Source organism: Corynebacterium sp. UMB10119B, assembly GCF_030228125.1.
In the GTDB taxonomy this organism is placed as follows: domain Bacteria; phylum Actinomycetota; class Actinomycetes; order Mycobacteriales; family Mycobacteriaceae; genus Corynebacterium; species Corynebacterium pseudogenitalium.
In genome coordinates this window covers 167,417-224,178 of record NZ_JASPBG010000003.1, presented here as the reverse complement: position 1 = coordinate 224,178, position 56,762 = coordinate 167,417, and the positions used below count along the sequence as shown (strand labels likewise).

The following is a 56,762-nucleotide window of genomic DNA, read 5'->3' as shown; positions in this document are numbered from 1 at the left end:
GACGCTGCGTGGTCCGTCGTGCGCGAGACCCCGGGCGTAACCAGCTTCGTGGGCAACGAGGGCAACGCTACTCCGGTCAAGCACCGCGACGTGGCGAAGTTCCTGATGCCGAAGGCTGAGCCAGCCACCGGCGAGGACACCAAGCCGAACGCAGAGGGCGAGACCGTCGTCGCGATGCCGGAGGAAGCAGCGCCGAAGAAGATCGACCACGATTACAAGGTCGGCGAAGCCGTCACCATCCTGTCCGGTGCCCTGGCGTCCGTATCCGCCACGATTTCGGAGATCGACGACGAGACCGGCAAGATCCAGGCGCTCGTGTCCATCTTCGGCCGCGAAACACCAGTCGAGCTCACCGCTGACCAGATCGAACGCATCATGTAACCGTTTGCGTTTGAGCCTAGTGGGGGCGTAAGGTTGAACGTCGCGTGTGCCGTAAGGCCCGCGACGTTTTTTCGTTCTCCCCGGTGGCTCCGTCAAGCGGGGCATCCGGAAGTGTTCCTGCCGTCATCGTGGCAGGTGGCACTGTACCAAGGAATTGAGGTAATTCGATGGCTAAGAAGAAGGTCACTGGCCTGATCAAACTGCAGATCGAGGCTGGCATGGCAAACCCGGCTCCGCCGGTTGGTCCTGCGCTGGGTGCACACGGCGTGAACATCGTTGAGTTCACCAAGGCATACAACGCTGCAACCGAGTCCATGCGCGGCAACATCATCCCGGTTGAAATCACCGTGTATGAAGACCGCTCCTTTGACTTCATCCTGAAGTCCCCACCGGCTGCATCCCTGCTGTTGAAGGCAGCTGGTCTGAAGAAGGGCTCCGGCGTCCCGCACACCCAGAAGGTTGGCTCTGTCACCTGGGATCAGTGCAAGGAAATCGCCGAGACCAAGAAGAAGGATCTCAACGCCCGCGACATCGAGGCTGGCGCCGCGATCATCGCTGGTACCGCCCGCTCGATGGGCATCACGGTCGAGAAGTAATTCTCACCGTCTGTGGGAGCGCCGGCCAGGCGCGTACCACATTTCCTGACAACACCATTTTCTGAAAGGAAATCAACATGGCTAAGAAGTCCAAGCGCTACAACGAGACGCTGGCAAAGGTCGACCGCGACGCGTTCTACCACCCGCTCGACGCCGTCAAGCTGGCACAGGAGACCTCCTCCAAGAACTACGACGCCACCATCGACGTCGCAATGCGTCTGTCCGTCGACCCTCGCAAGGCTGACCAGCTGGTCCGCGGCACTGTCAACCTGCCACACGGCACCGGTAAGACCGTCCGCGTCGCTGTGTTCGCAGAGGGCGAGAACGCAACCAAGGCTGAGGCTGCAGGCGCTGACATCGTCGGAACCGACGCACTGATCGAGCAGATCAACGCCGGCAACATCGACTTCGACGTCGCAATTGCGACCCCGGACCAGATGGCGAAGGTTGGCCGCGTTGCTCGCGTCCTGGGCCCACGTGGCCTCATGCCGAACCCGAAGACCGGCACCGTCACCACCGACGTCGCGAAGGCGATCGAGGAGACCAAGGGCGGCAAGATCGCGTTCCGCGTGGACAAGGCTTCGAACCTGCACGCGCTGATCGGTAAGGCTTCCTTCACCGCTGAGCAGCTCGCCGAGAACTACGGCGCTCTGCTCGACGAGGTGCTGCGCCTCAAGCCGGCATCTGCGAAGGGCGTGTACTTGAAGAAGGTCACCGTCTCCGCAACGCAGGGCCCTGGCGTCCCAGTGGACACCAACGTTGTGAAGAACTTCGCTAAGAAGGCGTAAGCTTCGGCGTTTTACTACGCAAAACACCCCAGTCGATTCGTCGACTGGGGTGTTTTCTACTCTTGCGTCTTGGTTACTGTTTGGGGCGCGGCACCGAGTAGGTGAAGGTGAACTTCGACAGAATGGCGCCTGTGACCTCCGAGTGTGTCTCCACGTCCGCAACGATGATGGTGCGACCCGCCCTCACGATGGAGGCGGTAGCGATTGCGTCACCCTCCTTGGTGTTGGACACCACGTTGCCAGCTACCGAGACAGCGAGCGGGAATACGCCTTCTGGTACCTGCTGCATCGCCAGCCAGGTGCCGCACAAGTCGGCTTGGCCGAACAGCGCCGGGGCAGAGAACATGCCGGCCGGCTGGGCGATCGCCTTGTGCAGCGGCATACCGAGCTTGACCTGGTCCTTGTTGCCGTCGATGGCGTAAACACGCAAGGTTTGTGCCACGTCTTGGACGCCGCCGTCCTCGCGATAGAAGTGCGCCCAGCGCTTCTGGAACTCGTTAAGTTCGGCCATTTATTTCAACTCCAGTCCGTCGATATCCATGGATTGGTTGGTGACCCAGTCGGGTTCAGCAACCAGGAGGGAGAACTCTTGGCCGTCACGCTGGGTGACGTCCAAGACGTACCGCAGCCCGGCCTCCTCCGCAGCGATGACGCCGTCGGTGTCGCCGACAGGCACAGGCACAATGACGCGCCGGCACTCCGGCTGCTGTTTGAACACCTCAGCCACGGTCTCTTTGATTTCCGCGGTAGTCCCGAGGTCCACCACGGTGTCCGTGGTGCCGTACGGGTACGTGTGCTTCAGCGGCGATTTGGTGATGTTGCGGTAGTCGAGCATCGTTTCCGCCTCCTTACTTCTGTGCGTCGGGCTGATTTTGCGATGATACGACGGACTGGCTGGCAGTCTCGGGATTCTCGCCGAACATCGCGCGCACTTCCTGGCGTAGCTGGATCTTGTTGATCTTGCCTGCCGGGTTGCGTGGGATTTCATCCACGTGCACAACGCGGGTTGGCAGCTTGTAACGTGCCAGGTAGTTCGCGCAGTGGTCGCGGACTTCTTCCAAGGTGAGTTCCTTGCCGTCCTTGACCTGCAGGACGGCGACGACGGCTTCACCCCAGCGCTCGTCGGGGATACCGATGACGGAGTTAGCCAGGATGTCGTCGTGTTCGGCGAGGACGCGCTCCACCTCGGCGGGGTAGACGTTCTCTCCGCCGGAAATGATCAGGTCCTTGAGGCGGTCGACGATGAAAAAGTATCCGTCCTCGTCGAAGTAGCCAATGTCACCGGAGTGGAACCAGCCACCGGTGTACGCCTTCTGGGTTGCTTCAGGGTTGTTCCAGTAGCCGACGGCTACGTTTGGGCCCTTCACCCACATCTCGCCGGGAACGCCTGGTTCCTTGATGTGCTGCCCGGTTTCGGTGTCCATCAGTTTGACTTCGGTGTGCGCCATGGGGATGCCACAGGAGCCGAGCTTTTCCATGGTCCTGGCCGGTGGGAGGTAGGTGGCAAATGGGGAGGTCTCGGTGAGGCCCCACGCCTGCTGGACGACGGAGTCCTTCTGCTCCCAGTACGTGCGGATCAGCCGTGGTGGCACCGGGGCGCCTGCGCAGATGATGACGCGGAGGCTAGAAAGGTCGGAGTCGGCGAACTCGTCGTGCTGTGCCATTGCCTCGAGCTGTGCCGGCACGAGGAACGCCGAACCGATCTTGTACTGGGCGACGTCCTTGAAGATGCGGGCTGGGTCGAAGGTACGGTGCACCACAACCGAGTTGCCGCGGCCGAAGGCGCGCACCGCGAAGGAGTTCAGCGCGCCGACGTGGAACAGCGGGGCGGACGCGAGCGTCGCGTCGCCGATGCGGCTGTCGATCGCTGTGTCCACGTTGATCTGGTTCCACCACAGGTTGCCGAACGTGATCTGGGCGCCCTTCGGCAGGCCAGTCGTGCCGGATGTGAACAGCAGCAGCGCCAAGTCAGACATGGTGCGTGGCGTCGGCTTTTCCACCGCCACGGTTTCGTACTCGGAGCTTTGCGAGGTCCGCGACCAGTACAGCGGGATATCGCTCTCTGGTGGGGCGGCTTCGTCGTCATCGACAACGAGGACATGGTGGCGCTCCACGCCGTAGATGCGCTTTGCCTCGTCGAGGAACGTGCCCTCCACGATGATGCTGTTCGGGCTGCCCATCGCCAGCAGCTGCGAGACTTCGCCCGCAGCCAGGCGGAAGTTCACAGGCATGAACACTGCGCCGATCCACCAGGACGCGAACATGCCATACATGAAGGAGCTGGAGTTCATACCGAAGTAAGCGACGCGATCGCCCGGATTCACGCCAGCTTCCTTCAGCTGGGCCGCCCAGCGGACTACGGTGTCACGGAACTCACCGTAATTGATTTCTTGGCCTTCGTAGGCCATCGCCAAGCGTTCTGGCTGCCAGTCAGCGTGGCGCTGTACTTGGAAGCAAGGGCTGACGTCGAGAGTGTTTGCGTCGTGCTCAACACCGCGAATTAACATAGGTTGTCGCCTCCGGCAGTCTTAGCGAAACCGCGAGCCGCGATTCCGCCATCAATCTTGATCACTTCGCCGGTGATGTTCGCGCCGTCTTTCCTGGACGCCAACAGCACGTACGGACCGGTGAATGCATAGGGGTCAGTAGAAATGTCGTGGAGTGGTAGGTATGGGTTGCCGCCGTCGCCGCGCTTGTCCATGATGTCGGAGAACTTCCGGTCATCCAGGCCAGCGGACGCGGGGCCGGATAGGTTCGTGCGCATGCCGCCAACGCCGACACCGTTGACACGGATTTTCGGGGCGAGCTCGTACGCCAGCTCAAGCATCATGCCTTCGGCACCGTGCTTGCTTGCGGTGTAGACCGGCCCGCCGCCGGCCGCGTAGGTCGATGCGTTGGACAGCGTGAAGATCAGCGAACCGTTCGACGCTAGCAAGTGACGCCACGTAGCTTCCGCGGTGAGCAGGTAGCCCTTGAGGTTGACGTTCATGACGTCGTCAAAAATGGCGCTCATCTCTTCGCCGTTGAGACGGGTGATGGAACGGTTGTAGTCCCAGATGCCAGCGTTTGCGATGACGGTGTCCAGGGATCCGAACTCCGCCACGGCAGCGTCGACGGCTTTGTGTAGCGAGTGTGTGTCGGTCACGTCCGCCTCGAGCGGCAGGACGTGCTCGCGGCCGATCTCGTCGGCGACGCTTTCGCATCGCTCGAGCGAGATGTCCACAACTGCTACGCGCGCACCTTCTTCAACGAAGCGCTTCGCCAGCGCTGCCCCAAGTCCGGAGCCACCACCAGTAATAAGTACGTGTTGTCCTTGTAGCATGTCGGCCCTTAGAAGAAGGTAGAGATGTTCTTGGAGTTCAGAACGTTGATGTCGAGCAGGATGCGGCGGTCAAAGACCTTCCACTTCGGGCCGTCCTCACCGTCCTTCGCGGGGCGAAGCAGGTCGGTGCGGGTGCCCACAAACTGGTCCTGCTCGCGCTCGAGGCGAGTGCGCCAGACGTAGAAGTTGGTGCGGACCTCGAGCGCCTCGACGGCGTCGGCGCCTTCACCGACGGTGACGTGCCGTGCGATCAGGTTCGTGATCAGGTGGCGCGTACGCGACGGCGGGTCTTCAGCCCACGCCATGCCGGAGTCGAAGCGGCGGATGCGCCACGCTAGCGAGTCGTAGGTTTCGTCGTAGAAGGCCGGGCCGTCCTCGTCCGAAATGGAGAGGGCCTGCTCGCGGCGGAGGCGGTTCGTGCGGGTTGGTGCCCAGTAGAAGAGGTCTTCGTCGAAGTGGGTCAGCCAGTCGACGTAGCGTCCCTCATCGAGGAGGGCGGCTTCGTCGTAGTACATGTTTTGGAGATCGAAGTAGGTGGTTTGGTCCACTCGCTCCCCGGGGGTCACGTCGTCGCGACGTAGAAAGTCAGTCACGAGTCCATTCCTTTCTTGTAGCTATCGAGCAAGTTTCTTCAGAGGAATCGATGCGTCAGCCAGCTTGTCCTTATCGACGGCAATACCGCGGTCGATGATGCGACGTGCCGCACGAACAGCCATCGAATCTTCGATTGCTGCCGCGCCAACCAAGGCGCCGTTCTCGTCGAGGCGCAACGCGACGGCCGGGCGACCCTCCGCGTCATTGCGGATGATGGTTTCGCCAGGGATAGTCATGTCGCCGGTGCCCTCAACGTGGATGCCGTAGCGGTCGGACCAGAACCAGGACGCGGAAAGTTTCGGAGATGGGCCGTCGATAATTGAGGCGGCGGCTGTCTTTGCTTCCTGGATTGCGGAGTCCCAGTGCTCGTGGCGGCGAAGTAGCGTGCCATCCTCGAGGCGGGTGCGGGCGCAGTCGCCCACAGCCCAGATGGAGGAGTTCGACGTGCGCTGCTGCTCATCCACCAGGATGCCGTTATCGGTCTCCAGACCAGCGGATTCGGCGAGGACCGTCTCCGGGATGATGCCGATACACAGCAACACAGCGTCAACCGTGACGGCGTCGTGGCCGTCGAGGCCGATGTGGAACCTGCCGTCAGACTCCTCGATGCTGGAGGTCATCGCGTTGATGAACTCCACGCCGTTTTCCGCGTGCATGTCGTGGAGGCGCTGCGCCAGCTCAGGACCGACAGCAGGGACCAGGGATACCGGCGCAGGGTCGATGAGTACCACGTCCGCGCCCAGCTTGCGTGCAGAGGACGCGACCTCTGCACCAACAAGGCCAGCGCCAATGATGCCAAGCTTCTTGCCTGGGCCGATCAGCGAGCGCAGCTTATCCGCGTCCTCAGTAGTGCGCAGCACCACGACGTTGTCGCTATCGAAGCCCGGCGCACTGCCGCGACGAGCAGTACCACCAGTGGCGATCACGAGGTTGTCGTACGCAACCTCCTCACCGCCCTCCAGCACCAGCTTCTTCGATTGCGCCTCAACGCGCTCAACGGTGGCTTGCTTCAGCACAATGCTGTTTTCCTCGAGCCACTCCGCCGGGCGGAACTCAATCTCAGCGCGCGTCTTCTCGTTGGTCAGGTAGTCCTTGGACAGCGGTGGGCGGTCGTACGGAACACCAAGCGGATCAATGATCGTGATCTCGCCGGTGTAACCGTTCCTGCGCAGCTCATCAGCGACGGTAAAGCCGCCGATTCCGCCGCCTACGATCGTCGTGCTGCTCACTTGTCGGCTCCTTCAGCAGGCACGCCTGGGTAGAGCCAGACTTCTTCGCCACGCAGCTCAACCTTGTGCGTGTTGGTGTCCTCGGTCGCTGGCATGCACTGCACCGCGCCAGTCTTCATGCAGAACTGGCTGGAGTGCACCGGGCACTCAACCATTGTGCCGTCGACCCAGCCGTCAGACAGGTGAGCGATTTCGTGGGTACAAATATCGTCGAGGGCGTACACCTCATCGTCTTCGGTGCGGAAGAGTGCAATCGGCTTGTCGTATCCCGACATTTCCTCCGTGACCAGGAAGCCTTCCTCCTGCTCGAGATCGTCCAGGTCAGCAACTTTTACTGGTTCAGCCATGGTAATTCGGTTCCTTTCGAGGGTGTGTTTGGTTTACTTCTCGTGCCAAGCTGGGGTCGACATCAGTTCGCGCCAACGGCGGTACAGCGCACGACCAGCAGCGTCTGAATACAGTTCGGATGTAGTGCCGGGGAATCCTTCACGTTCGCCGACCGTGGCCATACCCATCTGGTAGTTCAGCGGGGTGTTGCCAACCATGAAGCCATGCGCTATGGACTGGCACTCAGACCAGTTCTCGCCGTCGTCCTGCTCGAAGATGCCCGACGGGCCAAAAGTGCGCAGGTTGTACAGGCGCTGCGCGCGAGCCACATCCTCCGGCATCGAACGGTCCAGGACAGTCCACGCCCAAACTTCCATCTTGTTCGGGCCCTTCGGGTGCCAGACGCGGATCGAGCCATTGACCGGAAGGTAGGAGAAGTTCGGGAACACGGTTGCGTGGCCGTTCGTCATCGGGCCCATCACCTGCTCAGGGGAGAGCCGCTCGCGCAGGAAGTCGTAGTCGTAGTACTCGTGGACCGGCTGGGCGTCGAAACGGTTCTTCGGGTGTACTGGGAAGCCCGCGCCGTTGCCGTGGTCGTCGTGGTACTGCACACCGGTGCGCTCCGCGATCTCCTTCTTCGGGCCCTTGCCCGACGGGGACATCACCATCAGCGCAGAGGCATGCGACATGTTGACGTGGTACCAATCAGTAGCGAACTGCTCCGCTGCCAACTTCCAGTTGCCGTCGAGCACCCACTTAGTGACGCCACCAACGACGTAGGTGCCTTCAGGGTCTCGGTCCATGAATGCGTCGATGTACCAGCGCATATCACCAAGCGCATCCTCGAGCGGCTCGGCGTTCTCGTCCCAGTTCGCGAAGATGAGGCCCTTGTAGGACTCCACGCGGGGCACCGTGACCAGCGGCCAGTCGTCCTGGGAGAAGTTCTCGTCGTACTGCTCCTTGCCAGGAAGGTTGACGAGGTTACCGTCGAGGTCGTACGCCCAGCCGTGGTACGTACAGGTAAACATCTTCGTGCGGCCCTGGTCGGCGCGGCACACGCGGGCACCGCGGTGACGGCAGCTGTTGAGCAGCACGCGGATTTCGCGCTTCTTGTTCATCGTCGCGATGACCGGGTCTTCGCCCATGTACGTCTGGAAGAAATCGCCCGGCTTCTGGAACTGCGACTCGTGGGCGATAAACAGCCAGGAACGGGCAAAAATACGCGACATTTCCTGCTTGTAGACGGCCTCGTCCGTAAAGACTCGACGATCTACCAGGCCACCTTCAGGGTCGACCATGCCACTGACGTCGATGCACTGATCCAATTCTGCCGGCCGCTGTAAGCCGGACTTTGGTGGCGTTGCCATAGGTAACTCCTTCGCACCTAGTGATAGAAAGCACAATTACTTCTGAAGCGTTCTTTGCTTCACACAATTCTTAAGCTACATGGGGGCAGTTATGTTCGCGTATGTGTTCCAGTGAATAGAACAGAATCTGTGGAACGGGGGTAGGGAACGAGGGTAGTCCAGACATTCTTACTTTTGAGTATGTGGTTTAGTGTTCCAAAACCCGGAACAAGGGCGCGGAGTGTGATGTGCTACTTCTACAGTCAGATGTGACAGCTGATAAACCCAGCCCCGGAGGAGGCCACCATGAGCGTAAAACTTATTGCGCTGTCCCACAGCCCGCTGCTCGGCATCAACGAGCCAAAACCAGAGGTGAACGAGGCGCTGCAAGACGCATTCGCAAAAGCCCGCAAAGCCGCGGAAGAATATGACCCAGATCTGGTCATCGTCTTCACGCCGGACCACTTCAACGGGTTCTTCTACACCCTGATGCCCCCGTTCTGTGTAGGCCTACAAGCAGAATCGATGGGTGACTACCTCACTACGCCTGGCCCATTCGACGTGCCCGAGTCAGCCGCAGAAGAGCTCGCGCAATTCGTTATCGACCAGGACGTCGACATGGCAATCTCCCGCCAGATGGTTCTTGACCACGGTGGCGCACAGCCTGTCGAGCTGCTCTTCGGCTCCCTGACCGCCAAGCCAGTCATCCCGATCTTCGTCAACGGAGTCGCCCGACCGTTCACCGCGATGCAGCGCATCCGTGTGATGGGGGAGGCCGTCGGCAAGTGGGCGAAGGCCCAGGATAAGAAGGTGCTGATGGTTGCCTCCGGTGGCCTGTCCCACGACCCGCCTCTTCCACGCTGGGCATCCGCAACCGACGCACAGAAGCACTTCATGCTCCACGGCCACCCGGACCAGGCCGACCGCGACGCTCGTGAAGCTCGCGTCATCGCCGCCGGCAAAGAAGGTGCCGCAAACGCAGGAATCATCGACATCAACCCAGAGTGGGACGAAAAGTTCATGGCGGACTGCATCTCCGGCGAATCGACGCGATTCGACGCCTACGACGCCGACACCATGGACGACGAAGCCGGTCACTCCTCGCACGAGGTGCGTACCTGGGTTGCGGCGTTTTCCGCGCTGACCGCCGCCAACGGTGGAGTCAACGCCGAGTTCACGTTCTACCGCCCAATCCCAGAGTTCGTCGCAGGCTTCGGCCTGGTCATCGCATCATAGGAGAGACAGATAGATGAGTAGCCGTGAGGACTCCCTGCGTACCATCGCAAACGACCTGCTCGCCGCGTACCCGTCCTGCGAGCCGATCGCGCCACCGCGCACCGTCGTCGCCGACCTTGACATCGCCGACGCCTACGCAATCCAACAGATCCAGGAAAAAGACTTCGTTGCCCGCGGACACAAAGTTATCGGGCGCAAGGTTGGTCTGACCTCACTCGCAATGCAGCAGCAGCTGGGGGTCGATAGCCCAGACTTCGGGTTCTTTACCGACGCCGACCTCTACGAAGCCGGCACCGACATTGCAGTCGACCGCTTCATCTCCCCGAAGGTCGAACCGGAACTCGCGTTCGTGCTCGGGAAGGACCTTGAACCGGGCGCGACACTCGAAGAGACCCGCAAGGCTGTCAAGTCCGCGCACCTTGCAGTCGAAATCATCGACTCACGAGTCCGTGACTGGGACATCCGCCTTGTCGACACCATCGCCGACAACGCTTCGTTCGGCGCCATCGTGTGGGACCCGACCCCGCTCGATCTCGACCTGGAGGAAGCTGCAACAGTCCACGCGACGATGACGCTCGACGGCGAAGTTGTCGGAGAGGGCGTCGGCAAGGATGTGATGGGCGACCCGCTGCTCCCGCTGCCGTGGCTCGCAGGCATTCTCGACGAGCAAGGCACCGCCCTGCGCGCCGGTGACATCGTGCTTACCGGTAGCTTCTGCGGCGCAGTCGCTTTCAAAGCAGGCCAACACCTCGCAGTATCCTACGGCCCATACGGGGCCATCGACGTCCGGTTTAAATAGGTTTGGAGCACCACAATGCAAAAGAAAATGACAGCAGCCATCGTCGGATCGGGCAACATCGGCTCCGACCTGATGATGAAGCTTTTGAACAACGAATCCAACATTGATCTGCGCTACATGGTCGGCGTCGATCCGGAATCGGAAGGCCTCAAGCGTGCGCGCGAAAACGGCATCGCAGCCTCCCACGAAGGCGTCGACTGGCTCCTACAGCAGGATCCGCTTCCAGACCTCGTCTTTGAAGCAACCTCGGCGGGCGCACACGCGGCAAACGCACCGCGCTACCGCGAAGCAGGCATCCGCGCCATCGACCTCACCCCGGCGGCCGTCGGCCCATTCTTCTGCCCATCGGTCAACCTGGATGAGCTCGAAACCGTCGACAATGTGAACATGATTACCTGTGGCGGTCAGGCCACCACCCCGATTGTCGCGGCAGTATCCCGCATCGTAGACGTCGAATACGCGGAGATCGTTGCGTCGATCTCCTCGAAGTCCGCGGGTCCTGGCACCCGCGCTAACGTCGACGAGTTCCTCGAAACCACTGCCGCCGCCCTCGAACAACTCGCTGGCGCGAAACACGCAAAAGCCATCATCATCCTCAACCCCGTCGAGCCACCAATGATGATGCGCAACACTGTCTACTGTGCCCTTCCTCCAGAAGCCGCGGCTCCTGGCGAACTGCAAGACCAGATCGCCGCGTCCATCAAAGAAATGGCAGCGAAGGTGCAGCAGTACGTACCGGGCTACCGCCTCACCGCGGATCCACAGTTCGAAGAAGCCCGCGACGACTGGAACGGACTCGGTCGTGTTTCCGTCCTCATCGAAGTAGAAGGGGCAGGCGACTTCTTGCCGGACTACGCCGGCAACCTCGACATCATCACATCGGCAGCAATTGCCACCGCAAACAAGTACGCCGAGCTCGTGTCGGCGCAGAAGCAAGGAGCATAGTATGAACACGGTTGCGAGCGATGTCATCGATGGCATCCCGACACACAAAATCCGCCTCAACGACACGACCCTGCGTGACGGATCCCACGCCGTACGCCACCAGTACACCAAAGACCAGGTGAAAAAGATCGCCCGCGCGCTTGACGACGCCGGCGTCGAAATGATCGAGGTCACTCACGGCGACGGGCTTGGCGGGTCTTCCTTCAACTACGGCTTCTCCCACACCCGCGACATCGAACTCATCGAAGCCGCAGTCGAAGAAGTCAAGAATGCGAAGATTGCCGCACTGATGCTTCCAGGCCTGGGTACCGTAAAGGACCTCAGAGAAGCAAAGAGTGCGGGCGCATCCATCGTGCGCGTTGCCACTCACTGCACCGAGGCAGATATTTCGATCCAGCACTTCCAGGCAGCACGGGAGCTTGGTTTTGAGACCGGTGGCTTCCTGATGCTTTCACACCGCATCCCACCAGCAGAGCTTGCGAAGCAGGCCCGCATCATGGTCGATGCCGGCTGTCAGTGCGTCTTCGTGGTCGACTCCGCCGGCTACCTAGTGATGAACCAGGCCGCGGACCGCGTCAAGGCAGTCGTTGAAGAGATTGGCGACGACGCACAGGTCGGCTTCCACGGACACCAGAACCTCGGTTTCGGGGTTGCAAACTCGTTGCTCGCTGTAGTCAATGGTGCTCGCCAAATTGACGGCACCCTGTATGGGCTTGGTGCTGGCGCCGGTAACGCACCGATCGAGGTGTTAGCCACGGTGTTCAACCGCACCGGCATTGACATCGGCAATGTTGATCAAGCCAAGCTTCGTGACGCCGCTGAAGACATCCTGAAGCCAATGGTCGAGCGCCTCCCAATGATGGACCGTGGCTCCATCGTCCAGGGTGAGTTTGGCGTTTACAACTCCTTCTTGCTCCACGCGCAGCGCGCCGCGGAACGCTATGGTGTGCCTGCAGCGACCATCCTGGAAGAAGTCGGTCGCCGTGGTTACGTCGGTGGTCAGGAAGACATGATTATCGACGTCGCAATCGACCTGGCAAAGCAGAAGTAGCGAAGTAGAGCGCGTATGCGGGTTTATCCCGCGTGCTTCGCTCTCCACGCACGAGTCCCGGATCCACAAATCTTTTTGAGGACCGGGATTACTGTTTTGGGCTGAAAGTCTTCTGCGGGAAAGGAAACGCTCATCGCGGCAATCGGTACGCCCTCGGTGCCGAAAATCGGGCAGGCGACGCAACATAGACCTTCCGAAATTTCCTCAAGGTCGTAGGCGATACCTTCATCGTGGATCTTTTTCAACGTTTCACGCAGCTCATCCGGGTCTGAGATCGTGTGCGGAGTCCATGGCGCGAGCCCCTCACGGATGATGCGCTCGGTAAGCGTTTCGTCGTACGCCATAATTGCTTTGCCAATGCCAGTCGCGTAAGCGGGAATTAGGCCGCCAATGCGTGACGGCGCTGTCACACCACGGACGGAAAAGAGCTTGTTCGCGTAACGAACGTTCGTCCCTTCAACATGTCCAAGGTGGACGGTGTGTCGAGTGCGCTCAAAAAGCGCTGCCAAAAATGGTGTGAGCAACTCTGATACCTGAGCGGTTTGCTCGGAATACACCTCCGGTGTTGACGTCATTCCGAGCGCCGGGTTGAGCCGATAGAGCTCGTTCGCTTTGAGGACGGCATCATTTTCCACCAGCTTGTTAAGAAGGCGGTGCGTCGTCGACTTTGGAAGATCGACGCGCCGGGCTAACTCTGAAACGCCAACCCCGTTGACGTCCTCGCTCTTGAACGCTTTCAGAATGCCGAACGCCTTGTCGATGGAGTTTGGTTTTGCGTCTTGAACCATAGGCTCAGTGTAACCGGATAGTGTCTATCGTGTGCCACGGACTGGAACACTCCGGCGTGTGCGTGGGTTCGTCGCTATGTTGGCTGTATGACTGAAATTTCCATTCCTGATTACAAGACTGACGAATTCTTCGGGCTCGAGGACAAGTGGCTGGAGACGGCACCCGGCGAGCTCACTCACTACCACGATCTCGGCGAGGGCGAACCAGTACTGTTCCTCCACGGCTCCGGCACGGGCGTGACTGCAGCCGCGAACTGGTGGCTGAACCTTCCGACCATCTCCGAGAACGCACGATGCATCGCGATCGACTCCATTGGTTACGGCCAGACCGTCGTAGCTGAGGGCACCAAGTACGGTATCCGCGAGTGGGTTGAGCACGCAATCCGTGTGCTGGATGCCCTGGGAATTGAAAAGACCTGGATTGTTGGTAACTCGCTCGGTGGCTGGGTTGGCTTCCAGATGATCATCAACCACCCGGAGCGTGTGAAGGGCATCATCTCCATGGGCACCGGTGGGGCGAAGTTGACCGGCGCGCTGAAGGGTCATTCGAACCCGAAGCTGACCGAAGAAGGTATCCGCAACACGCTCGAGCAGTTCGTGGTGGATAAGTCGCTGATCACCGATGAGCTCGTGTCGCTGCGCTACCAGTCCGCGCTGAACGATACGGCGTCTGATCGCCTACAGGAGGTTGTGCAGGCGCGTGACCGTGACCGTACCGAGCTTCCACTCGACTTCGACGTGCTGTCGAAGGTCGAGATCCCGGTTCTGCTAGTGCACGGCATGCAAGACGTCGTGATTACGCCGCAGCGCACGTGGGACCTGGTGAACACAATTCCGTCCGCTGACGCTCACCTTTTCGCACAGTGTGGCCACTGGTCGCAGGTTGAGAAGGCTGATGAGTTCAATGAGGTCATCGTGAACTGGATGAAGCGTCAGTTCTAGTCAGCAGCTTTTCGACGCCCACTTCGGCCCCGTCGTGGTGGGCGTTTTGCTATGTGTACAACATTTTCATCGCACCAGGTCGGTGGACTGGGTTTGGGGCGGAGTAGCCGCGTGGTGAGTGCCAGAGCGGTTGTGCGTCCACAATTTCGATGCGACCTCGGCGTGCTCGTTGGGGGTCGTCGTCGTTGACGCGATTGTGGTAGCGGCACAATGGCGACAGGTTGTTGATGTTCGTTTCCCCGCCGTGTTGCCATGCAGTGATGTGGTGGATTTCGCAGGCGTCGGCTGCATGGCGGCATCCAGGCACTGGGCAGCCGGGGGTAACGGCGCGGGCCAGAGCGCGCTGCTTGTCATTTGCGAGGCGTTGTGTCCGGTAGAGGTTGACTGCCCCGTGCTGTGGGTGGAAGACGGCGGCTTCGAGCTCGTTCTCGGTGGTGGCGACGTGGCTGTTTAGGTATTCGGCGCCTGTCATGGTGGTGCCATCGGTCAGGGTGAGGGTGGTCTCGTCGCCGTGGCCGCGCTGTATTTGGATCCACTGGGGGAGTGGAATGAGCAAGAGAGGTCGGGGGACTGCGTGGGGGACGGAACGGCCGTCGCCACGTATGATGTCGAGGAATCTGCGCAGCATGTGTTTCGTGGGTGGCGTCTTGGGGTCCATGTCTTGGGTGAGGGCGTGTTCAAGGTCGGCGAGGTCGCGCTCGTTGGTGGTGAGCGTCATGGTGCGGCGCCCATTGCGGGAAGGCGAAAATGTGAGGCGGTCGTTTTGGTGCTTGGTGTTGTTCGGAAGAAGTGCTTTTGCGCGTTCGCTGAGCTTTTTGTATGTGCCCTTGGTATCGAGGAGTACGAGGCGCAGTTTGGTGCGTGTTCGCGCGGACTTGATGGGGCGTAAGCGCCGTTCGATCATAGCGAGTTGGTCGAGTGAGAAGCCGTAGCGTCGAGCCTTTTCGGTAGCGAGTCGCTGTTTTTGTCGGGATTTTGTGGGCCCGAAGTAGATGTCGTGGAGCTGGCGCCAGGCGCGGGCTCGTGTTGGATCGACGCCTGCTTCGATGGCGGCTTCGTAATCGAAGCCGTCCAGTACGTCGAGTGCCTGCGTGGACATGGATTCTAGGAATGTCTTGAAGTTCATAACCTGAACATATGTGGTTGCAGAACGCCTGGGAAAGGCTTTTCACGCTACCTGTGGATAACTTCTTCTTGTGTGGCGTTTTCTGAAGTGCCCTGTGGATAACGTATGACTTGCATGCGAACGCTAATGAAAATAATGTTCATTAGGTGAAATTTTCTGTCATCAAGATTCTGCGAGCGCTCGCCGCGACATTACTGCTCCTTTCCATGTCGACGCCTGCTTTCGCGGCGGAATGCCACCCGACACTGCACCCGATGGTGAAAGACGACCGCACTGTTCCGGCCGAGTGGCGCGATCCCGCAGAGCTCGTTTTTGGGCTGGGTGATGCAGCAAAGCAGCAGCTCTCCAATCCAGTTGGGCCAATTCCGGCCGGTACCGCGTGGATGATCGGTGCAACTCAGCAAGCCGGTGTGCCATGGCTTGGAGCGAATACGCAGCATCCGTCGCTGCTTGAGCACACTTCTGGGGATGTGGCCTGGGAGATTACAAATTTTGATGGACCTGGTGCCATGTTTGTGTTCACGCAGGGTGGGCTCGGTCAGGTCGTGGGCGAGGAGTGGTTCCGTGGCGTGGATGGGCAGGCGCAGGGCAGCCATACCATTCCTGCGAATTCACATGTGCATCCAAACTGGATGTTCAGTGCTCCGGGGACTTACACGGTGACAGTTCGTCAAAGCGCGACGACGAGTAATGGCGAGCCGGTGAGCGGGGAGGCGACGCTCACCTTTGACATTGGCGGCGCCGGTAACGCGAACGATGGTCACTTCGACTTTGGCTCCGTCTTTGACGAGGAGGGCGAGTGCGCGCAGCCAGTGGTGGCGAGCAACGCGAATCCAGCGCCTGATCAGGGAGAGACTCAGTTGCAATCACAAGATCACCAGCAGCAGGATGTTGCTCCCGCGCAACGCGGTGGGGCCCTTGCAGAAACGGGTACGACAGTGATGACGCTGCCGGTGGCTGTGCTCGGCTTGGGCGTGTTTGTCTTTGGTGCGAGTTGGTTGTGTTTGGATGCGTCGTTGCGCCGTCGTGTCGCCGCAGCGTGGGGTTTCGGTGGCCACCGGTGATCCAGTTTTTTCAACGAGCCGCTGTGCTGATGTGCGTGGCGCTGCTCGGGGCGTGTAGCGCACCGGAAGGGCAGTCGGTGGGAGAGGGGAAGGCGTCGGTGGTGGCGTCGACACCTATTTTGGCGGATGCGGTTCAAAACGTTGCAGGTGATGTGGCTGATGTGCACACGCTGATGGCGCGTGGGGTTGATCCGCACAGCTACGAACCGAGCTTGCATGCCACACGCGACATCGCGTATGCGGATGCCATTTTTACCAACGGACTGTTGTTGGAGCCACAGTCTTTAACGAATACGATTGCGGCGACCGTGCGTGACACGACTCCGGTCGTGGCACTTGCGCAGGAGGCGCAACGGTACGGGTTTGCGCCGATTCCGCTTGTGGAGGACGCGAGCCTAGATGCGGTGTGGCTCGGGTTGCGGGTGGATACGGGCCAACAGCTCCCGACGACGGGAGTCGCGGACTTACACCTTGTAGATGTTGACGGCCCCGGTGCCACTTTCGCGTTCATCCTGGGAACCTTCGGCACCCCGGAGGTGGTGTTCAACTCTCACGACGGGCTGGATAGCCGTGACGTAAAGACCCTGCCGGTTGACGCGCATACTCACTTGAGCTGGGCATTTTCCAAGCCAGGCGTGTACAAGCTGAGGTTTGAATCGCATATTCGCGATGCCGTCGGTGCACCTGAGCGCGCAAGTGTGGAGTCGACGGTGACGGTCGTTGTGGGGCAGGATCCCGCGCGGGTAACGCCGGGGTTGCACGCGGTGGAGAAGGGGCACGTCGACATTACAACAGAGCTTGATGGGCAAGGTGCGGCTCACCTCGTGCTCAACTCGGATGACGATGGCCGCATGGATCCAGTGAACGTAGCCGTCACAGTGCCGAATACAACCCTGCAGCCGATCCCTCCGGAGCGCCCCTTCCGATTCCTCGGTACGCCGGGGGAGGAAACCTACCTGCTCCCGCAGGCGGTGCTGGGCAATCACGTGCATGGTGAGCTGGACCCGCATGTGTGGCACGACGTTCGGGCGATGAAAGCGATCGTTCAGGTAATCCGTGACGAGTTGGCTGCGGTGGATCCGCGCCACGCGGAAATCTACCAGGCAAACGCCCGCGACTACCTGCAAAAACTGGACGCAGCGGATGAAATGATGCACGAGTCTGTCTCCGCGGTTCCGGAGGAACAACGCAACCTGGTGACTACACACCATGGATACGCCTACCTCGCGCGGGCATATGGAATGCGAGTTGCAGGTTTTGTCACGCCAAACCCCAGCGTGGAGCCGAGCCCGCGTGATGTCATCGCGTTCACCCGCACACTGGAGAATCTGCACGTGCCCGCGGTCTTCCTGGAACCACAGTTGGCGGGGCGCAGCACAGTGCTGACAGAAACCGCCGCCCGGCTTGGCATAGAGGTATGCCCAATCTGGGGCGACACATTGGATCCTCCGGGGTCTGGGCCAGCCGATACCTATATACACCTTGTGGAGGCGAATGCTGCGTCGATACGCAGGTGCCTCGCACGAAATGAGAAATGAGCGAACAATGAAACTTCGAATTACCCCACTGATGGTTGCCGCGGTGATCGTGGCAACTCCTGCGATCGCGAATGCGCAGGCCGCCAACAACGATCCTGCGTTACAACAGGTGGTCAGCGCAGATGAGGCGATTGTGCCAGCCGGTGAGCACACAGTTATTGACGCCGGTCACGTCGACCTAGGCGCGACATTCAACGGGGATACCCTTGAATTTCTCGCTCGCGACGACACACAGCAACCGCCCGTATGGCGTCACCTCGACGACGTGGTGTTCCGCGTGACCGATGCCGCGAAGCAAACCCTCCCCGACGGCGACGACTTCGCCTTCACCGGCGCAAAGCCAGGTGCGGACGTCTGGGTGATCCCACAGACTGAGGTTGCCGGGGTGCCGTGGCTGGGGTGGAACACGCAGGCCGCGAGCCTGCTCGAACACTCCGGAAACGGCGTGAGCCTGGAGTTCGGCGGACACGAAGGGCCAGGCGAGTTCTCCCTGTTCCTGCAACCGGGCGGGTTCCACGCACCACAGTTGCTGTGGACGACTACTGAGCCGGGTGTGCAGCCAATGTGGGTGGAGCCGAACACGCATACCCACGCCAATTGGGTCTTCACCGAGCCGGGAGTGCACCTGGTCGGGGTGCGAGCAGTGGTGAAGGATGACGCTGGCACCGTTCACACGGACGAGCAGTTGGTGCGCGTGGCTGTAGGCGACGGGACGGACGTAGTGGCGGCGCAGTCCGCACAGTTCAACGGGCCGTGGCGCGAGGGTGCTGCGTCGGAAGAACAGGCAGATAGCCAGAGCACGCTGAATGCGGGGCTGATCGCTGGTGGGGTGATCGGCGTGTTGCTGCTCGCGCTGGTGGCGCTTCTAGTGGCGCGTTCTCGGAAGGGGCGTCGCGCGTGAGCACGCAACCGCTTATAGAGGTGCGAGGCTTGCGCGCCGGGTACCCGGGTCGCCCGGTGTTTGAGGGCGTTGATCTTCTTGTGCCTGCCGGGCAGTTCGTCGCGCTGCTCGGGCCAAACGGAGCGGGGAAGACCACGCTGATGCGCGCAACGCTCGGCCTGATTCCCGGCACAGCCGGAACGGTGCGGGTAGGAGAGTGTACGGGCCACGCGGTGCGCAAAGTGGTGGGGTACGTCCCGCAGCGTCACGACGTCGCCTGGGATTTCCCGATCGATGTCGCGTCCGCTGTCATGAACGCCACGCTTGACCTGCGCCCGTGGTACGCGCGGCCTAAGGCGGAGCACCACGAAGCTGTGGCGGAAGCACTCGAAGCTGTGAACCTCCAAGACCTGGCGCATCGGCCGATCGCGGCGCTTTCCGGAGGGCAGCGCCAACGCGTGTTGGTGGCGCGCGCCCTGGTGCGTCGTCCAGGCGCGCTGTTCCTCGACGAGCCGTTCACCGGCCTCGATATCCCGTCTACTGAGCAGCTGCTAGCGCTGTTTCGTCAGCTGGCTTCCCGCGGAATCGCGATCGTGATGTCCACGCACAACATCGTGGAGGCTGTTGACTCTTGTGATCGCCTCCTGCTGTTCCGCGGTGGCATCGTCGCGGACGGGGCTCCCGCTGATCTTGACGACGCCCGCCCCTGGATGGACACGTTCGACGTCGGCCCGGATTCGCCATGGCTGGCGGCGCTGCAAACACATGTGAAAGAGGTATCCCGTGCTTGAGATCGGGTTTCTGCAATTCTTGGCTGACGTGGCCAACCCACACCTGGCGTTCTTGCCGCGCGCGTTGACGGCGGCGGTGTTGGCGTCCGTGTTGTGCGCGGTCGTTGGGTGTTTTGTGGTGCTGCGCGGTATGGCGTTTATCGGGGATGCGGTGGCACACGCCGTGTTTCCGGGCGTTGCGTTGGCGTTCGCGCTGCAGGTGTCGGTGCTGCTCGGTGGGGCCGTTGCCGGGTTGATCGTGGCGGTGTTGATTGCAGTGCTATCGCAACGGCGTGCGCTGAAAGAGGACGCGGTGATTGGCATTGTGTTTGCGGCCGCGTTCGCGCTTGGCCTGGTGATTATTTCGCGTGTTGAGGGCTACACAGCGTCGCTGAGTTCGTTCTTGTTTGGTTCGCTGACAGGTGTGAGTGAGCGCGACCTTATAGTCAGTGCTGCGACGTGTGCTGTCATTGTGTCGCTGGTGGTGGTGTTACGGCCGTGGCTGACCGCGGTGGCGCTCGACCGAGAGACGGCGCGCGCGATGAACGTGCGCGTCGCGCTCCTGGACTTGGTGTTGTACCTGTGTGTGACGGCCGCGGTGGTGGTTTCGGTGCAGACGATCGGCAACATTCTGGTGTTGGCACTGTTGGTTACCCCGGCGTCCGCCGCGCGACTGTTTACAGACAACCTGGAGACCATGATGATCCTCGCCGCGCTGATTGGCGTGGTAGGCAGCGTGGTTGGTGTATGGCTGGCGTGGTCGTTTGACTCGCCGACCGGCGCAACGATTGTACTGTGTGTGACTGCCATCTTCGGTGCGAGTTGGCTCTTCGCTAGGAAAGGGGTGCGGGCATGATCCGCAGACTCATCCTTGTGGTTGCGCTGATCGCGTTTACTGTCACCCCGGCGCACGCGACCACGCCTGCCGGGCATCAACCCGGTGACCCGGGGCATGGCGTCGTCCTCCCGGAGGACCTTGACCACCCCTGTGCCGGGCGTAAGTTGCTCTACCACTCCCACAATGACGCGCTGTACGGCACCCGGTTCGACGGCCAGCTGTCCATTGGTGCGGTTGACGGTCAGCAGGTCACCGACCAGCGCGACGTCTGCTTCCGTCTGCCTCTCGACGCTGACGCCGACGGCAATGACGTCTCCCGCCTCACCATCCCGGATGATGGTTCCCTCGACTTTTTGGGCGCTCCGGGCAGTCAGGTGTGGCTCGCGCCCCAGCACGCGGATTTCACCGATGATTGGCGCCCCATCTGGTCCGGCATCGGTGCATTTGACCCGGCGCACGAGCTGCCGGGTGCTGTGCCAAGCAACTTCAAAGACGACATGATGTACTTCGACCTGCTGGGCATCGATGGTCCGGGTGATGTGCAGATCTTCTTTAAGAACGCCGCCTCGCCGGCCGAGCGCCTCTTCAATAGCGCTGACGAACAGATGCGCACCGTCGAGTATGAGGTTGGCGCGCACGGCCATTTCAACTGGACGTTTACGAAGCCCGGCGTTTATAAGCTGCGTTGGCAGGGTCGCGCCGAGCTGACCAACGGTGAGACCGAGTACACCGGCTGGACCGACCAGTACTGGCTGGTTGGCACCGACGCGGACGTCGGTTTGCCGGAGGGCACCACGACGGGACTTCGCACCCCCGCACTATCGACGCCCACTCCATCACCGACGCAACCGCCAACACCAACACCAACAACACCAGCGACAACCGCGGCACCCGCACCCGCGGCGAAGCACTGCGACGCGCTGCGTACCCGCCCGGAGGCGTTCATCGCGAACGGGCATATGGACATGGGGCCCGTCGATACGGGGGAGGCCGTGCTCATCGACGACCGCGACCCCAACAACCCCGCGCGACACTCCAGCGGCACCTTCCTCTTCGAGGTTCCCGACCGCGCCCGCCAGGACATCCCTGCGACGCTGCGCGACACGTTCCCCACCCGCCCCGAGCACATGTGGGTGTTGCCGCAGTCGCAGAAGGCGGACCTGCCATGGCTCGGGTTCTCGACAACCCACCACCCAGCCCCCGCCACCGTCCGCATTAATGCTGTCGCCGGACCCGGCCGTATGTACACCTGGCACGAGGGTCTGCAGGGCGCGAAGCTCGAGCTGGACTCCGGCGACAAGTCCCGCACGCTGAGCTACCCGGCGAACGCCCATGACCACCAGGCATTCGGATTCACCGAGCCTGGACTTTACGCCGTGACTTTCGCGTTTGACTCCGCGGAGCTCGTTGCGGTCTTCGCGGTCGGCGACGCCGCCATCGCGACGGCCCACGAACAGCACGCGAGCGGATATCGTGAGCTGGATTCGTGCGGCTCCAATGCAGCGACCAGCGACACATGGATGGGCGCATTAGCGAAGGGGATCCGCTCAATCGACGAGGAGTTGAGCAAGTTCGGCCACAAGCTACGGCCAGCCGCAACGACTGCGCCGTCAAAGCCAGTGCCACCGCGCACTGTAATAAGTACTGTGCGTGCGACGGAAACGAAGGCCACGACCAAGCAGGCGCCACCAAAGCAGACGACGGCGCAGAAACCGGCGCAGAAGTCTATAACAACATCGGCACCGAAGCAGAAGGCGGCAACGGCGACGGGGGCGAAGCCGACGTCGACAAGAAGAGCGATCCCGGACGCTCCGATACAGGCTGGTGGCGGTGGCATCGTCTCATCCTTCGACCAGGGAGCAGCGCAGGAGGAACCCGCAACGGGCGTGACTGCCAGCGGTTTCTGGGGCGGGCTCATCCTCGGTGTTGGCTTGATGGCGCTGCTGGGAGGCATTGCGTTGTTCGTGGTGGCGGCGCGGATGTTGCGCGGAGTTGCGCGCACGCAAGAAGACGTGTAGGGTTCCACAACGAAGTTTGAACGGGTAATACCCGAGCTCAAGTTTCACCGAAGACCGTCGGTCGCCCTTCGGGGCCGAAGGTACCCCTCTCCAGGGGTCGACCCACGCAGGAGGAACGTGGCCTACCTTTCTAATGGTGCCTCGTGCTTCTGCACGGGGCACTTTTTGTGTCCCGGGCGGATTGAAGGACATGAAGTTATTGGAAGGAGGCGTGTGTAATGGCAAATCCGAAGAATGAGCGCGAGCTTGCTGTGTTGAAGGAGAAGTTTGACGCTGCTAGCTCCATCGTGCTGACGGAGTACCGTGGCCTGACCGTTGGTCAGCTGCAGACTCTTCGTGGCGATCTCGGCTTCGATGTCGAATACCACGTCGCCAAGAACACCCTCATCAAGATCGCTGCGAACGAGCACGGCATCGAGGGTCTCGACGAGCTTCTGACCGGCCCGACCGCTATCGCTTTCATTAAGGGCGAGGCTGTCGACGCTGCTAAGGTCATGAAGAAGTTCTCCAAGGATCACGACGCGTTCGTGATCAAGGGTGGCTACATGGATGGCGCTGCCATCGACGCCGCTCAGGTTGACGCCATCGCTGAGATGGACAACCGCGAGACCACGCTTGCAAAGCTCGCTGGCGCATTCCAGGGTTCTTTGGCAAAGGCTGCTGGGCTGTTCGAGGCTCCGGCATCCAAGACGGCTCGCCTTGTCGCTGCGCTGCAGGACAAGCAGAACGACGCCGCATAACACACTTACAAACTTGGGCTAACCGCCCACCAATAGAAAGGAAGCCACCATGGCTAAGCTGTCTAAGGACGAGCTCATTGAGCAGTTCAAGGAAATGACCCTCATCGAGCTTTCCGAGTTCCTGAAGGAATTCGAGGAGGTCTTCGACGTTACCGCTGCTGCACCAGTTGCTGTTGCTGCTGCTCCGGGCGCTGCTGGCGGCGACGCTGCTGCTGCAGAGGAGAAGGACGAGTTCGACGTTGTTCTCGAGGACGCTGGCGCCAAGAAGATCGGTGTCATCAAGGTTGTCCGCGAGCTCGTTCCGGGCCTGGGCCTGAAGGACGCCAAGGAAATGGTCGAGGGTGCTCCAAAGGCTATCCTCGAGGGTGCAAACAAGGACGATGCAGAGGCTGCAAAGGCCAAGCTGGAAGAGGCTGGCGCAAAGGTTACCCTCAAGTAATCTCGCAGGCTGCATAGCTTTTCGACGAACACCCCGTCGCCACGTACTGTGGCTGGCGGGGTGTTTCGCGTTGTGTGCTAAGATTTCGCACCATGCTGCCCAAATCCAGGATCATTGCTTCGTTGTTGGCGGGCCTCGGTATTGCGTTGTTGGTTGGCGGTCTGCTGGCCCCGCGTGTGCTGAACTCGGGCGCGAAGCTACCGCTGGACCTTGGGGCGGTAACGTTGACGATGGCCGATCCCGATGGCACCCGCGAGGGCGAGCCGGCGCCGGTGGTGCACCAGCTGCATATGGAGGTGCAGAATCCGGCGGGCAAGGACTCTGCCAGCGTGCGCGTGGGGGACACGTTGCGTGCGGGGGACGCGGGTACGGACTTTGAAAACCTTGTCGGCGCGAGCACGTGGACGTATACGTTGGACCGTGAAACCGGTGAGGCGCAGGGACCGGCAAAGGTCCAGCTTGTGATGGCGATGCCGGCCGTCGATGTCCCGGTGGAGGGGTCGTGGCTGAAGTTGCCATCGCCGGTGAAGCAGGAGACGTACCAGGTGTTCGACCCGGTGTTGCGTGGGGCTGCTCCCGCGGAGTTCGTCGCAGAGGAATCGGTTGCTGGGCGCGCGGTGCTGCGGTTCCGGCAGGTCATTGCGCCAACGAACGTGGCGCAGCGGTACGCGGATATGCGAAACACGTTGACCGTCGAAGGGGAAGACGGTGAGCCGGTCCGCACGTTCTATACGCATAGCGCGCAGCGCGAGTTGTTGGTTGATCAGATCACCGGCGTGGTCGTGGGGATGCAGGAGCGTGTCAACGACTATTATGCTGACGTGGACGGCAATGAGGTCCAGGGCATTGTTTCCTACGACGCCGCGATGGACGAGCAGCAGACGGCCGAGCTCATCTCGCTTCTCGACGGCGCCTACGGACCTTCCGTGCAGCAGGCCTTCACGTGGGGCGTGCTCGGTTTGGGTGGTGCGCTGACCTTGATTGGTCTGGTTGGCGCGTTGTGGCCGCGTCGGCGTTAGCGTCGCGCCTGCGTTTAGTGCTAAGCTTCCCCGCGACGGCATTGAATCGGGGGATTGTTGCTGCCCTTTACAACATTGGGTGCATTGTGTAAACTCATTCGGTGCACTGGAAGCCGTCTCCAGTCCGCTATGTCAACCTTGCTTTGTTGGCGTCGAGAATTTTCGAAGCGCTGACTTGACAAGGTGATTTTGCTGTCTCTGGGGGCGGGTATTCCGAAGCAGACCGAATGCTAATCTACCCAGCGGAAACGCCGATTTTTACAGAGCCAGAGTAGAGATCGGCGTCCGCCTTAGGTGCTGGAAGGACCCAACTTGGCAGTCTCAAACCAGACCATGTCAATGGCTGAAATTCCCGGGGCTCCCGAACGTTATTCGTTCGCGAAGATCGCAGAGCCGATCGCTGTCCCGGGTCTTCTTGATGTACAGCTTGAATCTTTCGCGTGGCTTGTTGGTACGCAGGAGTGGCGTGAGCGTGAGCAGGAAGCTCGCGGCGCCGACGCGCGTATCACGAGTGGCTTGGAGGACATTCTCGAAGAGATTTCTCCAATCCAGGACTACTCGGGCAACATGAGCCTGACGCTGTCCGAGCCGCGCTTCGAAGATGTCAAGGACACGATCGACGAGTGTAAAGAAAAAGATATTAACTACTCCGCGCCGTTGTATGTGACGGCGGAGTTCATCAACAATGAAACCCAGGAGATTAAGTCTCAGACGGTGTTCATTGGTGATTTCCCGCTGATGACGGACAAGGGCACCTTCATCGTCAACGGCACTGAGCGTGTTGTTGTTTCGCAGTTGGTGCGTTCGCCGGGCGTGTACTTCGACGAGACGATTGATAAGTCGACGGAACGGCCGCTGCACGCGGTGAAGGTGATCCCTTCGCGCGGTGCGTGGTTGGAGTTTGACGTCGATAAGCGTGACACGGTTGGTGTGCGTATTGACCGTAAGCGTCGTCAGCCAGTGACGGTGCTGCTGAAGGCGCTTGGTTGGACGACGGAGCAGATCACGGAGCGCTTCGGCTTCTCCGAGATCATGATGTCCACCCTCGAGAACGACGGCGTGGCGAACACCGACGAGGCTCTGCTGGAGATTTACCGCAAGCAGCGCCCGGGCGAGCAGCCGACGCGCGACCTCGCGCAGTCCCTGCTGGAGAACTCGTTCTTCAAGGCGAAGCGCTACGACCTGGCACGAGTTGGCCGTTACAAGATCAACCGCAAGCTTGGTCTTGGCGGCGACCACGACGGTCTGATGACGCTGACCGAGGAAGACATCGCGACGACCCTCGAGTACCTGGTGCGCCTGCACGCGGGTGAGCACGAGATGACTTCCCCGGAGGGCGAGGTTATCTCGATCAACACGGACGACATTGACCACTTTGGTAACCGTCGTCTACGCACGGTGGGCGAGCTCATCCAGAACCAGGTTCGCGTTGGTCTGTCCCGCATGGAGCGCGTTGTGCGCGAGCGTATGACGACGCAGGACGCGGAGTCCATCACCCCGACCTCGCTGATTAACGTCCGCCCGGTTTCCGCGGCGATCCGCGAGTTCTTCGGCACCTCGCAGCTGTCGCAGTTCATGGACCAGAACAACTCTCTGTCTGGTCTGACGCACAAGCGTCGTCTGTCGGCGCTGGGCCCTGGTGGTCTGTCGCGTGAGCGCGCCGGCATTGAAGTCCGAGACGTGCACCCGTCGCACTACGGCCGCATGTGCCCGATTGAGACGCCGGAAGGCCCGAACATTGGTCTGATCGGTGCGTTGGCTTCCTACGCACGCGTCAACGCGTTCGGCTTCATTGAGACGCCGTACCAGAAGGTCGAAGACGGCAAGCTGACTGATACGGTCCACTACCTGACCGCGGACGAAGAGGACCGCTACGCAATTGCGCAGGCGGCCACCCCGATGGATAAGGACGGCAACCTAACTGGTGAGCGTATTGAGGTCCGCCTGAAGGACGGCGACATCGGCGTCGTTGGCCCTAAGGGCGTCGATTACCTCGACATTTCCCCACGCCAGATGGTGTCCGTGGCAACGGCAATGATTCCGTTCCTCGAGCACGATGACGCGAACCGTGCCCTCATGGGTGCGAACATGCAGAAGCAGGCTGTGCCGCTGCTGCGTTCTGAGGCCGCGTACGTGGCCACCGGCATGGAGCAGCGCGCTGCGTACGATGCTGGTGACACGATTATTTCGGCGAAGGCTGGCGTCGTCACGAATGTGACAGGTGACTTCATCACCGTCATGGACGACGAAGGCATCCAGGACACGTACATGCTGCGCACGTTCGAGCGCACGAACCAGGGCACCTGCTACAACCAGGTTCCGATCGTTGACCACGGTCAGCGTGTTGAGGCTGGCCAGGTGCTGGCTGACGGCCCAGGCACCAAGAACGGTGAGATGGCGCTCGGCCGTAACCTGCTGGTTGCGTTCATGCCGTGGGAAGGCCACAACTACGAGGACGCGATCATCCTGAACCAGCGCGTGGTTGAGGACGACATTCTGACCTCCGTGCACATCGAAGAGCACGAGATCGACGCCCGCGACACCAAGCTGGGTGCAGAGGAAATTACCCGCGAGATCCCGAACGTGTCCGAGGACGTGCTGAAGGACCTCGACGAGCGCGGCATTATCCGCATCGGTGCGGACGTGCGTGACGGCGACATCCTGGTCGGTAAGGTCACCCCGAAGGGTGAGACCGAGCTGACTCCGGAAGAGCGTCTGCTGCGCGCCATCTTCGGCGAGAAGGCCCGCGAGGTCCGCGACACCTCCCTGAAGGTGCCGCACGGTGAGACCGGTAAGGTCATCGCGGTTCGTCGCTTCTCCCGCGAGGACGACGACGATCTGTCCCCAGGCGTCAACGAGATGATTCGCGTCTATGTTGCGCAGAAGCGCAAGATCCAGGACGGCGACAAGATGGCTGGCCGCCACGGCAACAAGGGTGTCGTGGGCAAGATTCTGCCGCAGGAAGACATGCCGTTCATGGAGGATGGCACCCCGGTGGACATCATTCTGAACACCCACGGTGTGCCGCGTCGTATGAACATTGGCCAGGTCCTTGAGGTACACCTCGGTTGGTTGGCGAAGGCTGGTTGGACGGTCAACCCGGACGATCCTGCGAACGCCAAGTTGCTCGAGACGCTGCCTGAGCATCTGTACGACGTCCCGCCGGAGTCGCTCACCGCGACCCCAGTGTTTGACGGCGCGACGAACGAGGAGATCGCTGGTCTGCTGGCGAATTCCAAGCCGAACCGCGACGGTGACGTCATGGTCGATGAGAACGGCAAGACCACGCTGTTCGACGGCCGCTCCGGCGAGCCGTTCAAGTACCCGATTTCCGTCGGCTACATGTACATGCTCAAGCTGCACCACCTGGTTGACGAGAAGATTCACGCTCGCTCCACTGGTCCGTACTCCATGATTACCCAGCAGCCGCTCGGCGGTAAGGCCCAGTTCGGTGGCCAGCGCTTCGGTGAGATGGAGGTGTGGGCGATGCAGGCATACGGTGCCGCCTACACGCTGCAGGAACTGTTGACGATTAAGTCGGATGACGTGGTTGGCCGCGTGAAGGTGTACGAGGCCATTGTGAAGGGCGAGAACATCCCTGACCCGGGTATTCCGGAGTCGTTCAAGGTGTTGCTCAAGGAGCTGCAGTCGCTGTGCCTGAACGTTGAAGTCCTTTCGACGGACGGCACCCCGATGGAGCTCGACGGCGATGATGACGACTTTGATCAGGCCGGTTCCTCCCTTGGCATCAACCTGTCACGTGACGAGGGCTCCGCGGCGGACACCGCCTAAGCCAGGAACGAACGAAAGAATCTATCCAACTGCAATCCTCCCCGTCGTTGGGGAGGTGAAAGGGAATTTACGTGTTTGACGTAAACCTCTTCGACGAGCTTCGCATCGGCCTGGCTACTGCTGACGACATCCGTCGTTGGTCGCATGGTGAGGTCAAGAAGCCCGAAACGATTAACTACCGCACGTTGAAGCCGGAAAAGGACGGCCTGTTCTGCGAGCGCATCTTCGGTCCTACCCGTGACTGGGAGTGTGCGTGTGGCAAGTACAAGCGTGTCCGCTACAAGGGCATCATTTGTGAACGTTGTGGCGTCGAGGTCACTAAGTCGAAGGTTCGCCGTGAGCGCATGGGCCACATTGAGCTGGCCGCGCCGGTGACCCACATTTGGTACTTCAAGGGCGTCCCATCGCGCCTGGGTTACCTGCTGGATCTTGCTCCGAAGGACCTGGAGCGCATCATTTACTTCGCCGCGAACATCATCACCAGTGTTGATGAGGAGGCGCGTCACAACGACATGTCGACGCTCGAGGCGGAGATGCTGCTCGAGAAGAAGGAAGTCGAGCAGGACGCGAATGCCGAGATTGCGGAGCGTGCGCAGAAGCTGGAGGAGGACCTCGCTGAGCTCGAGGCTGCCGGTGCGACTGCTGCCGCCCGCAAGAAGGTGCAGAACGCTGCTGACAAGGAGATGCAGCACATCCGCGAGGCCGGCGAGCGCGAGGTCGAGCGCCTCGACGAAATTTGGTCCACCTTCCAGAAGCTTGCTCCGAAGCAGATGATTATCGACGAGTTCCTCTACGAAGAGCTCGTGGACCGCTACGAGGACTACTTCACCGGCGGCATGGGCGCTGAGGCGATCCAGACGCTGATCCGCAACTTCGACCTCGAAGCTGAGGCGGAGGAACTGCGCACCATCATCGCTGAGGGCAAGGGCCAGAAGAAGGTCCGCGCACTGAAGCGCCTGAAGGTTGTGGCTGCGTTCCAGCGTTCCGGCAATGATCCTGCCGGCATGATCCTGGACGCGATCCCGGTGATCCCACCAGAGCTGCGTCCAATGGTGCAGCTCGACGGTGGCCGTTTCGCCACCTCGGACCTGAATGACCTGTACCGTCGCGTAATTAACCGCAACAACCGTTTGAAGCGCATGATTGACCTGGGAGCCCCAGAGATCATCGTGAACAACGAGAAGCGCATGCTGCAAGAGTCTGTCGACGCCCTCTTCGACAACGGCCGTCGTGGCCGCCCTGTCACGGGCCCAGGCAACCGTCCGCTGAAGTCCCTGTCTGACCTGCTGAAGGGTAAGCAGGGTCGCTTCCGCCAGAACCTGCTGGGTAAGCGTGTGGACTACTCTGGCCGTTCGGTCATTATTGTTGGTCCGCAGCTGAAGATGCACGAGTGTGGTCTGCCGAAGCTGATGGCGCTCGAGCTGTTCAAGCCGTTCGTGATGAAGCGCCTCGTGGACAATGAGTACGCGCAGAACATTAAGTCGGCGAAGCGCATGGTGGAGCGCCAGCGCCCTGAGGTGTGGGACGTCCTCGAAGAGGCGATTTCCGAGCACCCAGTGCTGCTGAACCGTGCACCAACCCTGCACCGCCTTGGCATTCAGGCGTTCGAGCCGAAGCTGGTCGAGGGTAAAGCAATCCAGCTGCACCCGCTGGCCTGTGAGGCGTTCAACGCTGACTTCGACGGTGACCAGATGGCAGTCCACCTGCCGCTGTCCGCGGAGGCGCAGGCCGAGGCCCGCATCCTGATGCTGTCCTCGAACAACATCCTGTCCCCGGCATCCGGCAAGCCACTGGCGATGCCTCGCCTGGACATGGTGACCGGCCTGTACTTCCTGACCATGGAAAAGGGCGAGGACGAGATCGGCGGCGAGGGTCGTTTCACCCCAGCCGACGAGAACGGCCCAGCCAAGGGCGTGTACTCCTCCTACCGTGAGGCCATCATGGCTTACGACCTGGGTGTACTTGGCCTGCAGGCACCGATCAAGGTGCGCATCGACCACCTGCGTCCGACGATTGAGATTGAGGCTGAGCAGTTCCCAGACGGCTGGTCGAAGGGCCAGGCTTGGATGATGGAGACCACCCTTGGTCGCATCATGTTCAACGAGCTGCTTCCGTTCAACTTCCCGTACCAGGAAGGCGCGATGGTCCGTAAGGGCGGCGGCGCTGGCAAGGTGCTGTTGGGCGACATCATCCAGTCGATGGTGGAGAAGTACCCAATGATTACCGTTGCCCAGACGCTGGACAAGCTGAAGGACGCCGGTTTCTACTGGGCGACCCGTTCCGGCGTGACCATCTCCATGTCCGACGTGTTGGTGCTTCCGAACAAGACGGAAATCCTTGAGCAGTACGAGCAGCGCGCCGAGGAGATCGAGCGCAAGTACTGGGAGAAGGGTGCCCTGACCGAGGAGAACCGCTACGACCGTCTCGTGGAGCTGTGGCAGGACGCCACCAACCAGGTCGGTGAAGCAGTTGAGGCGCTGTACCCGGATGACAACCCGATTCCGATGATCGTGAAGTCTGGTGCTGCCGGTAACATGCGTCAGATCTGGACCCTGGCCGGCATGAAGGGCATGGTCGTGAACTCGCGCGGTGAGTACATCACCCGCCCGATCAAGACCTCCTTCCGCGAAGGCCTGACAGTGATGGAGTACTTCAACAACTCCCACGGTTCCCGAAAGGGCCTGGCGGATACGGCACTGCGTACCGCAGACTCCGGCTACCTGACCCGCCGTCTTGTCGACGTCGCCCAGGACGTCATCGTCCGCGAGCACGACTGCGGCACCCGCCAGGGAGTCAAGGTTCCAGTTGCGCAGCTTGCCGGTGAGAAGTTCGTCCGCGACGAGTTCGTCGAGACCTCCGTCGCTGGCCGAGTACTGGCATCCGACGCGAAGGACGCCGAGGGCAACGTTGTGCTCGAAGCCGACGCTGAGCTTTCGGAAGAGCGTATCGACGCCCTCGTCGCCGCCGGTGTCGAGGAAGTCAAGGTCCGCTCCGTCCTGACCTGCCAGACCCCAACCGGCGTCTGCGCGAAGTGCTACGGCAAGTCCATGGCATCCGGCAAGCTTGTCGACATCGGTGAAGCCGTCGGTATCGTGGCTGCACAGTCGATTGGTGAGCCTGGTACCCAGCTGACCATGCGTACCTTCCACCAGGGTGGTGTCGGTGGCGACATTACCGGTGGTCTGCCACGTGTTCAGGAGCTGTTCGAGGCCCGCGTGCCGAAGAACTGCGCCCCGATCGCATCCGTGGCCGGCACCGTCACCCTCGAAGACGAAGGCAACTTCTGGACGCTCACCATCCACCCGGATGACGGCTCCGACGTTGTGGTCTACGAGAAGCTGTCGAAGCGCCAGGGCCTCGCACAGGTCCGCCGCCCGATGGAGTCCAACCCGAACGCGATGATCGAGCGCTCCCTGCGTGAAGGCGACCACGTTAACGTGGGCGACCGCCTCCTGCGTGGCGCTGCTGACCCGCACGACGTGCTCGAGGTCCTCGGCCGCCGTGGCGTGGAAAAGCACCTCATCGACGAAGTGCAGGCCGTGTACCGCACCCAGGGTGTGTCCATCCACGACAAGCACATCGAGATCATCATCCGCCAGATGCTGCGACGCGGCACCGTCATCGACTCGGGTACCACCGAGTTCCTGCCGGGTACGCTCGTGGACCTGTCGGAGGCACGCCAGGTCAACGCTGCGGCTGTTGCAGATGGTGGCGAGCCAGCAGAGATGCGCTCCGAGATCATGGGTATCACCAAGGCCTCCCTGGCAACCGAGTCCTGGCTGTCCGCCGCCTCGTTCCAGGAGACCACGCGTGTGCTCACGGACGCTGCTATCAACAAGCGTTCTGACCAGCTGATCGGTCTGAAGGAGAACGTGATCATCGGTAAGCTGATCCCGGCTGGTACCGGTATCTCGCGCTACCGCAACATCACGGTCAAGCCGACGGAAGCCGCCCGCTCCGCCGCCTACTCGATCCCGTCCTTCGGCGACGGCATCTACGGCGACGAGGCATACGGCGACTACACCGGCGCCTCCGTCCCACTGGAGGAATACGGGTACGACCAGATCTAGTGACTCTGGCTTATAGCTAGGTCTGCTACCCCAGCACCAGCGCCCCGCCCCCTGAACCCAGGGAGGCGGGGCGCTTTGCCTTAGGCGCTGTACACGCCGTGGGCGTCAACTCCGCGAGCCCACTGCAATACCAGCGCGTGGCCCCGCTGTGCGGCGGCGTCCTGCAGCTGGTCGATGTTTTGCTCGATGACGGACCCCGGCCACAACGTAGTACGCAGCTGCAGTTCCATGCCATGTTCGCGGGCCGCGGCGCACACGATGTCGAGGCTTTCCCACATCCGTGCGGCCACCACGCTGGTGACACCAGCGACCGAGGGTAAGTGCTCGGGAAGCGCCTTGACGTCGAACCCGATCCAGTCGGGGCGGGTAGCCGAGTCAGCGAGAATGGAACCCAGCCTCGCGGGGACATAGCCACTCGTGTGTAGCCCGACGGGAAACCCGATCTCATGGGCCGCGGCAATCGCTTCGCCGAGTCCTGCGCATGCGAGTGGTTCGCCGCCGGAAATGACGAGGGCGTCAATAAGTCCGTGTCGAGCCCGCAGTAAGTCGAGCACTTCCGAGAAATCGTGGGGAGCAGGAGTAAATTCCTGCAAGCTAGGGTTGTGGCAGTAGCTGCAGCGCAGTGGGCAGCCTTGTGTGAATGCCGTGACCGTGAGACGGCCGGGCCAGTCGGTGGCGGAGAACGGAATGATCCCCGCCACCGGCAGGTTAGGCGAAGGCTTCTGCGAAGTAGTGACGCTCAGCGAACTCACCCTTCTTCCCAGTGTTGAAGCTTTGCACGGGCCGGAAGTAGCCCATTACGCGCGTCCACATTTCGGTGGCGCTTCCGCAGTGCGGGCATTCGGGGTGCTCGCCGGAGATGTAGCCGTGGTTTGCGCAGATGGAGAACGTCGGCGTGATAGTGATGTACGGCAGGCGGAAGGTTTCTAGGCTGCGTCGTACGAGCTTGGCGGTTGCTTCGCCACTGGACATTGCTGCGCCCATGTACAGGTGAAGCACCGTGCCGCCGGTGTACTTCGTTTGCAGGTCCTCCTGGGCGGCGAGCGCCGCGAACGGATCTGGAGTGTGCGCAACAGGCAGCTGGGAGGAGTTGGTGTAGTACGGCTGCTCCTCGGTACCTGCCTGGATGATGCCGGGATAGCGGGCACGGTCCTCGCGTGCGAAGCGGTACGTTGCGCCTTCCGCGGGGGACGCTTCTAGGTTGTAGAGGTGCCCTGTACGTTCCTGAGCTTCCGTGATGCGGGCATTGATGTGGTCGAGCAGGCGCGCCACAAGTGCATGGCCTTGGGGGTCGGTGATGTCGTAGGCGTCGTGCGTGAAGTTACGTACCATTTCGTTGCAACCATTGACCCCGATGGTGGTGAAGTGGTTGTCAAACCCCGGTAACCACCGTTTCGTGTACGGGTATAGCCCCTTATCGAAGCAATCTTGCACAAACGCGCGACGCCGCTCCAGCGTATCGACAGCCACCTCGATCAACTCGTCAACCCTGCGCAGTAGCGCAGCCTCATCGTTGGGGAAGAGGTACCCGAGGCGTGCGCAGTTCAGGGTGACTACGCCAATGGAGCCAGTGAGCTCCGCGGAACCGAACAGACCGTTTCCGCGCTTGAGTAGCTCACGCAGGTCGAGTTGGAGGCGGCAGCACATCGAGCGGATCATGCCTGGGTCCAAATCCGAGTTGAGGAAATTTTGGAAGTAGGGGAGGCCGTACTTGCCAGTCATGTCGAACAGGGCTTTCGTGTTTGGCGAGCCCCAGTCGAAGTCCTTGGTGATGTTGTACGTCGGGATGGGGAAGGTAAATGGGCGGCCGTCGGCGTCGCCTTGGGACATAACCTCAATGAACGCGCGGTTGATCATGTCCATCTCTTCTTGGAGCTCGCCGTAAGTGAAGTCGACAGGGTCTCCACCGATGAACGGAGTCTGCTCAGCGAGGTCCTGAGGGCACGTCCAGTCAAATGTAAGGTTTGTGAACGGAGTCTGCGTCCCCCAACGCGAGGGAACGTTGAGGTTGAAGACGAACTCCTGCATGTGTTGCAAGACGTCCTCGTATGTGAGCGAGTCCAGCCGCACGAATGGTGCCATGTAGGTATCGAAGCTGGAGAACGCCTGCGCGCCAGCCCATTCGTTCTGCAGTGTGCCGAGGAAGTTCACTACTTGTCCGCACGCGGAGGAGAAATGTTTTGGTGGCAGAGAAGATATCGTGCCAGGTACCCCTCCGAACCCTTCTTCAAGGAGCTGCCTCAATGACCACCCTGCGCAGTACCCGGAGAGCATGTCGAGATCGTGGATGTGGAGGTCGCCGTTGCGGTGGGCATTGCCGGCGACGTCGGAAAACACTTCGTCCAGCCAGTAGTTGGCGGTGATTTTGCCGGCGGAGTTGAGAATCATTCCGCCGAGGGAGTAATCCTGATTGGCGTTTGCGTTGATGCGCCAGTCAGCGCGGTGGAGGTATTCGTTGATGGTGGCTTGGGGGTTGACGTTGTTGGCGGCCATGCTGCTTCCTTTCTCTCGGTTCGTAACTAACGTAGCTGTAATTCCATTGATCGTAATTAGTAGATATGGACACAAAGAGTAACTGAGATACAACATGTGGTAGCCGTAGGGGTGTGCACCCTTGGTGGACGACGGGCGATAGGTGTAGGTGTAGTAGCGCCTCCATACACCTTCAGTACACCCTCGAGCGGGGGTATGTACTGTGGAGGAAGTTTCGGTCTTGCAAAGCTGGGGTGGCTCGTGATACTCTGTCGGACGGTTCACCACCTCAAGGTGAAGTGTCTGATCGTTTTCGCATAAACGTGGCGGAGCGTTCTGGACGTGCGGCAGGGCCCCGGGAAAGAGCCCTCATTTTTGCATGTTCAGGCGATTTTCCGCCTCAGCGTAAAAATTAGAAGGAAAATCTATGCCAACTATCCAGCAGCTGGTCCGCAAGGGCCGCCACGACAAGCGTGGCAAGGTAGCAACTGCAGCGCTGAAGGGTTCCCCGCAGCGTCGTGGCGTGTGCACCCGCGTGTACACCACCACGCCGAAGAAGCCGAACTCGGCGCTTCGTAAGGTTGCTCGTGTTCGTCTGACCTCCGGTATTGAGGTCTCCGCATACATCCCAGGTGAGGGCCACAACCTCCAGGAGCACTCCATGGTGCTTGTCCGTGGTGGTCGTGTGAAGGACCTCCCGGGTGTTCGCTACAAGATTATTCGTGGTTCCTTGGATACCCAGGGTGTCAAGGATCGTAAGCAGGCTCGTTCCCGCTACGGCGCAAAGAAGGGACAGTAATCAGAAATGCGTAAGCAGCAAGCTCCGAAGCGTCCCATCGTTAAGGACCCGGTATACAACTCTGAACTCGTGACCCAGCTGGTCAACAAGGTGCTTCTCGACGGCAAGAAGTCCACCGCTGAGCGCATCGTCTACGGTGCGCTCGAGATCTGCCGTGAAAAGACCGGCACCGATCCGGTTGGCACCTTGGAAAAGGCACTCGGCAACATCCGTCCTGACCTTGAGGTTCGCTCCCGTCGTGTCGGTGGCGCTACCTACCAGGTTCCAGTCGAGGTGAAGCCAGTTCGTGCAACCACTCTGGCTCTGCGCTGGATGGTCACCTTCACGCGCCAGCGTCGTGAGAACTCGATGATCGAGCGTCTCGCTAACGAGATCCTGGACGCATCCAACGGCTTGGGTGCATCCGTGAAGCGTCGCGAGGACGTCCACAAGATGGCCGAGGCAAACCGCGCGTTTGCTCACTACCGCTGGTAGTCGCCGGTAGGTCATATATGAGACAAAACGCCCGGACCATGCTGACACGGACAACGTGTGCACAATTGCATACGTGGTTACCCACCAATGTGGGTGCACGTGCGGCGTCCGGGTTTTTGTTTTGAGGTGACTTGCAGGCCGACTCTGCCCATCTTGGGCAAACAGTGGCACAATGAACTAGGTAAATATTCGCCAAGACGTGTGCAGCACGTCGACGACTTTTAAGTTGGGGTAAATAACGTGGCACAAGAAGTGCTTAAGGATCTGCACAAGGTCCGCAACATCGGCATCATGGCGCACATCGATGCTGGTAAGACCACCACGACAGAGCGCATTCTGTTCTACACCGGTATTAACCGCAAGGTCGGCGAGACCCACGACGGTGGCGCAACCACCGACTGGATGGAGCAGGAGAAAGAGCGCGGCATCACCATTACGTCCGCAGCAGTGACCTGCTTCTGGAATAACAACCAGATCAACATCATCGATACGCCGGGTCACGTGGACTTCACCGTTGAGGTTGAGCGTTCCCTGCGCGTGCTCGATGGCGCAGTTGCTGTGTTCGACGGCAAGGAAGGCGTTGAGCCGCAGTCCGAGCAGGTCTGGCGTCAGGCTGCAAAGTACGACGTTCCGCGTATCTGCTTCGTCAACAAGATGGACAAGCTGGGCGCTGACTTCTACTACACCGTTGGCACGATCGTCGATCGTCTCGGCGCGAAGCCGTTGGTAATGCAGCTTCCGATCGGTGCTGAGGATGACTTTGACGGCGTCGTTGACCTTCTTGAGATGAAGGCAATGCTGTGGCCGGGCAAGGTCGAGACCGGCACCCCTGCGCAGATCACCGAGATCCCGGACGATCTGAAGGAAAAGGCTGAGGAGTACCGTGAGAAGCTCGTCGAGACCGTTGCTGAGTCCGACGAAGAGCTCATGGAGAAGTACTTCGGCGGCGAAGAGCTCACGATCGAGGAGCTCAAGGCTGGCATCCGTAAGCTAACCGTTAATTCGGAAGTTTACCCAGTGTTCTGTGGTACTGCGTACCGCAACAAGGGTGTCGAGCCTGTGCTGGACGCCATCGTCGATTACCTGCCTTCTCCGCTGGATATCGGCGAGGTTCACGGCACCTCCGTCGACGGTGAGGAAGACCTCACGCGTAAGCCTTCCGTTGATGAGCCGTTCTCTGCACTGGCGTTCAAGATTGCTGTGCACCCGTTCTTCGGCAAGCTGACTTACGTGCGCGTGTACTCGGGCCAGGCTATCCCGGGCGAGAACATGATGAACTCCACCAAGCAGCAGCGTGAGCGCGTGGGCAAGCTCTTCCAGATGCACGCGAACAAGGAGAACCCGGTTGAGCACGCTGACGCCGGCAACATCTACGCGTTCATTGGTCTGAAGCACACCACTACTGGTGACACCCTGTGCAACCCTGATCATCCGATCATCCTCGAGTCCATGGACTTCCCGGATCCGGTTATTCAGGTTGCTATTGAGCCGAAGACCAAAGCTGACCAGGAGAAGCTGGGCACCGCTATTCAGAAGCTTGCTGAAGAGGACCCAACCTTCACCGTTCACCTGGATGAGGAGACTGGCCAGACCGTTATCGGCGGCATGGGCGAGCTCCACCTCGACGTCCTCGTTGACCGCATGAAGCGCGAGTTCAAGGTCGAGGCGAACATTGGTTCTCCACAGGTTGCGTACCGCGAGACCATCCGCAAGAAGGTGCAGTCCCTGGACTACACCCACAAGAAGCAGACGGGTGGTTCCGGTCAGTTCGCAAAGGTTATCGTTTCCATCGAGCCTTACAACCCGGATCCAGAGACCCTGGAAGAGGGCGAGAGCGCAACCTACCTGTTCGTCAACGAGGTCACCGGTGGTCGCGTGCCGAAGGAGTACATCCCTTCCGTGGATGCCGGTATCCAGGACGCGATGCAGTACGGCTACCTCGCTGGCTACCCGCTGGTCAACATCAAGGCAACCCTCGAAGACGGCGCTTACCACGAGGTTGACTCCTCCGAAATGGCCTTCAAGATGGCCGGTTCGCAGGTGCTCAAGGAGGCCGTCGCTAAGGCGAAGCCAGTGCTGCTCGAGCCGCTGATGGCTGTTGAGGTTGTCACGCCTGAGGAGTACATGGGTGACGTCATCGGTGACCTGAACTCCCGTCGTGGCCAAGTCAACTCGATGGACGACCGCTCTGGCGCCAAGGTTGTCAAGGCTGTTGTTCCGCTGTCGCAGATGTTCGGTTACGTTGGTGACCTGCGCTCCAAGACGCAGGGTCGCGCGAACTACACCATGGTGTTTGACTCCTACGGTGAAGTTCCGTCCAACGTCGCTCAGGAAATCATCGACGCCCGCAACGGCAACTAATCGCTGCTCCCTGCTTCTCGACGGCCTGCTCACGTGCCAGTGAGCGTGACCGGTAGAAGGAAGCGGGGATGGCCGCTAGTAGCGGTCGCGCTGGAATCGCCACAAGATTGAAGTGGTGGTTTGAGCCGGCCGTTACTCGCGACGAATGATCCCGGAACTTTCGGTCTGACGGTTTGAAAATCAGACTGGGAATCTCTAGGATCAGGTAACTGGCACATTGTGAATGAGCCGACGCCTTTTCGAAGGCAAAGGCAAATGTAAACCACGTGGCTGCGAAGGTCGTAGCCACCATGAAGTCCTAGGAGGACATACAGTGGCAAAGGCAAAGTTCGAACGTACAAAGCCGCACGTCAACATCGGTACCATTGGTCACGTCGACCACGGTAAGACGACCACCACGGCTGCTATCACCAAGGTGCTCGCTGACAAGTACCCGGAGGAGAACAAGTCCTTCGCGTACGACGCGATTGACAAGGCGCCGGAAGAGCGCGAGCGCGGCATTACCATTAACATTTCCCACGTCGAGTACAACACTCCTAAGCGTCACTACGCACACGTGGATGCTCCAGGCCACGCTGACTACATCAAGAACATGATCACCGGTGCTGCTCAGATGGACGGCGCAATCCTCGTGGTTGCTGCTACCGACGGCCCGATGCCTCAGACCCGCGAGCACGTTCTGCTTGCTCGCCAGGTTGGCGTTCCTTACATCCTCGTTGCCCTGAACAAGTGCGACATGGTCGACGATGAGGAAATCATCGAGCTCGTCGAGATGGAAGTTCGTGAGCTTCTCGCAGAGCAGGATTACGACGAAGAGGCTCCAATCGTTCACATCTCCGCTCTGAAGGCTCTTGAGGGCGAGGAGAAGTGGGTTGACTCCATCGTTGAGCTCATGGAAGCTTGCGACAACTCCATTCCGGACCCAGTTCGCGAGACCGACCGTGACTTCCTGATGCCGATCGAGGACATCTTCACCATTTCCGGCCGCGGTACCGTTGTTACCGGCCGTGTTGAGCGTGGCGTCCTGAACCTCAACGACGAAGTTGAGATCATCGGTATCCGCGAGAAGTCCACGAAGACCACCGTCACCTCCATCGAGATGTTCAACAAGCTTCTCGACACCGCTGAGGCTGGCGACAACGCAGCTCTGCTGCTCCGTGGCCTGAAGCGTGAGGACGTTGAGCGTGGTCAGGTTGTCATCAAGCCGGGCGCTTACACCCCTCACTCCAAGTTCGAGGGCTCCGTCTACGTCCTGTCCAAGGACGAGGGTGGCCGTCACACGCCATTCTTCGACAACTACCGTCCTCAGTTCTACTTCCGCACCACCGACGTTACCGGTGTTGTGCACCTGCCTGAGGGCACCGAGATGGTCATGCCTGGCGACAACGTCGACATGTCCGTCGAGCTGATCCACCCAGTCGCTATGGACGAGGGCCTGCGCTTCGCTATCCGCGAGGGCTCCCGTACCGTCGGCGCTGGCCGCGTCACTAAGATCCTCGGCTAATTCAGTCCGATAACGTGACGTAAAGGTCACTCCCCATCGGGGAGTGACCTTTTTTCATGCCTACAGTGCGTTGGGAAGGCAACGGTTCTAGGACCACTATGAACTGCAACTGGTCACCGTGCTGTTACTTCAGTGCATTGGGCACCGCCGACTTAAGGGACATTTTGTGTGTAACTAGCCGCGTCCAGCCCACCCCTTTCTCACGGCTAGACCGGGGTTCCACTGACGTTCATTGCCAGTATTGAATTCTTTCAGCCGCCCATTCAGTGCACCGCTGTGTGCAAGATCGTCTCTCGCCCCGCAGGCTGTATGGCAGCTCGCTTAACGGCATACCCCAATGCCTTGCTTCCCGGTCCTGTTCGTGCCCTGGCCAGTATCGTGCACGCCCAGGGCTTTGCTCGTCCCCCTGGCAGTATGCGATCGCCCAACGCGTAGAGAGACCGGTTCTTGTTCTCTAGAGCCACCAATCTCGCTGCGCTACCCGCAGACTCGATACATCCCACATGTCAGACGTCATCCGGCGTTCAATTCTCAAGACCGGCGAATGGAACTGTTTTGAAAACCATATCGGGAGTCCGGGAAACCGAATAGATATATACACACAAAATGTCTTTTAAGCCGCACCGTCTGGACACGAAACGCTCCCCACCCGTTGGCGGGGAGCTTTCGCGTGAGTCCTTTTAGGCGCTAACCTGGTCAAAGTGCAGCTTCCACAGGGTATCCACGTTCATTGTGTGGTTTGCCATTCGGAAGTCCTGATCGGCGCGCTCGAGAACGTCAACGACTTCGTCCAGCGAGAATGCTGGGTTGGCAATCGCAACGAATTCAACGGTCGGCCTGGTCTCGACCATCGCAACTTTGGCGTCGGCGGAGTTGATCATGGGGTCCATAGCCAAGTGGTGGCACGCCGCTTCGGCGACGCGTTTGACGTTGATTTCGGTTGTGCCATGCTCGGCGTCGGCCGCGGTGATTGCTCGGGTCGAGAATCCGCGGCTGCGTGTGTTCGCGATAATGGCCCACAGCCCGATAATTACCAGCACAACCGCACCGACGATCAACGCGGTGTTGTACCAGGAACGGTAGGGCAGGTTGCCGATCACCACTGGATCCACCTGCTGGATCCATTGGCTGGCGTAGGGGATGTCCCAGAAGTATGCGAGTGGAACGAACCCGATGCAGAGCAACAAAATGCCGAGGATGAAGACGAGTATGCGGTCAAAGAACGCAAGTGTCTTGGTCATTTACTTCGCCTCCTGTTCAGCAACTGGTGCTGGCGCTTCGGTCTTGATGGTGATGGCGGGTACCTGCTCCAGACGCTGGAACTCACCAACGAGAGTTTCGTATGCTTGCTGCTCGACATCTGGCCGCTGGACGTCGGTCTGCATTGTGAGCGTCAGTTTGTTCCGGTCCGCTTTGGTACGCGCATGGTTTGCGCCAAACTGAGACGTTGCAAGGAACGTCGACTTCCGCGCAATATCCACGGGTCGCGTCCAGATCGAAACCGGTGACTGCACGCGTAGATGAGTTTTCTGGCGTGGCTTCAACGACGCAATCACGAGCGCAAGCCCCACCAACATCACAACGATGCCGACGGCGACGGCTACCCACGTAATGTCAATGAGATTCAACGTCAACTGGTCGTAGAGCTCGGGGAGCCACTCCGGTTGGTTGCTAGTTTCCTGGAGTCGCACCCAAGCGTCGTGCCCGGTAACAACGGCGCCCCCGAGGAACGCCAGGCCGGCGAGCACGGTGATCCAGCGTGCAACTGGGCTAGCTTTCGGTGCGGCAGCCGGGTGCGGGCCTACTGGGGCGACGGGTGTATTAGGTTCGGTCATAGTACTTCACCGCCGGTTTGATCGTAATTTCACGAAGCGGCTGAGGTTGCGGTGCCGATACTGTCGTCGGTGCCGCTGTGCGCTTCACGCGAATGGGCTTGAGCGGCGCAGGTTGCGGAACGCTCGGGCTATATACGCGCTGTTTGCGTGTTTGCACGCCAAGCAGTCGGGCAGGCTCCGGCGTTTGTGGACGGAAAACCCGCGTGGGCTGTGCTTCGAAGCCCTTGGTACGCACGGGGTACGGAGTCGGAGCGGCAATGGATTTCACAGAGACTGGCTCTGGAACGTGGGTGTCCGTCAGGTCGTTGACAAGCGAGCGAGCGACGATATCGTGCAACGGTTCCGGCTCCTTCGTCGTCGGGGACTCTACGTCCAAAGGCTTGACCTTCAGCGGAGTCGGGATGATGAACGACTGGTGGTTTGCAACGTCGTCCCACGAGACGGGTTCACCGGCGTTCGCGGTGACGTTTGCCACCTCGATATTGACGCTGGAGACGTCCAGCCCAGTCAATGTCCGGATGTGCGAGATGATCGTTGAACGCACGGCGTCCGTGATGGCAGCAATGGGGGCAGGGTAAGTAGTAGCGATCTCGGCTTCGACGGCCGCGGTGCCTGAAACTCGGTCCAGGCGGACATCGATTTGGGGAAAGCTGCGGCCTGCCAAACCTGCAAGCTTTGCGTCCATTTCGATCGTGCCGGGCACTGACGAAGCCGCCACCTCAGCAATCTGCGCGATGACGCGCTCACTGAGATGGAATTGGTTCGACGCCATTAGCTACGACCCTTGCCCGAGCTGGTGCTCAGGATTTCTGCGAGGTCCAGCTTGCCATCAAGCTGGGCGCCGACGACACCACCAATGACGGAGAAGAGAACGAGCCACAGTAGCCCGAGTCCGCCGCCAAAGGTGACGAAGAAAGCAACGATAATGCCGATAATGACACCGGTTAACGCTTTGTTAGATAAAAGATTCATTGTTCACCACTTACTTGTAGTTGTGGGTACGCAACGCGGACGCCCTAACGGGCGTTCCTATTCGGCGTCGGCGACAACAACGTCGACGAAATCGACATCGGTGGCGCGCAGGGTAGCGGTGCGTACATCGTCGGCGACGGAGTGAATGTCCCGTTCGCTCGAAACGTCGTAAATAAAGTTGACTTCAAGGCCGCGGAGGTTGGGGTCTGAGGATCGCGTCGCGGGTTTGAGCCCTTCGATCCGCTCGCCGGGTAGCAGGAGGGCAACTTCACCGAAGAACCCGCCGTGCATACCCGCAACGCCGGGGACAGCCAAAATGGCGTCCCGGGCGGCTTCGGCCACCTCGCGGCTAACGGAGGTGTACGCCATAACTACTGAGCCAGCGCCTGGTTAGCGTTGTAGGCGGCCTCGTTGGACTCCTCGTTGTCCTGCTCCGGCAGGTGGACGTCGTGAACAGTGACGTCGACGCGGTCAACGATAAGGCCGGTCATGCGGGTCACAGCAACAGTGATGTTCTCGCGGATGGCGTTTGCGAGCTCGTGGATGGCGACGCCGTACTCCGCAATAATTGCAACAGCGACGGAAGCGTGGCCGTCCTCGACAACGACATCGACGCCCTGCTGAACATTGGTGGAGGAGGTCAGCGACTCGCGAACAGCGCCCCACATGCGTGCAGCGCCACCGCCCAGGTTGTAAACTCCGGAAACTTCGCGGGCGGCGATGCCGGCGATCTTGCCGACGACGTTGTCGTCGATCATCGTGGTGCCGTGCTCAGTCTCAAGGTTGGAGTTGCGGGTGCGAACCTGCTCTGTCTCCTTTGCCTCGGTGGTGGCAGGAGTGTTCTCGGTTGCATTGTGGTCGGCCATGGAAAATCCCTTCGTCTATATATTGGGTAAAGAAAAGTACGACGGACAGACGCCCGTGTAAACACCCAGGGTACACAGCAACCAGCTAGCTTGCCTGAATCGATGCAAAAATTTCCGAATGGATATCACTCTGCAATCAAACTGAAATGTTCAGAGGAGGGGTTGCGCTTCTTGCAAGAACGTGTTTTAATACTCGGGTTGCCTCGACATGGCGGCCGCAAGGTTGTGATGGTGGGGTAAACATGACACCTTCCAAAGAAGGTTTTTATCTAGGTTAACTAGGTGAGAAACCGGAGAAGGGACATGGCAAATAAACAGCGGCAGTACGCAAGGGTCACGCACCCTTCCGAGTCTGACACCCCGATGCACGTGTGCACCGAGGCGGAAGCACTGAAGTAAGCGCGCAGTTTATTGTCGCGTTACTCACCTTCCGGAAGTGTCAAACAGTCAATGAAAACGACACTGGCGTTGAGCCATGGGCCCAGCCCGGACAACGTTATAGAGAAACTAGAAGCTACAACCCCACCGCTTCGTTCAGAATGTGGGGATGCGAGGAAGAGGTAAGCGTGGCGGGACAGAAGATCCGCATCAGGCTGAAGGCCTACGACCACGAAGCGATCGACGCATCTGCGAAGAAGATCGTTGAGACGGTCACCCGCACGGGTGCCCGCGTCGTTGGACCGGTGCCGTTGCCCACAGAGAAGAACGTGTACGCCGTTATTCGTTCTCCCCACAAGTACAAGGACTCTCGCGAGCACTTTGAGATGCGCACGCACAAGCGTCTCATCGACATTCTCGATCCGACGCCGAAGACGGTTGACGCGCTCATGCGTATCGACCTTCCTGCAAGCGTTGACGTGAACATCCAGTAATCACTAGAGATCCGACAACCTGTAAGTAGTGGAGAACTAATACATGTCTGATAACCAGATCAAGGGCATTCTGGGCACCAAGCTCGGCATGACCCAGATCTTCGACGACGAGAACCGTGTTATCCCGGTTACCGTCGTTGAGGCTGGGCCGTGCGTGGTCACCCAGATCCGTACACCAGAGACTGATGGCTACTCCGCCATCCAGATTGCTTACGGCGACATCGATCCCCGTAAGACGAACAAGCCAGAGGCTGGCCACTTCAAGAAGGCTGGCGTCACCCCACGTCGCTACGTAGCTGAAATCCGCATGGATGACACCTCTGCGTACGAACTCGGCCAAGAGATCACCGTCAATCTGTTTGACGGCGACGTCTTCGTCGACGTTGCTGGCACCACCAAGGGCCACGGCTTCGCTGGCGCAATGAAGCGTCACGGCTTCGCGGGCCAGGGTGCAGCACACGGTAACCAGGCTGCTCACCGTCGCGTTGGTGGCATTGGTGGCGCGTCTACGCCGGGTCGCGTGTTCAAGGGCAAGCGCATGGCTGGCCGTATGGGCGGTAACCGCGTTACTACCCAGAACCTGAAGATTCAACGCATCGACGGCGACAACAACCTCCTCCTCATCAAGGGTGCTATCCCTGGTGCGAAGGGTTCTGTTGTTACCGTCAAAACCGCAGTGAAGGGCGGTGCTCACGCATGACGAACCTGACGTTGAACGTCCACACCGCAGACGGAAAGACCAACGGTTCCGTTGAGCTTCCGGCAGAACTTTTTGACCGTGAAGCTTCCATTCCCCTGATGCACCAGGTTGTGACAGCTCAGCTGGCAGCCGCTCGTCAGGGCACTCACGCCACCAAGACCCGCGGCATGGTCCGCGGTGGTGGTAAGAAGCCATTCCGCCAGAAGGGCACCGGTCGCGCTCGTCAGGGCTCGATCCGCGCGCCACACTTCACCGGCGGTGGCATTGTCCACGGTCCGCAGCCGCGTTCTTACGCGCAGCGCACCCCAAAGAAGATGATCAAGGCTGCACTTGCTGGTGCACTCACTGATCGTGTTCGCAACGAGCGCATCCACCTCATTGAGGAGCTTGTTCCGGGCCAGAAGCCTTCGACCAAGTCTGCTCGTGCGTTCATTGAGCGTCTGACTGACCGTAAGTCGGTGCTGCTCGTGATCGGCCGTGAGGATGTTAACTCCCGTCTGTCCGCAAGGAACCTGCCGGGCGTCACCATTCTTGAGCCGGCGCAGCTGAACACCTACGACGTGCTGAACGCCGATGACGTTGTGTTCTCGGTTGAGGCGCTGCACACCTTCATCAACCGTGGCAAGGCTGAAGCTGCGGAGGAGGAGAAGTAAATGGCTAAGATCGTGAATTCCCGCGACATCATCATCGCGCCGGTCCTCTCTGAGAAGACCTACGCGCTGATGGAGCAGAACACCTACACGTTTTTTGTAGCGAAGTCTGCTAACAAGACCCAGATCAAGATTGCCGTGGAAGAGATTTTCGGCGTCGACGTCGCTTCGGTGAACACCGTGAACCGTGAGGGCAAGCGCAAGCGTTCCCGCACTGGTTTCGGTAAGCGCAAGGACACCAAGCGCGCCTACGTTACTCTCCGCGAGGGCAGCGATCCCATCGACATCTTCGGCGGCGCAGCCGTCTAAGTGACTCGATAGAAAAGGACAAAATATGGCTATTCGTAAGTACAAGCCGACAACCCCGGGTCGCCGTGCCAGCTCTGTTTCGGAGTTCGAGGAGCTTACCCGCTCCACTCCGGAAAAGTCGCTGCTGCGCCCGCTCCCGAAGAAGGGTGGCCGCAACACGCACGGCCACATCACCACTCGTCACCGTGGTGGCGGCCACAAGCGTCGTTACCGCGTGATTGACTTCCGCCGTTCGGACAAAGACGGCGTGCTGGCAAAGGTTGCTCACATCGAGTACGACCCGAACCGCACCGCTAACATTGCTTTGCTCCACTACTACGACGGTGAGAAGCGCTACATCATCGCTCCGAAGGGCCTGAAGCAGGGTGCCGTCGTTGAGGCTGGTCCTAACGCCGACATCAAGGTTGGTAACAACCTCCCACTGCGTAACATCCCGACCGGTACGACGATCCACGCTGTTGAGCTCAAGCCTGGTGCAGGTGCCAAGCTTGCTCGTTCCGCAGGCGCTTCTATCCAGCTGCTCGGTAAGGAAGGTTCCTACGCAGTGCTGCGTATGCCGTCCTCCGAAATTCGCCGCGTGGACATCCGCTGCCGCGCAACCGTTGGTGAGGTCGGCAACGCTGACCAGATCAACATCCGCTGGGGCAAGGCTGGCCGTATGCGCTGGAAGGGCTGGCGCCCAACGGTCCGCGGTGTTGTCATGAACCCTGTGGATCACCCACACGGTGGTGGTGAAGGTAAGACTTCCGGTGGTCGTCACCCAGTGTCCCCATGGGGCAAGAAGGAAGTTCGCACCCGCAACCCAAACCGTTACTCAAACAACATGATCGTGCGACGCCGTCGCTCGAAGAACAAGAAGCGTTAAGAGGAGGTAGTAAGACATGCCACGTAGCCTAAAGAAAGGCCCGTTCGTCGATGAGCACCTCCTCAACAAGGTGGACGCTCAGAACGATGCAGGCACCAAGCAGGTAATCAAGACCTGGTCTCGCCGTTCGACCATTCTCCCAGATTTCATCGGACACACTTTCGCCGTCCACGACGGCCGCAAGCACGTCCCGGTGTTTGTCGACGAGTCCATGGTCGGCCACAAGCTCGGCGAGTTTGCACCAACCAAGACCTTTAAGGGTCACGTCAAGGAACAGAAGGGACGTCGATAAGCAATGGCTGACACCATCACCACTGCATCCGCGACGGCCAAGTTCGTTCGTGTTTCCCCGATGAAGGCGCGCCGCGTGCTCGCCCTCGTCCGTGGGAAGTCCGTCTCCGAGGCTCTCGCAGTCCTGAAGTACGCACCACAGGGTGCTGCGAAGGACGTCGCCAAGGTTGTTGCATCTGCAGCCGCCAACGCTGAAAACAACTTCGGTTTGGACCCGCGTACGCTGGTCGTCTCCGAGTGCTGGGCAAACGAAGGTCCGACCATGCGTCGCTTCCAGCCACGCGCTCAGGGTCGCGCATTCCAGATCCGGAAGCGTACCTCGCACATCACCGTAGTTGTCGAGTCCAAGGAAGGGGCGAAGTAATGGGCCAGAAGATTCACCCACACGGCCTGCGCCTGGGTATCACGTCCGACTGGAAGTCCCACTGGTACGCCGACAAGAACTACGCTGATTACGTCGCAGAAGACATCAAGATCCGCGAGTTCCTGTCCAAGGGCCTCGAGCGCGCCGGTATCTCCGACGTCGTCATCGAGCGCACCCGTGACCGCGTCCGCGTCGACATTCACACTGCCCGCCCGGGCATCGTGATTGGCCGTCGTGGCGCTGAGGCTGACCGCATCCGCCGTGAGCTCGAGAAGCTCACCGGCAAGATGGTTGCGCTGAACATCCTCGAGGTCAAGAACGTCGACGCCGACGCGACGCTCGTTGCTCAGTCCATCGCTGAACAGCTGGTCAACCGCGTTGCGTTCCGTCGTGCGATGCGCAAGGCAATCCAGTCCGCTATGCGTAACCCACAGGTCAAGGGCATCAAGGTCATGACCTCGGGTCGTCTCGGCGGCGCTGAAATGTCCCGCGTCGAGCGCTACCACGAAGGCCGTGTGCCACTGCACACCCTTCGTGCTGAGATCGACTACGGCATCGCAGAAGCACACACGACTTTCGGCGTCATCGGCGTCAAGGTTTGGATCTACAAGGGCGACGTCGTCGGTGGCGTGCGCGAGTCCGAGCTCAACGCTCCGTCGAACGAGCGTCGTGGCCGTGGCGATCGCCGCCCACGCCGTGGTGGCCAGCGCCGCCAGCGTGCAGAGCAGAAGCAGGAGGGCTAATCAATGCTTATTCCTAAGCGTGTGAAGTACCGCCGCCAGCACCGCCCGACTCGTTCTGGCGTGTCCAAGGGTGGCAACACGATCAACTTCGGTGACTACGCTCTGCAGGCTCTCGAGCCGGCGTACATCACCAACCGTCAGATTGAGGCGGCTCGTATTGCGATCAACCGCCACGTCAAGCGTGGTGGCAAGGTCTGGATCAACATCTTCCCGGACCGTCCGTTGACGCAGAAGCCGCTCGGTGTTCGTATGGGCTCCGGTAAGGGCCCTGTCGAGAAGTGGGTCGCTAACGTAAAGCCGGGACGTATTCTCTTTGAGATGTCCTACCCGAACGACGCAACCGCTATCGAGGCACTGCGCCGCGCAGGCGCGAAGCTGCCTTGCAAGGTTCGCATCATCAAGAAGGAGGACCAGTTCTAATGGCAAACGGTACCCCCGCATCCGAGTTCCGCGAGCTCAACGACGAAGAGCTGCGCGCTCGTCTGTCCGAGGCAAAGGAAGAGCTGTTTAACCTGCGCTTCCAGCTTGCTACCGGCCAGCTGACCAACAACCGCCGCATCTCCACCGTGAAGCGCGACATCGCACGTATCTACACCGTGCTGCGCGAGCGCGAGCTCGGCCTGTCCGTTGTTCCGGGAGCTGAGGCTTAATCATGAGTGAGGCAAACGTGAACGAACAGACCAACGAGAAGCGTGTTCAGAAGAACCGCCGCGGCTACGTCGTCTCCGACAAGATGGACAAGACCATCGTTGTCGAGGTCGAGGACCGCAAGTCCCACGCCCTGTACGGCAAGATCGTCCGTACCACCAAGCGCGTGAAGGCACACGACGAGGAGAACACCGCCGGTGTTGGCGACCTCGTCCGCATCCAGGAGACGCGTCCGCTGTCCAAGGACAAGCACTTCCGTCTCGTGGAGATCATTGAGAAGGCACGCTAAACCCATCCGGTAGAGGCGTCCGACTCAAGGACAAGAGAGCACCACCCCCAAGTTTCGTTACGACGGGGTGGTGCTTTTTCTATTTCGGTAGACTTTCTGGTGCTCGTAACGTTCAATGAAAAGGAGTTCACTATGGGTACTGGTAAGTTTTGCGTCACCGTTGCACACGCGAAGGATAATGAGGACCTGGCGACGCTCGGCTTCGTCGTCGCCAATGCTGCTGTTGGTTCCGCGCAGGACACGATGGTGTTCCTGTCCTCCGAGGGCGCTCGTCTGGCTGTGAAGGGCTACGCAGACGACATTCATGAGGAGGGATTCGCGCCGATCAAGGAACTCATCGAGAACTTTGTCGCGGCAGAGGGCAAGCTGTACGTGTGTGCGCCTTGTGCGAAGAAGCGCGGCTTCGGGGAAGAGGATCTTATCGACGGCGCCACCATCGTCGGCGGCGCAAAGCTGGTTGAGTTCCTGGCAGACGGCACCCCAAGCGTTTCCTACTAAGGCAACGATGTCTCAGTCCGAGAATCTGCACCCGTACGCCCCAGACGCCAGCTTCGACGGTGGCGATCTGGACTGCGGTAACGGGTTGCTGTTATTGATCCGAAAGAACATCGATCCGCTCGAGTCTGGCCAGCTGCTGGAGATCATCTCCTACGACCCCACAGTCAAGGTGGACCTGCCTTCCTGGTGTAACTTGACTGGCAACGACCTGGTCAACGTGGTTGAGGAGCCAGAGCACAAGCGGTGGCGCTTCCTTGTGTCGAAGGGGGCGTTCACGAAGCCCGTGGAGGTTGCTGATATCCCGGCCGCTCCCGAGGCTGTGCGCCCGAAAAAGAAGAAGGGGCCGCGCAAGCGCCCGCAGATGCCGGTGACGCAGGAGGTCGTGGAGCCGACGATCGCCAAGGAACTGCCTGAGCCAGCTCCCGCGCCGGAGATTCCGGAGGGATCTGTGCTGACGATGGGCTCTTGGCCACGGTCTCCGTGGTTGTTGGATGCGCTGCACCGCCACCTCGAAGAGCGGATGGATGAAGGCACGTTCCAGGCCACAGCCGACGACGCAGTGCGCCTTGTGCTTGCGGCGCAGGAGCGGGCCGGAGTGGACGTCGTCACGGATGGTGAAATGCGACGCGACAACTACTCGAGCTTCGTCGCGGGGCGTCTGCAGAACTGCCAGCTGATCCCGATTACAGACCTGCTGCCGTACGTGGATGACCCTGAGGAGTTCGAGCGCGAGCTTCGCGCGTTGGACGTCCCGGCGGGCGAGGTGCGCCACCCGGCGGTCTTTGGCCCGCTTGGTCGCGATAAGCCACTGGTTGCGCACGAGGTTGAGTTTGTGCAGCAGCTTACCGACCGCCCGGTGAAGGTGTGCCTGCCAGGGCCGTACCTGCTCACGCGCACGATGTGGATGGAGTGTGTCTCCGACCGCGCGTACGAGAACCGCGAGGAGATGTCGAAAGACATCGTTCGCGTGCTACGCGAGGAGCTCCACGAATTGCTGGCGAAGGGAACGTCGCTGGTGCAGATCGATGAGCCGGTGCTTACTGAAGTCGTGTACGGGCAGGCAGGCGGGGGCGGCCGCACGTTTATGTGTGGCGCGCTCGACGGCCTGGAGGGCACGGTGGATGAGGAGCTGGAGTTCGCGAAGTCGTTGCTCGATGAGCTCACTGAGGGGCTGCCGAAGGAGCGGTTGGCGTTGCACGTGTGCCGCGGCAACTGGACCACGGATGAGTCCGCGGCGTTGACGGGCGATTACGCTCCGTTCGTTGAGCTGTTCGCCTCGCTGAACGTGGGTATGTTGTCCATGGAGTTGGCGACGCCACGTGCCGGCGATATCCGAGCCCTCGAGGGAATCCGCGACGACCAGCGCATCTGCGTTGGCGTGCTGAACCAAAAGCTCCAGGAGCTGGAGCCGGTCGAAGCAGTGGAGGAGCGCATCGAGCGCGCCCTGGACACGTTCGGAGCTGACCGAGTGGTCTTCTCGACGGACTGCGGTTTTGCAACGTTTGCGGATAACCCAATCGTGGCCGCGAACTTGGCTGAGCAGCAGCTCGCGCTCATTGTGCAGGCCCGCGACAATGTGATGGCGCGCCGCAATGCATGAGGATCACTACTGGGACGCCCAGGACATCGCGTGCGGTGATGTCCTGGTGCGCCTCTTCCTCTTGTTCCGCGACCAGATCAAGGATGGGGAAGTGCTGCACTTGCGGTCCACGAACGAGGCGATCGATATCGATATTCGTGCCTGGTGCGGCCTGACTGGCAACACGTTGCTGCGCGCGGATCACCCGGAGTTTTATATCCGTAAAACTTCTGATTGATGTGAAACTTCGGCTATCCTTAGCGCTGTGAATAAAGGACTGCGCCGAACGAACCGTGTCGTTTCCCGAGCCCTCGCAACCGTTGGGCTCGGGCTTTGTATTCTTGCCTCTACCGCCGCCTGCGGGTTTGGGGGCGGTCAGCCGGTCATGGCAGCTGATACGACAGAGCTCGCTCCTCGTGATGTTGCTGCCAAAGTGCCGGTCACCGCGACGGTGGAGGCTGCCACGGTGACCGCGTTGACGACGCACCTGACCGGCCCGGTCACAGCCCTGAACGTGAAGGTGGGACAGCGTGTCGAGGCGGGCCAGGTCGTCGCGGTCCTGGATACGTCGGGGGTCCAGCGTGAGATTGATGCGCAGCGCGCGCAGCAGATTTCGGCGGATGTCGCGGCGCAGAATCAGCTTGAGCAGGCCCAGCAGGCTTACCAGCAGTCGAGCGACGCGATGCAGCGTGGCCTGAACCCGCAGGTGACGCAGGCGGAGGCGGCGCTTCGCCAGGCTGATGGCCAGTTGCAGGAGGCTACCGCAGTTTTCGAGCAGCGAAAGAAAGCAGTCGCTGCGGGCCTGGACAGCACGCTGCTTACGCAGGCGCAGGGCGTGGACTCGGCGCGTCGTGACGCGCTGACGGCGGCCCTGGAGTCTGTGCGCGGCAACCACGGCATCTTCCAATCTGGGATGGCGCAAGACGATGCTGTGCAGCCGTTGCTGAGCAAACTGGAGGCCGACGAGCGTTTCCGCGGCGCGAAGCACAACCTTTCTGCGGCGCAAAAGGCGTACGACGCTGCCCTCAACGACACCGACGCGGATCTTGCGGCGAAGCAGCGCGCCGTGGCTCAGGCGTTTGATGCGAAGGCGGAGGCAGCGGTCGGGCTCGAGGTAGCAAAGCTTGCGGCCCAGCAGCAGCTCGACTCCCAGGCGGCAGCGGTGCAGCAGGCACAGCGTGGGGTGCAGGCGGCGCAGGCCGCGGCGGGCCAGTCAATCGCGCAGCTTGAGGTCGACGTGGCGTCGGGCCAGGTGCGAGCCCCGATCGCGGGTGTGGTCGCGGAGGTCGCGGTGAAGCAGGGGCAAACGCCGACGGGCTATCTGCTCTCGGTGGCGGACCCGAACCGGCTGGTGCTGCGCGCGAGCGTCAAGGAGCTGGACTCGGCGAAGATGAAGCCGGGCGACGCCGTCTCGTTCACCACGCCTGGCACCGGCGCGAAGAAGTTTAAGGGCCGTGTGCTGGATGTTTCATCAGTTGCGGAAACGCAGCCCGCGGCGGATGGGGCGTCGGCACAGGCGGCGCGCCCGGAGTTCCCCGTGGAGATCGAGGTTCTGGGTGATACCGAGGGCCTCAAGATCGGCGGGACGGCAAAGGCGCAGATCACCACGGAGTCCGCGAAGGACGCGCTCGCTGTGCCGCGGGAGGCCGTCGTCGATGAGAACGGTAGCTACTCGGTGTACGCGCTGCGCCCGAAGGATGACGGGGACAAGTTCGAGGTAGTGAAGACGCCTGTCAAGGTTGGGCTGGTGTCGGATTCGGATGTGGTCGTAGAGGGCGTCGAGAAGGGGACGCGGGTGCTGAACAAGCCTGCCGAGTATCGCGAACGCGTCGGTGCCACCGTGACCTTGGTTGAGGAGCAGGAGTGAACCCGCGCGAATCTGTCAGGCTCGCCACGGTGAGCCTGCGGGCGAACAAGATGCGCTCGGCGCTGACGCTGCTCGGGGTGATCATTGGCATCGCCTCGGTGATTGCGATTATGACGCTGGGTAAGGCGATGCAGAAGCAGACGCTGGACAGCCTGGAGCAGTTCGGCATTCACGACGTCCACCTCGAAGTCAAGCCCCGCCAGGAGGATGACAGCGAGGCCGCCCGCTACATGTTCCAAGAAATTGACGACGCCTCGAAGCTCACCCCCGACATGATCGAGGACCTGCGCGCCGAACTCGGGACGCGGGCGAAGGGTATCGCGTTTGAGTTGGATAGCTCGACAGCTCAGGCGACACGCGGGCTGGCGCACGGCACCACGATGGTGAGTTTTGTCAACGCTGACCAGCTGGAGATGCAGAACCTGCCGCTGACCGCCGGGCGATTTCTGACCCAAGACGACATTGAGGCGAACCGCGCCGTGGCGGTGGTCTCGCCGGAGGTTGTGGAGCAGCTGTTCAATAACGACCCTGATTCGGCGATCGGGCAGGAAGTCGAGCTGGACATCGGCGGGCAGTACGCTTCGGTGCAGGTGGTCGGCGCGTACGGGCACTTTGAGAAGCAAGGCGTGCTGGTCGGGGACTTTTCGCAGTCGATGATGGCGGTGCCGTACACGGTGCAGCCGGACATGATGCGCACGCCGGTGCCTGGCGTAGACAACGTGAGTGTGCGCGTCGCCGATGGCGCCGACACCGATCAAGTGGCCAAGGACGTCCAGGCGTGGGCGGACCGTGCCTATGAGGACGACCCCGATTACAAGGGGAAAGTGGCCGACATGAAGCGTGACATCGATCAGCTCAACCAGACGTTGACCATGATGAGCGTGGTGGTCTCCGCAATCGGCGGGATCTCGCTACTCGTCGGCGGTATCGGCGTGATGAACATCATGTTGATTACCGTGACGGAGCGCACCCGCGAGATCGGTGTGCGCATGGCTCTGGGCGCGACGCGTCGGATGATCCGCACGCAGTTTGTTACCGAGGCGATGATCGTCTGCCTCATCGGCGGGCTCTTCGGCGTGGTCGTGGGCGCGGGCTTCGGCATGCTGGGCGCCCTGCTGCTCAACGCCTTCGTGTTTCCTCCGATCTCGGCAGTGCTACTCTCACTGGTATTCGCGCTGCTGATTGGCCTGTTCTTCGGCTACTACCCGGCCAACCGCGCCTCGAGAATGAACCCGATCGAAGCCCTGCGCTACGAATAGCAACAACGTTTGGAGTGACACATATGGCAGCCACCGTGCTGACCACGGAAAACACGCGCCGGTACAAGCCCGAGCCATCAGTGGCGACAGCGCTGAAGACACCGCGCATCCTGACGAAGGAGGTCCTCGCCGGGCTAGTTGTGGCGCTGGCGCTGATCCCAGAGGCGATCAGCTTCTCCATCATCGCCGGGGTGGACCCGAAGATCGGGCTGTACTCCTCCTTCATCATGGCGATGGTGATCGCGATTACGGGTGGGCGCCCCGCCATGATCGCGGCCGCCACCGGTGCGGTGGCGCTGGTAATCGCGCCACTGGTGCGCGACTACGGCTACGACTACATGGTGGCGGCCATCATGCTCGCCGGGGTGTTCCAGATTCTGTTGGCGGTAGCTGGCGTCGCAACGCTGATGCGGTTCTTGCCGCGAAGCGTGATGGTTGGCTTCGTCAACGCGCTGGCGATTCTCATCTTTGTGGCGCAGCTGCCTGAAATTATTGGGCATCACTGGGCGGTGTTCCCGCTGCTGGCGCTGGCCATCGTGATCATGGTGGTGATGCCGAAGTTTACGCAGGCGGTTCCGGCCCCGCTTGTCGCAATCCTGGTGGTGACGCTCATCGCGGTCGCAACGAATGCGCCGGTGCCGACGGTCGGGGACCGCGGCGAGTTGCCGAGCAGCCTGCCCGAATTCTTTATCCCACACGTGCCGCTGACCTGGGAGACGCTGCGGATCATCGCACCGTACTCGCTTGGCGTGGCGCTTGTTGGCCTGATGGAGTCGCTGATGACCGCGAAGCTGATTGACGAAGTCACGGACACGCACTCCAACAAGACTCGCGAGAGCTGGGGGCAGGGCGTCGCGAACATTGTCACCGGCCTGTTCGGCGGGATGGGTGGCTGCGCCATGATCGGCCAGTCCATGATCAACGTGAAGGTCTCGGGGGCTCGCACCCGTATTTCCACCTTCCTGGCGGGCGCGTTCCTGCTGATTCTGATGCTCGCGTTCGGCGAGTACGTCGCCATGATCCCGATGGCTGCGCTCGTTGCCGTGATGGTCATGGTGTCGGTGGGCACGTTCGACTGGCACTCGGTGATGCCGAGCACGCTGCGCAAGCTGCCGGCTTCGGAAACCGTCACGATGCTGATCACGGTTGCAGTGGTGCTGGCGACGAACAACTTGGCTATCGGCGTCGTGGTGGGTGTGCTTGTGGCGTCGGTCATCTTCGTGCGAAACGTCGCCCACCTGGTGGAAGTGACCCGCGAAGTTGTCGACGGCGTGGCCCACTACGTGGTGTCCGGCCAGCTGCTGTTCGCGTCCTCCAACGACCTGACCACCTTGTTCATGTACTCGGAGGACCCGGAGGAGGTTGTCGTGGACCTGCACCGCGCGCACGTGTGGGACGCGTCGACGGTCGCGGCGCTCGACAGCATTGAACAAAAATACGAGGAGCGCGGCAAGCATGTGAGCTTTGTCGGCATGAATCCGAGTACCACGGAGTTTCACGGCAAGCTCACGGGCTCGCTGGGATAGGGTTCGGCGGCGTCACTTTTTCAGGAACTACGCCGCGTGTAAAATTCGCCCCATGTGTGGAATCGTTGGATACATAGGTGGCGAGCGTGCACGCGAGCACGACGCCCTCACCGTCATTATTGAGGGGCTTCGCAGGCTCGAATACCGCGGTTATGACTCGGCCGGGGTAGCAGTCATGCAGGGCGACACCATCGCGTGCAGGAAGAAGGCAGGCAAGGTCGCGGACCTAGAGCAGGCCATCGCCGAGGCACCGCTTGCGCCCTCCAACCTGGGCATCGGGCACACCCGGTGGGCAACCCACGGCGGGCCTACCGACGCCAACGCCCACCCCCACGTCGTCGGCGACGGCGCGCTGGCCGTGGTGCACAACGGCATCATCGA

General features: G+C 60.6%; 59 protein-coding genes (2 of these 59 running past the window's edge). 41 read left to right on the top strand and 18 right to left on the bottom strand.

The features are described from left to right. From nusG to rplA, 3 genes are all read left to right on the top strand, one after another. Window positions 1-381, top strand: partial view of a transcription termination/antitermination protein NusG gene (nusG, locus tag QP802_RS04935; protein WP_284817706.1) — the 3' end only. 555 nt of this gene lie to the left of the window's left edge; only the last 381 of its 936 coding nucleotides appear in the window; its start codon lies off the left edge, out of view; the stop codon is at window positions 379-381. Between the two features lie 167 nt (window positions 382-548). Next, entirely contained in the window at window positions 549-977 is a 429-nt protein-coding gene (rplK, locus tag QP802_RS04930) for a 50S ribosomal protein L11 (protein WP_070363143.1), read from the top strand. Between the two features lie 77 nt (window positions 978-1,054). Continuing rightward, complete coding sequence (rplA, locus tag QP802_RS04925) at window positions 1,055-1,765, top strand: 50S ribosomal protein L1 (RefSeq protein ID WP_070477499.1); 711 nt, start codon at window positions 1,055-1,057, stop codon at window positions 1,763-1,765. Between the two features lie 73 nt (window positions 1,766-1,838). On the opposite strand, the gene QP802_RS04920 is transcribed toward rplA, so the two are convergent. From QP802_RS04920 to QP802_RS04885, 8 genes are read right to left on the bottom strand one after another with little or no spacing between them, the layout of a single operon-like run. Continuing rightward, the gene (locus QP802_RS04920; RefSeq protein ID WP_070363141.1) at window positions 1,839-2,276 is read right to left on the bottom strand and encodes a PaaI family thioesterase; all 438 of its coding nucleotides are present in this window, start codon (window positions 2,274-2,276) and stop codon (window positions 1,839-1,841) included. Next, entirely contained in the window at window positions 2,277-2,600 is a 324-nt protein-coding gene (locus QP802_RS04915; RefSeq protein ID WP_070363140.1) for a hypothetical protein, read from the bottom strand. 13 nt (window positions 2,601-2,613) lie between these two features. Next, window positions 2,614-4,272, bottom strand: a complete 1,659-nt coding sequence (locus tag QP802_RS04910) for an acyl-CoA synthetase (protein ID WP_070363139.1) — start codon at window positions 4,270-4,272, stop codon at window positions 2,614-2,616. Beyond that, entirely contained in the window at window positions 4,266-5,087 is an 822-nt protein-coding gene (locus QP802_RS04905; protein WP_070477503.1) for an SDR family NAD(P)-dependent oxidoreductase, read from the bottom strand. Before QP802_RS04905 ends, QP802_RS04910 begins: the two co-directional genes overlap by 7 nt. A gap of 8 nt (window positions 5,088-5,095) precedes the next feature. Continuing rightward, window positions 5,096-5,680: an aromatic-ring-hydroxylating dioxygenase subunit beta gene (locus tag QP802_RS04900; RefSeq protein WP_070363137.1), complete on the bottom strand. Its 585-nt coding sequence runs from the start codon at window positions 5,678-5,680 to the stop codon at window positions 5,096-5,098. A 21-nt stretch (window positions 5,681-5,701) separates the two neighbouring features. Next, window positions 5,702-6,910 (bottom strand): NAD(P)/FAD-dependent oxidoreductase, encoded by a 1,209-nt coding sequence (locus QP802_RS04895; protein WP_070477507.1) that lies wholly within the window; start codon window positions 6,908-6,910, stop codon window positions 5,702-5,704. After that, complete coding sequence (locus tag QP802_RS04890) at window positions 6,907-7,257, bottom strand: non-heme iron oxygenase ferredoxin subunit (RefSeq protein WP_070363135.1); 351 nt, start codon at window positions 7,255-7,257, stop codon at window positions 6,907-6,909. The genes QP802_RS04895 and QP802_RS04890 overlap by 4 nt, the downstream gene beginning before the upstream one ends. Window positions 7,258-7,290: 33 nt before the next feature. Continuing rightward, entirely contained in the window at window positions 7,291-8,604 is a 1,314-nt protein-coding gene (locus tag QP802_RS04885) for an aromatic ring-hydroxylating dioxygenase subunit alpha (protein WP_070477508.1), read from the bottom strand. A gap of 285 nt (window positions 8,605-8,889) precedes the next feature. Here QP802_RS04885 and QP802_RS04880 point away from each other — a divergent pair, with 285 nt between their 5' ends. Genes QP802_RS04880 through dmpG form a run of 4 tightly spaced genes read left to right on the top strand, consistent with a single transcriptional unit; the run spans window position 8,890 to window position 12,614 of the window. Beyond that, entirely contained in the window at window positions 8,890-9,819 is a 930-nt protein-coding gene (locus QP802_RS04880) for a 3-carboxyethylcatechol 2,3-dioxygenase (RefSeq protein ID WP_070363133.1), read from the top strand. A gap of 13 nt (window positions 9,820-9,832) precedes the next feature. Next, window positions 9,833-10,618 (top strand): 2-keto-4-pentenoate hydratase, encoded by a 786-nt coding sequence (locus QP802_RS04875; RefSeq protein ID WP_284817705.1) that lies wholly within the window; start codon window positions 9,833-9,835, stop codon window positions 10,616-10,618. 15 nt (window positions 10,619-10,633) lie between these two features. Continuing rightward, the gene (locus QP802_RS04870; protein WP_070363131.1) at window positions 10,634-11,563 is read left to right on the top strand and encodes an acetaldehyde dehydrogenase (acetylating); all 930 of its coding nucleotides are present in this window, start codon (window positions 10,634-10,636) and stop codon (window positions 11,561-11,563) included. 1 nt (window position 11,564) lies between these two features. After that, window positions 11,565-12,614, top strand: coding sequence for a 4-hydroxy-2-oxovalerate aldolase (gene dmpG / locus QP802_RS04865; protein WP_284817704.1), 1,050 nt, complete (start codon window positions 11,565-11,567; stop codon window positions 12,612-12,614). A 23-nt stretch (window positions 12,615-12,637) separates the two neighbouring features. On the opposite strand, the gene QP802_RS04860 is transcribed toward dmpG, so the two are convergent. Then, window positions 12,638-13,402 (bottom strand): IclR family transcriptional regulator, encoded by a 765-nt coding sequence (locus QP802_RS04860; protein WP_284817703.1) that lies wholly within the window; start codon window positions 13,400-13,402, stop codon window positions 12,638-12,640. Window positions 13,403-13,489: 87 nt separating this feature from the next. Between QP802_RS04860 and QP802_RS04855 the strand changes: the two genes are divergently transcribed. Beyond that, window positions 13,490-14,344: an alpha/beta fold hydrolase gene (locus tag QP802_RS04855; RefSeq protein ID WP_284817702.1), complete on the top strand. Its 855-nt coding sequence runs from the start codon at window positions 13,490-13,492 to the stop codon at window positions 14,342-14,344. 49 nt (window positions 14,345-14,393) lie between these two features. Here the strand turns inward: QP802_RS04855 and QP802_RS04850 are convergent, their stop codons facing one another. Then, the gene (locus QP802_RS04850; RefSeq protein WP_070477514.1) at window positions 14,394-15,470 is read right to left on the bottom strand and encodes an HNH endonuclease signature motif containing protein; all 1,077 of its coding nucleotides are present in this window, start codon (window positions 15,468-15,470) and stop codon (window positions 14,394-14,396) included. A 146-nt stretch (window positions 15,471-15,616) separates the two neighbouring features. Here QP802_RS04850 and QP802_RS04845 point away from each other — a divergent pair, with 146 nt between their 5' ends. From QP802_RS04845 to QP802_RS04795, 11 genes are all read left to right on the top strand, one after another. Continuing rightward, window positions 15,617-16,534, top strand: a complete 918-nt coding sequence (locus QP802_RS04845) for a TIGR03773 family transporter-associated surface protein (RefSeq protein WP_284817701.1) — start codon at window positions 15,617-15,619, stop codon at window positions 16,532-16,534. Beyond that, a complete protein-coding gene (locus QP802_RS04840) occupies window positions 16,531-18,072 on the top strand; it encodes an anchored repeat ABC transporter, substrate-binding protein (protein ID WP_284817700.1) in 1,542 nt (513 codons plus the stop codon). The genes QP802_RS04845 and QP802_RS04840 overlap by 4 nt, the downstream gene beginning before the upstream one ends. A gap of 7 nt (window positions 18,073-18,079) precedes the next feature. Beyond that, on the top strand, window positions 18,080-18,973 hold the full coding sequence (locus tag QP802_RS04835) for a choice-of-anchor M domain-containing protein (protein ID WP_284817699.1): 894 nt from the start codon (window positions 18,080-18,082) through the stop codon (window positions 18,971-18,973). Continuing rightward, window positions 18,970-19,743, top strand: coding sequence for an anchored repeat-type ABC transporter ATP-binding subunit (locus tag QP802_RS04830; protein ID WP_284817698.1), 774 nt, complete (start codon window positions 18,970-18,972; stop codon window positions 19,741-19,743). Before QP802_RS04835 ends, QP802_RS04830 begins: the two co-directional genes overlap by 4 nt. Further along, window positions 19,736-20,578: an anchored repeat-type ABC transporter permease subunit gene (locus QP802_RS04825; RefSeq protein WP_071572796.1), complete on the top strand. Its 843-nt coding sequence runs from the start codon at window positions 19,736-19,738 to the stop codon at window positions 20,576-20,578. The genes QP802_RS04830 and QP802_RS04825 overlap by 8 nt, the downstream gene beginning before the upstream one ends. Further along, window positions 20,575-22,578 carry a choice-of-anchor M domain-containing protein gene (locus tag QP802_RS04820; protein ID WP_284817697.1) on the top strand — a complete coding sequence of 668 codons (2,004 nt, stop codon included), beginning with the start codon at window positions 20,575-20,577 and terminating at the stop codon, window positions 22,576-22,578. Before QP802_RS04825 ends, QP802_RS04820 begins: the two co-directional genes overlap by 4 nt. Window positions 22,579-22,796: 218 nt before the next feature. Then, window positions 22,797-23,318: a 50S ribosomal protein L10 gene (gene rplJ, locus QP802_RS04815; protein ID WP_070363122.1), complete on the top strand. Its 522-nt coding sequence runs from the start codon at window positions 22,797-22,799 to the stop codon at window positions 23,316-23,318. Window positions 23,319-23,367: 49 nt separating this feature from the next. Further along, the gene (gene rplL, locus QP802_RS04810) at window positions 23,368-23,757 is read left to right on the top strand and encodes a 50S ribosomal protein L7/L12 (protein WP_070363121.1); all 390 of its coding nucleotides are present in this window, start codon (window positions 23,368-23,370) and stop codon (window positions 23,755-23,757) included. A 92-nt stretch (window positions 23,758-23,849) separates the two neighbouring features. Next, entirely contained in the window at window positions 23,850-24,776 is a 927-nt protein-coding gene (pgfA, locus tag QP802_RS04805) for a cell envelope lipid trafficking protein PgfA (RefSeq protein WP_256006145.1), read from the top strand. A 294-nt stretch (window positions 24,777-25,070) separates the two neighbouring features. Then, the gene (gene rpoB, locus QP802_RS04800) at window positions 25,071-28,568 is read left to right on the top strand and encodes a DNA-directed RNA polymerase subunit beta (RefSeq protein WP_256000493.1); all 3,498 of its coding nucleotides are present in this window, start codon (window positions 25,071-25,073) and stop codon (window positions 28,566-28,568) included. A gap of 71 nt (window positions 28,569-28,639) precedes the next feature. Then, window positions 28,640-32,638 carry a DNA-directed RNA polymerase subunit beta' gene (locus QP802_RS04795; protein ID WP_070477529.1) on the top strand — a complete coding sequence of 1,333 codons (3,999 nt, stop codon included), beginning with the start codon at window positions 28,640-28,642 and terminating at the stop codon, window positions 32,636-32,638. A gap of 80 nt (window positions 32,639-32,718) precedes the next feature. Here QP802_RS04795 and QP802_RS04790 read toward each other — a convergent pair whose 3' ends face one another. Next, on the bottom strand, window positions 32,719-33,381 hold the full coding sequence (locus QP802_RS04790; protein ID WP_305083183.1) for an anaerobic ribonucleoside-triphosphate reductase activating protein: 663 nt from the start codon (window positions 33,379-33,381) through the stop codon (window positions 32,719-32,721). Beyond that, a complete protein-coding gene (locus tag QP802_RS04785) occupies window positions 33,347-35,131 on the bottom strand; it encodes a ribonucleoside triphosphate reductase (protein ID WP_256006150.1) in 1,785 nt (594 codons plus the stop codon). Before QP802_RS04785 ends, QP802_RS04790 begins: the two co-directional genes overlap by 35 nt. A 406-nt stretch (window positions 35,132-35,537) precedes the next feature. Between QP802_RS04785 and rpsL the strand changes: the two genes are divergently transcribed. The 4 genes from rpsL to tuf all read left to right on the top strand — a co-directional run bounded on the left by rpsL (window position 35,538) and on the right by tuf (window position 40,248). Then, a complete protein-coding gene (rpsL, locus tag QP802_RS04780) occupies window positions 35,538-35,909 on the top strand; it encodes a 30S ribosomal protein S12 (protein WP_070363116.1) in 372 nt (123 codons plus the stop codon). A 6-nt stretch (window positions 35,910-35,915) separates the two neighbouring features. Beyond that, on the top strand, window positions 35,916-36,383 hold the full coding sequence (gene rpsG, locus QP802_RS04775; RefSeq protein ID WP_070363115.1) for a 30S ribosomal protein S7: 468 nt from the start codon (window positions 35,916-35,918) through the stop codon (window positions 36,381-36,383). Window positions 36,384-36,623: 240 nt separating this feature from the next. Next, entirely contained in the window at window positions 36,624-38,744 is a 2,121-nt protein-coding gene (gene fusA, locus QP802_RS04770) for an elongation factor G (RefSeq protein ID WP_070363114.1), read from the top strand. Window positions 38,745-39,057: 313 nt separating this feature from the next. Then, entirely contained in the window at window positions 39,058-40,248 is a 1,191-nt protein-coding gene (tuf, locus tag QP802_RS04765) for an elongation factor Tu (RefSeq protein ID WP_070363113.1), read from the top strand. A gap of 680 nt (window positions 40,249-40,928) precedes the next feature. On the opposite strand, the gene QP802_RS04760 is transcribed toward tuf, so the two are convergent. Genes QP802_RS04760 through QP802_RS04735 form a run of 6 tightly spaced genes read right to left on the bottom strand, consistent with a single transcriptional unit; the run spans window position 40,929 to window position 43,921 of the window. Further along, window positions 40,929-41,489 carry an alkaline shock response membrane anchor protein AmaP gene (locus QP802_RS04760; RefSeq protein ID WP_256020600.1) on the bottom strand — a complete coding sequence of 187 codons (561 nt, stop codon included), beginning with the start codon at window positions 41,487-41,489 and terminating at the stop codon, window positions 40,929-40,931. Next, window positions 41,490-42,083 carry a hypothetical protein gene (locus QP802_RS04755; RefSeq protein WP_284817696.1) on the bottom strand — a complete coding sequence of 198 codons (594 nt, stop codon included), beginning with the start codon at window positions 42,081-42,083 and terminating at the stop codon, window positions 41,490-41,492. It abuts the gene before it with no gap. Beyond that, window positions 42,070-42,855 (bottom strand): Asp23/Gls24 family envelope stress response protein, encoded by a 786-nt coding sequence (locus tag QP802_RS04750; RefSeq protein WP_284817695.1) that lies wholly within the window; start codon window positions 42,853-42,855, stop codon window positions 42,070-42,072. The genes QP802_RS04755 and QP802_RS04750 overlap by 14 nt, the downstream gene beginning before the upstream one ends. Next, the gene (locus tag QP802_RS04745) at window positions 42,855-43,055 is read right to left on the bottom strand and encodes a hypothetical protein (RefSeq protein ID WP_070363109.1); all 201 of its coding nucleotides are present in this window, start codon (window positions 43,053-43,055) and stop codon (window positions 42,855-42,857) included. Before QP802_RS04745 ends, QP802_RS04750 begins: the two co-directional genes overlap by 1 nt. A gap of 57 nt (window positions 43,056-43,112) precedes the next feature. Beyond that, entirely contained in the window at window positions 43,113-43,424 is a 312-nt protein-coding gene (locus QP802_RS04740; protein ID WP_070363108.1) for a hypothetical protein, read from the bottom strand. 2 nt (window positions 43,425-43,426) lie between these two features. Next, window positions 43,427-43,921 (bottom strand): Asp23/Gls24 family envelope stress response protein, encoded by a 495-nt coding sequence (locus QP802_RS04735; protein ID WP_070363107.1) that lies wholly within the window; start codon window positions 43,919-43,921, stop codon window positions 43,427-43,429. 566 nt (window positions 43,922-44,487) lie between these two features. On the opposite strand from QP802_RS04735, the gene rpsJ reads away from it, so the two are divergent. From rpsJ to glmS, 18 genes are all read left to right on the top strand, one after another. Further along, entirely contained in the window at window positions 44,488-44,793 is a 306-nt protein-coding gene (gene rpsJ / locus QP802_RS04730) for a 30S ribosomal protein S10 (RefSeq protein ID WP_003848085.1), read from the top strand. A 43-nt stretch (window positions 44,794-44,836) separates the two neighbouring features. Then, window positions 44,837-45,493 carry a 50S ribosomal protein L3 gene (gene rplC, locus QP802_RS04725; protein WP_070363106.1) on the top strand — a complete coding sequence of 219 codons (657 nt, stop codon included), beginning with the start codon at window positions 44,837-44,839 and terminating at the stop codon, window positions 45,491-45,493. Continuing rightward, entirely contained in the window at window positions 45,490-46,146 is a 657-nt protein-coding gene (gene rplD / locus QP802_RS04720) for a 50S ribosomal protein L4 (RefSeq protein WP_070363105.1), read from the top strand. The genes rplC and rplD overlap by 4 nt, the downstream gene beginning before the upstream one ends. Then, window positions 46,147-46,452: a 50S ribosomal protein L23 gene (rplW, locus tag QP802_RS04715; protein ID WP_070363104.1), complete on the top strand. Its 306-nt coding sequence runs from the start codon at window positions 46,147-46,149 to the stop codon at window positions 46,450-46,452. It abuts the gene before it with no gap. A 25-nt stretch (window positions 46,453-46,477) separates the two neighbouring features. Next, window positions 46,478-47,317, top strand: a complete 840-nt coding sequence (gene rplB / locus QP802_RS04710; protein WP_070363103.1) for a 50S ribosomal protein L2 — start codon at window positions 46,478-46,480, stop codon at window positions 47,315-47,317. A gap of 16 nt (window positions 47,318-47,333) precedes the next feature. Then, the gene (gene rpsS / locus QP802_RS04705; protein WP_070363102.1) at window positions 47,334-47,609 is read left to right on the top strand and encodes a 30S ribosomal protein S19; all 276 of its coding nucleotides are present in this window, start codon (window positions 47,334-47,336) and stop codon (window positions 47,607-47,609) included. Window positions 47,610-47,612: 3 nt separating this feature from the next. Beyond that, window positions 47,613-47,972: a 50S ribosomal protein L22 gene (gene rplV / locus QP802_RS04700; RefSeq protein ID WP_070363101.1), complete on the top strand. Its 360-nt coding sequence runs from the start codon at window positions 47,613-47,615 to the stop codon at window positions 47,970-47,972. After that, window positions 47,972-48,715 carry a 30S ribosomal protein S3 gene (gene rpsC, locus QP802_RS04695; protein WP_070363100.1) on the top strand — a complete coding sequence of 248 codons (744 nt, stop codon included), beginning with the start codon at window positions 47,972-47,974 and terminating at the stop codon, window positions 48,713-48,715. Before rplV ends, rpsC begins: the two co-directional genes overlap by 1 nt. Window positions 48,716-48,718: 3 nt before the next feature. Next, a complete protein-coding gene (rplP, locus tag QP802_RS04690) occupies window positions 48,719-49,135 on the top strand; it encodes a 50S ribosomal protein L16 (RefSeq protein WP_070363099.1) in 417 nt (138 codons plus the stop codon). Then, window positions 49,135-49,365, top strand: coding sequence for a 50S ribosomal protein L29 (rpmC, locus tag QP802_RS04685; RefSeq protein ID WP_070363098.1), 231 nt, complete (start codon window positions 49,135-49,137; stop codon window positions 49,363-49,365). The genes rplP and rpmC overlap by 1 nt, the downstream gene beginning before the upstream one ends. 2 nt (window positions 49,366-49,367) lie before the next feature. Next, window positions 49,368-49,652, top strand: coding sequence for a 30S ribosomal protein S17 (gene rpsQ / locus QP802_RS04680; protein WP_070363097.1), 285 nt, complete (start codon window positions 49,368-49,370; stop codon window positions 49,650-49,652). Window positions 49,653-49,784: 132 nt separating this feature from the next. Then, window positions 49,785-50,150, top strand: coding sequence for a DsrE family protein (locus tag QP802_RS04675; RefSeq protein WP_070363096.1), 366 nt, complete (start codon window positions 49,785-49,787; stop codon window positions 50,148-50,150). A 7-nt stretch (window positions 50,151-50,157) separates the two neighbouring features. Next, a complete protein-coding gene (locus QP802_RS04670) occupies window positions 50,158-51,750 on the top strand; it encodes a sulfurtransferase TusA family protein (protein WP_284817694.1) in 1,593 nt (530 codons plus the stop codon). After that, entirely contained in the window at window positions 51,743-51,967 is a 225-nt protein-coding gene (locus tag QP802_RS04665; RefSeq protein ID WP_070363094.1) for a sulfurtransferase TusA family protein, read from the top strand. The genes QP802_RS04670 and QP802_RS04665 overlap by 8 nt, the downstream gene beginning before the upstream one ends. 27 nt (window positions 51,968-51,994) lie before the next feature. Continuing rightward, window positions 51,995-53,596, top strand: a complete 1,602-nt coding sequence (locus QP802_RS04660; RefSeq protein WP_141742165.1) for an efflux RND transporter periplasmic adaptor subunit — start codon at window positions 51,995-51,997, stop codon at window positions 53,594-53,596. A gap of 50 nt (window positions 53,597-53,646) precedes the next feature. Next, the gene (locus QP802_RS04655) at window positions 53,647-54,855 is read left to right on the top strand and encodes an ABC transporter permease (protein ID WP_479684160.1); all 1,209 of its coding nucleotides are present in this window, start codon (window positions 53,647-53,649) and stop codon (window positions 54,853-54,855) included. A 23-nt stretch (window positions 54,856-54,878) separates the two neighbouring features. Beyond that, a complete protein-coding gene (locus QP802_RS04650; protein ID WP_284817693.1) occupies window positions 54,879-56,381 on the top strand; it encodes a SulP family inorganic anion transporter in 1,503 nt (500 codons plus the stop codon). 52 nt (window positions 56,382-56,433) lie between these two features. Beyond that, on the top strand, window positions 56,434-56,762 hold the 5' portion of the coding sequence (gene glmS, locus QP802_RS04645) for a glutamine--fructose-6-phosphate transaminase (isomerizing) (RefSeq protein WP_284817692.1). 1,540 nt of this gene lie beyond the right edge of the window; the window shows 329 of its 1,869 coding nt (coding positions 1-329); it begins with the start codon at window positions 56,434-56,436; the stop codon falls past the right edge of the window.

Bases quoted from the DNA above. Each gene is read 5' to 3' on its own strand.
- rplK (WP_070363143.1), top strand. From the start codon at position 549: ATGGCTAAGAAGAAGGTCACTGGCCTGATCAAACTGCAGATCGAGGCT.
- rplA (WP_070477499.1), top strand. From the start codon at position 1,055: ATGGCTAAGAAGTCCAAGCGCTACAACGAGACGCTGGCAAAGGTCGAC.
- QP802_RS04920 (WP_070363141.1), bottom strand. From the start codon at position 2,276: ATGGCCGAACTTAACGAGTTCCAGAAGCGCTGGGCGCACTTCTATCGC.
- QP802_RS04915 (WP_070363140.1), bottom strand. From the start codon at position 2,600: ATGCTCGACTACCGCAACATCACCAAATCGCCGCTGAAGCACACGTAC.
- QP802_RS04910 (WP_070363139.1), bottom strand. From the start codon at position 4,272: ATGTTAATTCGCGGTGTTGAGCACGACGCAAACACTCTCGACGTCAGC.
- QP802_RS04905 (WP_070477503.1), bottom strand. From the start codon at position 5,087: ATGCTACAAGGACAACACGTACTTATTACTGGTGGTGGCTCCGGACTT.
- QP802_RS04890 (WP_070363135.1), bottom strand. From the start codon at position 7,257: ATGGCTGAACCAGTAAAAGTTGCTGACCTGGACGATCTCGAGCAGGAG.
- QP802_RS04885 (WP_070477508.1), bottom strand. From the start codon at position 8,604: ATGGCAACGCCACCAAAGTCCGGCTTACAGCGGCCGGCAGAATTGGAT.
- QP802_RS04880 (WP_070363133.1), top strand. From the start codon at position 8,890: ATGAGCGTAAAACTTATTGCGCTGTCCCACAGCCCGCTGCTCGGCATC.
- QP802_RS04875 (WP_284817705.1), top strand. From the start codon at position 9,833: ATGAGTAGCCGTGAGGACTCCCTGCGTACCATCGCAAACGACCTGCTC.
- QP802_RS04870 (WP_070363131.1), top strand. From the start codon at position 10,634: ATGCAAAAGAAAATGACAGCAGCCATCGTCGGATCGGGCAACATCGGC.
- dmpG (WP_284817704.1), top strand. From the start codon at position 11,565: ATGAACACGGTTGCGAGCGATGTCATCGATGGCATCCCGACACACAAA.
- QP802_RS04860 (WP_284817703.1), bottom strand. From the start codon at position 13,402: ATGGTTCAAGACGCAAAACCAAACTCCATCGACAAGGCGTTCGGCATT.
- QP802_RS04855 (WP_284817702.1), top strand. From the start codon at position 13,490: ATGACTGAAATTTCCATTCCTGATTACAAGACTGACGAATTCTTCGGG.
- QP802_RS04850 (WP_070477514.1), bottom strand. From the start codon at position 15,470: ATGAACTTCAAGACATTCCTAGAATCCATGTCCACGCAGGCACTCGAC.
- QP802_RS04835 (WP_284817699.1), top strand. From the start codon at position 18,080: ATGAAACTTCGAATTACCCCACTGATGGTTGCCGCGGTGATCGTGGCA.
- QP802_RS04820 (WP_284817697.1), top strand. From the start codon at position 20,575: ATGATCCGCAGACTCATCCTTGTGGTTGCGCTGATCGCGTTTACTGTC.
- rplJ (WP_070363122.1), top strand. From the start codon at position 22,797: ATGGCAAATCCGAAGAATGAGCGCGAGCTTGCTGTGTTGAAGGAGAAG.
- rplL (WP_070363121.1), top strand. From the start codon at position 23,368: ATGGCTAAGCTGTCTAAGGACGAGCTCATTGAGCAGTTCAAGGAAATG.
- pgfA (WP_256006145.1), top strand. From the start codon at position 23,850: ATGCTGCCCAAATCCAGGATCATTGCTTCGTTGTTGGCGGGCCTCGGT.
- QP802_RS04785 (WP_256006150.1), bottom strand. From the start codon at position 35,131: ATGGCCGCCAACAACGTCAACCCCCAAGCCACCATCAACGAATACCTC.
- rpsL (WP_070363116.1), top strand. From the start codon at position 35,538: ATGCCAACTATCCAGCAGCTGGTCCGCAAGGGCCGCCACGACAAGCGT.
- rpsG (WP_070363115.1), top strand. From the start codon at position 35,916: ATGCGTAAGCAGCAAGCTCCGAAGCGTCCCATCGTTAAGGACCCGGTA.
- QP802_RS04760 (WP_256020600.1), bottom strand. From the start codon at position 41,489: ATGACCAAGACACTTGCGTTCTTTGACCGCATACTCGTCTTCATCCTC.
- QP802_RS04755 (WP_284817696.1), bottom strand. From the start codon at position 42,083: ATGACCGAACCTAATACACCCGTCGCCCCAGTAGGCCCGCACCCGGCT.
- QP802_RS04750 (WP_284817695.1), bottom strand. From the start codon at position 42,855: ATGGCGTCGAACCAATTCCATCTCAGTGAGCGCGTCATCGCGCAGATT.
- QP802_RS04745 (WP_070363109.1), bottom strand. From the start codon at position 43,055: ATGAATCTTTTATCTAACAAAGCGTTAACCGGTGTCATTATCGGCATT.
- QP802_RS04740 (WP_070363108.1), bottom strand. From the start codon at position 43,424: ATGGCGTACACCTCCGTTAGCCGCGAGGTGGCCGAAGCCGCCCGGGAC.
- QP802_RS04735 (WP_070363107.1), bottom strand. From the start codon at position 43,921: ATGGCCGACCACAATGCAACCGAGAACACTCCTGCCACCACCGAGGCA.
- rplC (WP_070363106.1), top strand. From the start codon at position 44,837: ATGTCTGATAACCAGATCAAGGGCATTCTGGGCACCAAGCTCGGCATG.
- rplD (WP_070363105.1), top strand. From the start codon at position 45,490: ATGACGAACCTGACGTTGAACGTCCACACCGCAGACGGAAAGACCAAC.
- rplW (WP_070363104.1), top strand. From the start codon at position 46,147: ATGGCTAAGATCGTGAATTCCCGCGACATCATCATCGCGCCGGTCCTC.
- rplB (WP_070363103.1), top strand. From the start codon at position 46,478: ATGGCTATTCGTAAGTACAAGCCGACAACCCCGGGTCGCCGTGCCAGC.
- rpsS (WP_070363102.1), top strand. From the start codon at position 47,334: ATGCCACGTAGCCTAAAGAAAGGCCCGTTCGTCGATGAGCACCTCCTC.
- rplV (WP_070363101.1), top strand. From the start codon at position 47,613: ATGGCTGACACCATCACCACTGCATCCGCGACGGCCAAGTTCGTTCGT.
- rpsC (WP_070363100.1), top strand. From the start codon at position 47,972: ATGGGCCAGAAGATTCACCCACACGGCCTGCGCCTGGGTATCACGTCC.
- rplP (WP_070363099.1), top strand. From the start codon at position 48,719: ATGCTTATTCCTAAGCGTGTGAAGTACCGCCGCCAGCACCGCCCGACT.
- rpmC (WP_070363098.1), top strand. From the start codon at position 49,135: ATGGCAAACGGTACCCCCGCATCCGAGTTCCGCGAGCTCAACGACGAA.
- rpsQ (WP_070363097.1), top strand. From the start codon at position 49,368: ATGAGTGAGGCAAACGTGAACGAACAGACCAACGAGAAGCGTGTTCAG.
- QP802_RS04675 (WP_070363096.1), top strand. From the start codon at position 49,785: ATGGGTACTGGTAAGTTTTGCGTCACCGTTGCACACGCGAAGGATAAT.
- QP802_RS04670 (WP_284817694.1), top strand. From the start codon at position 50,158: ATGTCTCAGTCCGAGAATCTGCACCCGTACGCCCCAGACGCCAGCTTC.
- QP802_RS04665 (WP_070363094.1), top strand. From the start codon at position 51,743: ATGCATGAGGATCACTACTGGGACGCCCAGGACATCGCGTGCGGTGAT.
- QP802_RS04655 (WP_479684160.1), top strand. From the start codon at position 53,647: ATGCGCTCGGCGCTGACGCTGCTCGGGGTGATCATTGGCATCGCCTCG.
- QP802_RS04650 (WP_284817693.1), top strand. From the start codon at position 54,879: ATGGCAGCCACCGTGCTGACCACGGAAAACACGCGCCGGTACAAGCCC.